At 70.3% G+C, this 55958-nt stretch carries 56 protein-coding genes (1 of these 56 running past the window's edge); 34 read left to right on the forward strand and 22 right to left on the reverse strand.

The features are described from left to right. Window positions 1-133: 133 nt before the first annotated feature. The gene (gene ychF, locus ACFRFC_RS13800; protein ID WP_382684796.1) at window positions 134-1222 is read right to left on the reverse strand and encodes a redox-regulated ATPase YchF; all 1089 of its coding nucleotides are present in this window, start codon (window positions 1220-1222) and stop codon (window positions 134-136) included. A gap of 248 nt (window positions 1223-1470) precedes the next feature. Here ychF and ACFRFC_RS13805 point away from each other — a divergent pair, with 248 nt between their 5' ends. After that, entirely contained in the window at window positions 1471-2157 is a 687-nt protein-coding gene (locus ACFRFC_RS13805) for a DUF6542 domain-containing protein (RefSeq protein WP_382684794.1), read from the forward strand. Window positions 2158-2196: 39 nt separating this feature from the next. On the opposite strand, the gene ppgK is transcribed toward ACFRFC_RS13805, so the two are convergent. Together ppgK and ACFRFC_RS13815 are read right to left on the reverse strand one after the other, a co-directional pair. Beyond that, entirely contained in the window at window positions 2197-2943 is a 747-nt protein-coding gene (gene ppgK / locus ACFRFC_RS13810; protein ID WP_382684792.1) for a polyphosphate--glucose phosphotransferase, read from the reverse strand. A gap of 177 nt (window positions 2944-3120) precedes the next feature. Beyond that, window positions 3121-4134, reverse strand: a complete 1014-nt coding sequence (locus ACFRFC_RS13815; protein ID WP_382684789.1) for a 4-hydroxy-3-methylbut-2-enyl diphosphate reductase — start codon at window positions 4132-4134, stop codon at window positions 3121-3123. Window positions 4135-4260: 126 nt separating this feature from the next. Between ACFRFC_RS13815 and ACFRFC_RS13820 the strand changes: the two genes are divergently transcribed. From ACFRFC_RS13820 to ACFRFC_RS13835, 4 genes are all read left to right on the forward strand, one after another. After that, the gene (locus tag ACFRFC_RS13820; protein WP_382684787.1) at window positions 4261-5634 is read left to right on the forward strand and encodes an APC family permease; all 1374 of its coding nucleotides are present in this window, start codon (window positions 4261-4263) and stop codon (window positions 5632-5634) included. Between the two features lie 184 nt (window positions 5635-5818). Then, complete coding sequence (gene xseA / locus ACFRFC_RS13825) at window positions 5819-7051, forward strand: exodeoxyribonuclease VII large subunit (RefSeq protein WP_382684785.1); 1233 nt, start codon at window positions 5819-5821, stop codon at window positions 7049-7051. Next, entirely contained in the window at window positions 7048-7269 is a 222-nt protein-coding gene (locus tag ACFRFC_RS13830; protein ID WP_382684783.1) for an exodeoxyribonuclease VII small subunit, read from the forward strand. Before xseA ends, ACFRFC_RS13830 begins: the two co-directional genes overlap by 4 nt. 218 nt (window positions 7270-7487) lie before the next feature. Next, window positions 7488-8078 (forward strand): malonic semialdehyde reductase, encoded by a 591-nt coding sequence (locus ACFRFC_RS13835; protein WP_382684780.1) that lies wholly within the window; start codon window positions 7488-7490, stop codon window positions 8076-8078. A 150-nt stretch (window positions 8079-8228) separates the two neighbouring features. On the opposite strand, the gene ACFRFC_RS13840 is transcribed toward ACFRFC_RS13835, so the two are convergent. Continuing rightward, window positions 8229-8753: a DUF4245 domain-containing protein gene (locus ACFRFC_RS13840; RefSeq protein WP_382684777.1), complete on the reverse strand. Its 525-nt coding sequence runs from the start codon at window positions 8751-8753 to the stop codon at window positions 8229-8231. A 126-nt stretch (window positions 8754-8879) separates the two neighbouring features. On the opposite strand from ACFRFC_RS13840, the gene glpX reads away from it, so the two are divergent. Continuing rightward, window positions 8880-9911, forward strand: a complete 1032-nt coding sequence (gene glpX / locus ACFRFC_RS13845; RefSeq protein WP_382684775.1) for a class II fructose-bisphosphatase — start codon at window positions 8880-8882, stop codon at window positions 9909-9911. 88 nt (window positions 9912-9999) lie between these two features. Here the strand turns inward: glpX and ACFRFC_RS13850 are convergent, their stop codons facing one another. Continuing rightward, a complete protein-coding gene (locus tag ACFRFC_RS13850; RefSeq protein WP_382684773.1) occupies window positions 10000-10377 on the reverse strand; it encodes a WhiB family transcriptional regulator in 378 nt (125 codons plus the stop codon). Window positions 10378-10668: 291 nt separating this feature from the next. Next, window positions 10669-11418 carry a DUF1707 domain-containing protein gene (locus ACFRFC_RS13855; RefSeq protein WP_382684771.1) on the reverse strand — a complete coding sequence of 250 codons (750 nt, stop codon included), beginning with the start codon at window positions 11416-11418 and terminating at the stop codon, window positions 10669-10671. 156 nt (window positions 11419-11574) lie between these two features. Here ACFRFC_RS13855 and ACFRFC_RS13860 point away from each other — a divergent pair, with 156 nt between their 5' ends. The 7 genes from ACFRFC_RS13860 (at window position 11575) to ACFRFC_RS13890 (ending at window position 16775) form a co-directional block, all read left to right on the forward strand. Further along, window positions 11575-13245 carry a fumarate hydratase gene (locus ACFRFC_RS13860; protein WP_382684768.1) on the forward strand — a complete coding sequence of 557 codons (1671 nt, stop codon included), beginning with the start codon at window positions 11575-11577 and terminating at the stop codon, window positions 13243-13245. Window positions 13246-13486: 241 nt separating this feature from the next. Continuing rightward, window positions 13487-13693, forward strand: coding sequence for a hypothetical protein (locus tag ACFRFC_RS13865; protein WP_382684766.1), 207 nt, complete (start codon window positions 13487-13489; stop codon window positions 13691-13693). Beyond that, the gene (locus ACFRFC_RS13870) at window positions 13677-14189 is read left to right on the forward strand and encodes a DUF6879 family protein (RefSeq protein WP_382684764.1); all 513 of its coding nucleotides are present in this window, start codon (window positions 13677-13679) and stop codon (window positions 14187-14189) included. The genes ACFRFC_RS13865 and ACFRFC_RS13870 overlap by 17 nt, the downstream gene beginning before the upstream one ends. Then, window positions 14186-15022: a helix-turn-helix domain-containing protein gene (locus ACFRFC_RS13875; RefSeq protein WP_382684761.1), complete on the forward strand. Its 837-nt coding sequence runs from the start codon at window positions 14186-14188 to the stop codon at window positions 15020-15022. The genes ACFRFC_RS13870 and ACFRFC_RS13875 overlap by 4 nt, the downstream gene beginning before the upstream one ends. Window positions 15023-15053: 31 nt before the next feature. Continuing rightward, entirely contained in the window at window positions 15054-15671 is a 618-nt protein-coding gene (locus ACFRFC_RS13880; RefSeq protein WP_382684758.1) for a DUF5753 domain-containing protein, read from the forward strand. Between the two features lie 345 nt (window positions 15672-16016). Continuing rightward, window positions 16017-16226: a DUF397 domain-containing protein gene (locus ACFRFC_RS13885; protein ID WP_382684755.1), complete on the forward strand. Its 210-nt coding sequence runs from the start codon at window positions 16017-16019 to the stop codon at window positions 16224-16226. Between the two features lie 81 nt (window positions 16227-16307). Continuing rightward, on the forward strand, window positions 16308-16775 hold the full coding sequence (locus ACFRFC_RS13890) for a hypothetical protein (protein ID WP_382684753.1): 468 nt from the start codon (window positions 16308-16310) through the stop codon (window positions 16773-16775). A 250-nt stretch (window positions 16776-17025) separates the two neighbouring features. On the opposite strand, the gene ACFRFC_RS13895 is transcribed toward ACFRFC_RS13890, so the two are convergent. Continuing rightward, window positions 17026-17205 carry a hypothetical protein gene (locus ACFRFC_RS13895; protein WP_382684750.1) on the reverse strand — a complete coding sequence of 60 codons (180 nt, stop codon included), beginning with the start codon at window positions 17203-17205 and terminating at the stop codon, window positions 17026-17028. Window positions 17206-17725: 520 nt separating this feature from the next. On the opposite strand from ACFRFC_RS13895, the gene ACFRFC_RS13900 reads away from it, so the two are divergent. The 12 genes from ACFRFC_RS13900 (at window position 17726) to ACFRFC_RS13955 (ending at window position 30871) form a co-directional block, all read left to right on the forward strand. Continuing rightward, window positions 17726-18613: a helix-turn-helix domain-containing protein gene (locus ACFRFC_RS13900; RefSeq protein WP_382684747.1), complete on the forward strand. Its 888-nt coding sequence runs from the start codon at window positions 17726-17728 to the stop codon at window positions 18611-18613. Further along, on the forward strand, window positions 18600-18806 hold the full coding sequence (locus ACFRFC_RS13905) for a DUF397 domain-containing protein (protein WP_382684744.1): 207 nt from the start codon (window positions 18600-18602) through the stop codon (window positions 18804-18806). Before ACFRFC_RS13900 ends, ACFRFC_RS13905 begins: the two co-directional genes overlap by 14 nt. 127 nt (window positions 18807-18933) lie before the next feature. Continuing rightward, entirely contained in the window at window positions 18934-20091 is a 1158-nt protein-coding gene (locus ACFRFC_RS13910) for an NAD(P)/FAD-dependent oxidoreductase (protein ID WP_382684741.1), read from the forward strand. Then, window positions 20088-20387: a (2Fe-2S)-binding protein gene (locus tag ACFRFC_RS13915; RefSeq protein ID WP_382684738.1), complete on the forward strand. Its 300-nt coding sequence runs from the start codon at window positions 20088-20090 to the stop codon at window positions 20385-20387. Before ACFRFC_RS13910 ends, ACFRFC_RS13915 begins: the two co-directional genes overlap by 4 nt. Beyond that, window positions 20380-21882, forward strand: a complete 1503-nt coding sequence (locus tag ACFRFC_RS13920) for an FAD-dependent oxidoreductase (protein WP_382684735.1) — start codon at window positions 20380-20382, stop codon at window positions 21880-21882. The genes ACFRFC_RS13915 and ACFRFC_RS13920 overlap by 8 nt, the downstream gene beginning before the upstream one ends. Beyond that, window positions 21879-22790, forward strand: a complete 912-nt coding sequence (locus ACFRFC_RS13925; RefSeq protein WP_382684732.1) for a dihydrodipicolinate synthase family protein — start codon at window positions 21879-21881, stop codon at window positions 22788-22790. Before ACFRFC_RS13920 ends, ACFRFC_RS13925 begins: the two co-directional genes overlap by 4 nt. After that, entirely contained in the window at window positions 22790-23791 is a 1002-nt protein-coding gene (locus ACFRFC_RS13930; protein WP_382684730.1) for a proline racemase family protein, read from the forward strand. Before ACFRFC_RS13925 ends, ACFRFC_RS13930 begins: the two co-directional genes overlap by 1 nt. Window positions 23792-23819: 28 nt before the next feature. Further along, window positions 23820-24503 carry a GntR family transcriptional regulator gene (locus tag ACFRFC_RS13935; protein ID WP_382684727.1) on the forward strand — a complete coding sequence of 228 codons (684 nt, stop codon included), beginning with the start codon at window positions 23820-23822 and terminating at the stop codon, window positions 24501-24503. Window positions 24504-24595: 92 nt separating this feature from the next. Further along, a complete protein-coding gene (locus tag ACFRFC_RS13940) occupies window positions 24596-26017 on the forward strand; it encodes a class II fumarate hydratase (RefSeq protein WP_382684724.1) in 1422 nt (473 codons plus the stop codon). Between the two features lie 82 nt (window positions 26018-26099). After that, window positions 26100-26819 carry a DUF402 domain-containing protein gene (locus ACFRFC_RS13945; protein WP_382684721.1) on the forward strand — a complete coding sequence of 240 codons (720 nt, stop codon included), beginning with the start codon at window positions 26100-26102 and terminating at the stop codon, window positions 26817-26819. 316 nt (window positions 26820-27135) lie between these two features. After that, entirely contained in the window at window positions 27136-29217 is a 2082-nt protein-coding gene (locus ACFRFC_RS13950; RefSeq protein WP_382684718.1) for a SpoIIE family protein phosphatase, read from the forward strand. Window positions 29218-29407: 190 nt separating this feature from the next. Further along, window positions 29408-30871, forward strand: coding sequence for a catalase (locus tag ACFRFC_RS13955; protein ID WP_382684716.1), 1464 nt, complete (start codon window positions 29408-29410; stop codon window positions 30869-30871). Window positions 30872-30950: 79 nt separating this feature from the next. Here the strand turns inward: ACFRFC_RS13955 and ACFRFC_RS13960 are convergent, their stop codons facing one another. Beyond that, window positions 30951-33260: a transglycosylase domain-containing protein gene (locus tag ACFRFC_RS13960; protein ID WP_382684713.1), complete on the reverse strand. Its 2310-nt coding sequence runs from the start codon at window positions 33258-33260 to the stop codon at window positions 30951-30953. Between the two features lie 267 nt (window positions 33261-33527). On the opposite strand from ACFRFC_RS13960, the gene ACFRFC_RS13965 reads away from it, so the two are divergent. The 5 genes from ACFRFC_RS13965 (at window position 33528) to ACFRFC_RS13985 (ending at window position 38599) form a co-directional block, all read left to right on the forward strand. Beyond that, a complete protein-coding gene (locus tag ACFRFC_RS13965) occupies window positions 33528-34469 on the forward strand; it encodes an SPFH domain-containing protein (RefSeq protein ID WP_382684710.1) in 942 nt (313 codons plus the stop codon). Then, entirely contained in the window at window positions 34466-34849 is a 384-nt protein-coding gene (locus tag ACFRFC_RS13970; RefSeq protein ID WP_382684707.1) for a hypothetical protein, read from the forward strand. The genes ACFRFC_RS13965 and ACFRFC_RS13970 overlap by 4 nt, the downstream gene beginning before the upstream one ends. Window positions 34850-34989: 140 nt before the next feature. Further along, window positions 34990-35514, forward strand: coding sequence for a PadR family transcriptional regulator (locus ACFRFC_RS13975; RefSeq protein ID WP_382684705.1), 525 nt, complete (start codon window positions 34990-34992; stop codon window positions 35512-35514). Continuing rightward, window positions 35511-36224, forward strand: a complete 714-nt coding sequence (locus ACFRFC_RS13980) for an ABC transporter ATP-binding protein (protein WP_382684702.1) — start codon at window positions 35511-35513, stop codon at window positions 36222-36224. The genes ACFRFC_RS13975 and ACFRFC_RS13980 overlap by 4 nt, the downstream gene beginning before the upstream one ends. 86 nt (window positions 36225-36310) lie before the next feature. After that, window positions 36311-38599, forward strand: a complete 2289-nt coding sequence (locus ACFRFC_RS13985; RefSeq protein WP_382685147.1) for an ABC transporter permease — start codon at window positions 36311-36313, stop codon at window positions 38597-38599. 690 nt (window positions 38600-39289) lie between these two features. On the opposite strand, the gene ACFRFC_RS13990 is transcribed toward ACFRFC_RS13985, so the two are convergent. Beyond that, window positions 39290-40273 (reverse strand): hydrogen peroxide-inducible genes activator, encoded by a 984-nt coding sequence (locus ACFRFC_RS13990; protein WP_382685144.1) that lies wholly within the window; start codon window positions 40271-40273, stop codon window positions 39290-39292. A gap of 169 nt (window positions 40274-40442) precedes the next feature. On the opposite strand from ACFRFC_RS13990, the gene ACFRFC_RS13995 reads away from it, so the two are divergent. Then, window positions 40443-40997, forward strand: a complete 555-nt coding sequence (locus ACFRFC_RS13995; RefSeq protein WP_382684699.1) for a peroxiredoxin — start codon at window positions 40443-40445, stop codon at window positions 40995-40997. Between the two features lie 4 nt (window positions 40998-41001). Further along, window positions 41002-41535 (forward strand): alkyl hydroperoxide reductase, encoded by a 534-nt coding sequence (locus ACFRFC_RS14000; RefSeq protein ID WP_382684696.1) that lies wholly within the window; start codon window positions 41002-41004, stop codon window positions 41533-41535. A gap of 24 nt (window positions 41536-41559) precedes the next feature. Here the strand turns inward: ACFRFC_RS14000 and ACFRFC_RS14005 are convergent, their stop codons facing one another. From ACFRFC_RS14005 to ACFRFC_RS14020, 4 genes are all read right to left on the reverse strand, one after another. Continuing rightward, the gene (locus tag ACFRFC_RS14005) at window positions 41560-42927 is read right to left on the reverse strand and encodes an AI-2E family transporter (protein WP_382684694.1); all 1368 of its coding nucleotides are present in this window, start codon (window positions 42925-42927) and stop codon (window positions 41560-41562) included. Window positions 42928-43150: 223 nt separating this feature from the next. Continuing rightward, the gene (locus tag ACFRFC_RS14010; RefSeq protein ID WP_382684691.1) at window positions 43151-43867 is read right to left on the reverse strand and encodes a transglycosylase SLT domain-containing protein; all 717 of its coding nucleotides are present in this window, start codon (window positions 43865-43867) and stop codon (window positions 43151-43153) included. Between the two features lie 406 nt (window positions 43868-44273). Continuing rightward, a complete protein-coding gene (locus tag ACFRFC_RS14015; RefSeq protein ID WP_382684688.1) occupies window positions 44274-45599 on the reverse strand; it encodes a PhoH family protein in 1326 nt (441 codons plus the stop codon). 402 nt (window positions 45600-46001) lie between these two features. Beyond that, window positions 46002-46775 carry an isoprenyl transferase gene (locus ACFRFC_RS14020; RefSeq protein ID WP_382684685.1) on the reverse strand — a complete coding sequence of 258 codons (774 nt, stop codon included), beginning with the start codon at window positions 46773-46775 and terminating at the stop codon, window positions 46002-46004. A gap of 769 nt (window positions 46776-47544) precedes the next feature. On the opposite strand from ACFRFC_RS14020, the gene ACFRFC_RS14025 reads away from it, so the two are divergent. After that, entirely contained in the window at window positions 47545-48720 is a 1176-nt protein-coding gene (locus ACFRFC_RS14025) for a winged helix DNA-binding domain-containing protein (protein WP_382684682.1), read from the forward strand. Window positions 48721-48744: 24 nt separating this feature from the next. On the opposite strand, the gene ACFRFC_RS14030 is transcribed toward ACFRFC_RS14025, so the two are convergent. Further along, window positions 48745-49524, reverse strand: coding sequence for a class I SAM-dependent methyltransferase (locus tag ACFRFC_RS14030; RefSeq protein ID WP_382684679.1), 780 nt, complete (start codon window positions 49522-49524; stop codon window positions 48745-48747). Between the two features lie 51 nt (window positions 49525-49575). Continuing rightward, a complete protein-coding gene (locus ACFRFC_RS14035; RefSeq protein ID WP_382684675.1) occupies window positions 49576-50451 on the reverse strand; it encodes an LLM class flavin-dependent oxidoreductase in 876 nt (291 codons plus the stop codon). Window positions 50452-50555: 104 nt separating this feature from the next. On the opposite strand from ACFRFC_RS14035, the gene ACFRFC_RS14040 reads away from it, so the two are divergent. Then, complete coding sequence (locus ACFRFC_RS14040; RefSeq protein WP_382684673.1) at window positions 50556-50951, forward strand: DUF192 domain-containing protein; 396 nt, start codon at window positions 50556-50558, stop codon at window positions 50949-50951. A gap of 2 nt (window positions 50952-50953) precedes the next feature. Here the strand turns inward: ACFRFC_RS14040 and ACFRFC_RS14045 are convergent, their stop codons facing one another. From ACFRFC_RS14045 to ACFRFC_RS14075, 7 genes are all read right to left on the reverse strand, one after another. After that, window positions 50954-51571: an OmpA family protein gene (locus ACFRFC_RS14045; RefSeq protein WP_382684671.1), complete on the reverse strand. Its 618-nt coding sequence runs from the start codon at window positions 51569-51571 to the stop codon at window positions 50954-50956. A gap of 11 nt (window positions 51572-51582) precedes the next feature. After that, window positions 51583-52170: a hypothetical protein gene (locus ACFRFC_RS14050; RefSeq protein WP_382684670.1), complete on the reverse strand. Its 588-nt coding sequence runs from the start codon at window positions 52168-52170 to the stop codon at window positions 51583-51585. 34 nt (window positions 52171-52204) lie between these two features. Continuing rightward, on the reverse strand, window positions 52205-52798 hold the full coding sequence (locus ACFRFC_RS14055; protein ID WP_382685141.1) for a pilus assembly protein TadG-related protein: 594 nt from the start codon (window positions 52796-52798) through the stop codon (window positions 52205-52207). Continuing rightward, window positions 52795-52992 carry a Flp family type IVb pilin gene (locus ACFRFC_RS14060; RefSeq protein ID WP_382684667.1) on the reverse strand — a complete coding sequence of 66 codons (198 nt, stop codon included), beginning with the start codon at window positions 52990-52992 and terminating at the stop codon, window positions 52795-52797. Before ACFRFC_RS14060 ends, ACFRFC_RS14055 begins: the two co-directional genes overlap by 4 nt. A gap of 117 nt (window positions 52993-53109) precedes the next feature. Next, on the reverse strand, window positions 53110-53922 hold the full coding sequence (locus ACFRFC_RS14065) for a response regulator (RefSeq protein ID WP_382684665.1): 813 nt from the start codon (window positions 53920-53922) through the stop codon (window positions 53110-53112). 1 nt (window position 53923) lies between these two features. Next, window positions 53924-55315: a sensor histidine kinase gene (locus ACFRFC_RS14070; RefSeq protein ID WP_382684662.1), complete on the reverse strand. Its 1392-nt coding sequence runs from the start codon at window positions 55313-55315 to the stop codon at window positions 53924-53926. A gap of 6 nt (window positions 55316-55321) precedes the next feature. Beyond that, window positions 55322-55958, reverse strand: the 3' portion of a protein-coding gene (locus ACFRFC_RS14075) for a DUF5936 domain-containing protein (RefSeq protein WP_382684660.1). Its footprint extends 251 nt past the window's final position; only the last 637 of its 888 coding nucleotides appear in the window; its start codon lies off the right edge, out of view; it ends in the stop codon at window positions 55322-55324.

Below are 55958 nucleotides of genomic sequence, written 5' to 3' on the forward strand. Positions count from 1 at the left end.
TACCTGACATCACGTCAGAAAAACCACCAGCATCCATCCAGCACGGCAACGACGAAGGGGGCGGACTCAATGGAGTCCGCCCCCTTCCGACCTGCATATTTGATGAATCAAGCCATGTGGAGTACGCGTGCAACTACACGTTGAAGCGAAACTCCACCACATCCCCATCCCGCATCACATACTCCTTCCCCTCCATCCGAGCCTTCCCCTTGGCCCGTGCCTCCGCCACCGACCCCGTCTCCACCAGGTCGGTGAAGGAGATGACCTCCGCCTTGATGAAGCCCTTCTGGAAGTCGGTGTGGATGACACCGGCGGCCTCGGGGGCGGTGGCGCCCTTCTTGATGGTCCAGGCTCGGGATTCCTTGGGGCCTGCGGTGAGGTAGGTCTGGAGGCCGAGGGTGGTGAAGCCGACGCGGGCGAGGGTGGCGAGGCCGGGCTCCTCGGCGCCCACGGACTCCAGGAGTTCCATGGCGTCGGCCTCGTCCAGTTCCGCGAGGTCCGCCTCCAGCTTGGCGTTGAGGAAGATCGCCTCGGCGGGGGCGACCAGCGCGCGCTGGGCGTCCTTGAAGGTCTCGTCGACCAGTTCGTCCTCGTCGACGTTGAAGACGTAGAGGAAGGGCTTCGCCGTCAGGAGGTGCAGGTCGTGCAGCGGCTCGGCGCGCTCGCTGCCCTGCACGATGCCGTGCGCGAAGAGCGTGTCGCCCCGCTCCAGGATGCCCTGGGCCTCCTCGACCGCCTTGACCTTCGGCGCGAGGTCCTTCTTGATCCTGGACTCCTTCTGGAGGCGCGGGAGGACCTTCTCGATGGTCTGGAGGTCGGCCAGGATCAGCTCGGTGTTGATCGTCTCGATGTCGTCCTTCGGGGAGACCTTGCCGTCGACATGGACGACGTTCTCGTCCTTGAAGGCACGGATGACCTGGCAGATCGCGTCGGACTCACGGATGTTCGCCAGGAACTTGTTGCCCAGCCCCTCGCCCTCCGACGCGCCCCGCACGATCCCCGCGATGTCGACGAAGTCCACCGTCGCCGGCAGCACCCGCGCGGAACCGAAGATCTCCGCCAGCTTCGCGAGCCGGGCGTCGGGGACGCCGACCACGCCCACATTCGGCTCGATCGTGGCGAACGGGTAGTTGGCCGCGAGCACGTCGTTCTTGGTCAGGGCGTTGAACAGGGTCGACTTGCCGACATTCGGCAGACCGACGATTCCGATCGTGAGCGACACGTTGCGTCTTCCCGTGGGTGAGAGGGTCTGGAGGGCCTAGGGGACTTCGAGGGTCCATGGTTCGAGGGTTCGGAGAGCTTGGAGGAGACGGGGCCTGCGGGCCGGCCTGGCCGGCACCTGCTGGCCGATCCACCAGTCTACGGGGTGCCCCCCAACCCCCCGACGCCCCGTTCGAACGCTAGGCCAAGCTCTCCCCACCGGCGTGTCTGTCGGCCTATTCGGCACATAAACCGACCAAAGTTGGTCCGGTGGAGCAACACAGGACGCGCCCCCCTCAGTCCGGCCGGACCGGCCAGTCCGCCCAGCCCGGCCGGCCGAGCCGAACCGGCAGGTCCGAGCCGCGCCGGGTGCCGCCGCTGCCGCCCCAGGCGGGCCGGGACTCCCCCGCCCGCCCGGACGGCCCCCCGCGCCCGGCACCGCCCCGGGCCCGGTCCTCCGGGAGCGGCACCGCCCGCGACCGTGCCCCACAGCGCCGCCCGGCCGCCCTGCGGCGTCCCCCTCCCCCACCGGCCGGCACACCCGCGCGCCGCTTCCCCGACCCCCGCCTGACCGGGCTCGGCGCCGGGCTGTTCTGCACGGCCGTGATGCTCACCCTCGCCTTCCTCATCGGCCTGCTGTTCGACAGCTCGGTGACGGCGTACGGAGTGCTGTTCCTGCCCGTGTGCGCGCTGACCGCGCTGTGGGTACGGCCCGGCGATCTGGTGACCGCGCCCGTCGTCGTGCCGATCGCCTTCGCCGTCGGGCTGCTGCCCATCGCCGAGGGCGACGGTGTCTTCCCCCGGCTGATGGGCCTGTTCACCGCCCTCGCCACCGAGGCCGGCTGGCTCTACGGCGGCACCCTGATCGCCGGGTCCATCGCGACCGTACGGAAGGTACGGCTCATGGCGCGGCGGCGGGCGGGCGCCGCGCGGCGCCGGGTGCCCGCCGGTCAGTGAGCGACAGGCCCCGCCGGTCACGGACCGGCGGGGCCCCGGCTACTCCGCCTTCGCCGCCCGCATCGCCGCCCCCACGATCCCCGCGTTGTTCTGCAACTGGGCCGGCACGATCTCCGCCTGGATGCCCTCGATGAAGTGCAGGAACTTGTCGGACTTACGGCTCACCCCGCCGCCGATGATGAACAGCTCGGGCGAGAACAGCATCTCCACATGGGCGAGGTACTTCTGGACCCGGCCCGCCCAGTGCTCCCACGTCAGTTCGTGGTCCTCCTTGGCCTTGCTGGAGGCGCGCTTCTCGGCGTCATGGCCGTGCAGCTCCAGATGACCCAGCTCGGTGTTGGGCACGAGCACACCGTCGACGAAGACGGCACTGCCGATGCCGGTGCCGAAGGTGAGGAGGATGACCGTGCCCTGCCGGTCGCGCCCGGCGCCGAAGGCCAGCTCGGCGACGCCCGCCGCGTCCGCGTCATTGACCACCGTCACCGGCAGCCCGTCGAGCACCCCGCTGAACAACGCCCGCGCGTCCGTGTCGATCCAGCTCTTGTCCACATTGGCCGCCGTACGGACCGTATGACCGCCGGTGACCACACCCGGGAAGGTCAGCCCGACCGGGCCCGTCCAGCCGAAGTGCCCCACGACCTGCCGCACCCCGTCCGCCACGCCGTCGGGCGTCGCCGGGTGCGGGGTGAGCACCTTGAAACGCTCCTCGGCCAGCTCGCCTCTGTCGAGATCCACAGGGGCGCCTTTGATGCCGGATCCGCCGATGTCCACGCCGAAGATCTGCATGGCTCCACGTTACGACGGACCACTGACAGTCACTCCCCGGATGATCCGGATGATCTGGATGGTCTGGATGATCCAGCCCATCTAACGAGTGGATGAGCTGGATCCTCTACTGGACGACCCGGACGACCTGGACGACCTGGACGGCGTCACCGGCAACCCCACCCCCACGACCACCGGCTACTCCCCCGCCCCCGCCCCACCCCGCTCCGCCACCAGCGCCGCCGCCTCCTCGCGCAGGTCCCGGCGCAGCTCCTTCGGCAGCGAGAAGATGATCGACTCCTCGGCGGCCTTGACCAGCTCCACGTCCCCGTACCCGCGCCGGGACAGAAACTCCAGGACCTCCTCGACCAGCACATCCGGCACGGACGCGCCCGAGGTGACGCCGACCGTGGTCACGCCCTCCAGCCACGCCTCGTCGATCTCGCTGGCGAAGTCCACGAGGTACGCGGCGCGGGCGCCGGCCAGCTTGGCGACCTCGACCAGCCGCACGGAGTTGGAGGAGTTGCGGGAGCCGACCACGATGACCAGCTCGGCCTCGGCGCCCATCTGCTTCACGGCCAGCTGGCGGTTCTGCGTCGCGTAGCAGATGTCGTCGCTGGGCGGGGAGATGAGCTGCGGGAACTTCTGCTTCAGGGCGTCGACGGTCTCCATGGTCTCGTCCACGGAGAGGGTGGTCTGGGACAGCCAGACGACCTTCGACTCGTCCCGCACCTCGACCTTGGCGACATCCTCGGGCCCATCCACGAGCTGGATGTGGTCGGGGGCCTCGCCGGAGGTGCCGATGACCTCCTCGTGGCCCTCGTGGCCGATCAGCAGGATGTCGTAGTCGTCCTGGGCGAAGCGGACGGCTTCCTTGTGGACCTTGGTGACCAGCGGGCAGGTCGCGTCGATGGTGGCCAGCCGGCCGCGCGCGGCCTCCTCGTGCACGACGGGGGCCACGCCGTGCGCGGAGAACATCACGATGCTCCCCTCGGGGACCTCCTCCGTCCGCTCGACGAAGACGGCGCCTTTCCGCTCCAGGGTCTGCACGACGTACTTGTTGTGCACGATCTCGTGCCGGACATAGATCGGGGCCCCGTACTGCTCCAGGGCTTTCTCGACGGCGATCACCGCGCGGTCCACGCCCGCGCAGTAGCCACGGGGGGCGGCGAGCAGGACACGGCGGCCAGTCGAAGCAGTCATGCGAACCATCGTACGGGGGCGTTCGGCGGGTCTGGATCGTGTCGGTGGCGGATCACCGGGAGACTGGCCCCGAGCCGGGCGGGGTGCCGCGCGACGCGGCTTTTCGCCCGGTTGGTCCGACTCGCGGAGGAACTGATGTCCGACACCGGCACCACCGCTCCCCCGGCCGACGAGCAGCACCGGCTGCGGCGCAGTCTCGGCTTCCGGGACCTGGTCGTCTACGGCCTGTTGTTCATCGCCCCCATGGCGCCCGTCGGCATCTTCGGCACCCTGGACGCCCGCTCGCACGGGGCGGTCGCGCTGGTGTACGTCGTGGCGACGATCGCCATGGCGTTCACCGCGTTCAGCTACGCGCAGATGGTGCGGGTGGTGCCGCTGGCGGGCTCGGTGTTCGCCTACGCGCGCGTGGCGCTCGGCAGGGACGTCGGTTTCATCGCCGGCTGGATGGCGATGCTGGACTATCTCCTCATCCCGGCGGTCGCCTATCTCTTCTCCGGGATCGCCATGGAGGCGCTCGTCCCGGAGGTCTCGCGCTGGATCTGGACGGCGATCGCCGTCGTGATCACGACGCTGCTGAATCTGTGGGGCGTACGGGCCGCCGCGCGGGTGGGCTTCGCGGTGCTGGTGCTGGAGATCGTCGTCCTGCTGGTGTTCGTGGTGGCGGCGATCGTGGTGCTGGCGCGGGACGGGGCCGAGCGGGGGTGGCTGTCGCCGCTGTCGGGGGACGGCTCGCAAGGGGCGTTCGCGCTGTCGGCGGTGCTGGGCGCGGTGTCGGTGGCGGTGCTGTCGTATCTGGGCTTCGACGCCATCGCCTCGTTCGCGGAGGAGGTGACCGGGGGCTCGAAAAAGGTCGCCCGCGCGGTGCTGTTCTGCCTCGCGCTCGCCGGGTTCCTCTTCATCGTCCAGACCTACCTGGTGGCCCTGCTGGAACCGACCACCTCGGCCGAACTGGCCGCCGACCCGAGCAGACAGGGTTCCGCCTTCTACGACGCCGTCGACGTGTCCGTCGGCACCTGGCTGCACGATCTCGTCGCCGTCAGCAAGGCGATCGGCGCGGCGTTCGCGGCGCTGGCCGGGCAGGCGGCGGCCGGGCGGCTGCTGTTCGCGATGGGCCGGGACCGTCGGCTGCCCCGGGCCCTGTCCAAGACGGACTCCGGGGTTCCGCGCCCGGCGCTGCTCTGCGCGGCCGTCATCACACTGGTCGCGGCGGTGTGGGCGGCCCGCGCGAGCGACGGCATGGACCATCTGGTGTCCGTGGTGGACATCGGCGCCCTCACCGCCTTCACGCTGCTGCACGCGAGCGTGGTGGCCTGGTTCGCCGTACGGCGCCGGGGTGGCCCGGTGAGCTGGTGGCGCCACGTCCTGATGCCGGTGCTGGGCGCGGCGATCACGATCGCGGTGATCGTGGAGGCAAGCGGCACGGCCCAGGCGGTGGGCGCGATCTGGCTGGGGGTGGGGTTGGCGGTGCTGGTGGCACAGAGGGGGCGCACGGGGGAGACCGGTGGGTAGCTGAGGTAGCTGAGGGACGGGCCACCCTGGTCACGCGGGTAAGCCCCAACCCCCAGGGGCGCGGGGAACTGCGCGACCAGCCCCCACCGCCCCGCACCCAACCGACAACCCGGCCCCCACCCCCACCCCCACCCCCACCTCCAGCACACCCGAACTGTCAGTCCCGCCCACTACGCTCACGCACATGGCCGTCAACACCTCCGCCGAGACCCCCCTCCCCGTAGGCGAGGTCTCGCGGCTCATCGGTAGCTGGATCGACCGGCTCGGGGCGGTATGGGTCGAGGGGCAGATCACCCAGCTGTCCCGCCGCCCCGGCGCCGGCGTCGTGTTCCTGACGCTGCGCGACCCGTCGTACGACATCTCGGTCGGCGTCACCTGCTACCGCCAGGTGTTCGACACCGTCGCGGACGTGGTGAGCGAGGGCGCCCGCGTCGTCGTCCTGGCGAAGCCGGAGTGGTACGCGCCGCGCGGCCAGCTGTCCCTGCGGGCCACCGAGATCCGTCCCGTCGGCGTCGGCGAGCTGCTCGCCCGCCTTGAGCAGCTGAAGAAGAAGCTCGCCGGCGAGGGCCTCTTCGCCCAAGACCGGAAGAAACCCCTCCCCTTCCTCCCCCAGCTCGTCGGCCTCGTCTGCGGCCGTGCCTCCGCAGCGGAGCGCGACGTACTGGAGAACGCCCGCCACCGCTGGCCCGCCGTCCGCTTCGAGGTGCGCAATGTCCCGGTGCAGGGCGTGCACGCCGTGCCGCAGGTCGTCCAGGCCGTGAAGGAGCTGGACGAGCACGCGGACGTGGACGTGATCGTCGTCGCCCGGGGCGGCGGCAGCGTGGAGGATCTGCTCCCGTTCTCCGACGAGCAGCTCGTCCGCGCGGTCGCCGCCTGCCGTACGCCCGTCGTCTCGGCGATCGGCCACGAGCCCGACACCCCGCTCCTGGACTACGTGGCGGACCTGCGCGCCTCGACCCCCACCGACGCCGCCAAGAAGGTCGTCCCGGACGTCGGCGAGGAGCTGGAGCGGGTACGGCAGCTGGCGGCCCGCGCCCGGCGCTGCGTGGAGGCGTACGTCGAGCGCGAGGAGCGCGGACTGGCGCAGGCGCTGGCCCGCCCGTCGATACAGGACCCGCACCGGATGATCGACGACCGCGCGGGCCAGCTGGACGCCCTGCTCGCCCGCGGCCGCCGTACCCTCGGCCATCTCCTCGACCGCGCCGACTCGGAGCTGACGCACACGCACGCGCGCGTGGTGGCCCTCTCCCCGGCGGCCACCCTGAAGCGCGGCTACGCGGTGCTCCAGAAGAGCGACGGCCATGTCGTACGGGACCCCGCGGAGGTCACGTCCGACGAGCCGCTGCGGGCCCGCGTGGCCGAGGGCGAATTCTCCGTACGTGTCGATGTCCTCGATGTCTCTAGGGTGGGCGAATGAGCAGCAAGGTGGATGAGGCGCCCGGCTACGAGCAGGCGCGCGACGAGCTGATCGAGGTCGTACGACGCCTGGAGGCGGGCGGTACGACGCTGGAGGAGTCCCTCGCTCTCTGGGAGCGCGGCGAGGAGCTGGCCAAGGTGTGCCGCCGCTGGCTGGAGGGCGCCCGCGCCCGGCTGGACGCGGCCCTCGCGCAGGACGAGGCGGGAGCAGAGGAGTAGGGACCTACAAGGACCTGACCTACCAAAGACCAACAGTGACCCACAGGACCTACCGGCCCCCGGACGCACCCAGACAGACGGACCACGGTCCGTTTATGTGAACCGGATCACGACACCCCGGTTTTGGTTGAACCTTGAAGCTTCTGCCGCGTAACGTCTTCGCCGTCAGCCGGTTGTTCCCCCCGGAACCGGACCCGCCGCGCCACAAGGAACCCCCCATGCCCCTCGTTCTTGACCCCACCGCCCAGGACCTGCTGTTCCGCGAGGCCCGCACCGCGAACACCTTCACCGACGAGCCCGTCACCGAAGAGCAGATGCAGGCGATCTACGACCTGGTCAAGTACGGCCCGACCTCCATGAACCAGTCCCCGCTGCGGATCACCCTGGTCCGCTCCGCCGAGGCCCGCGAGCGCCTGGTGCAGCACATGTCCAAGGGCAACCAGCCCAAGACCGCCACCGCCCCGCTGGTCGCGATCCTCTCCGCGGACAACGAGTTCCACCAGGAGATGCCGCAGCTCTTCCCGCACGCCCCGCAGGCCAAGGACACCGTCTTCGCCGACCGCGGGCTGCGCGAGAGCCAGGCCGCGCTCAACGCCTCCCTCCAGGCCGCGTACTTCATCATCGGCGTGCGCGCCGCGGGCCTGGCCGCCGGCCCGATGACCGGCTGCGACTTCGAGGGCGTGCGCAAGGAGTTCCTGGACGACGACCACACCCCGCTGATGGTGGTCAACATCGGCAACCCGGGCCCGGACGCCTGGTTCCCGCGCCTGCCGCGCCTGTCGTACGAGCAGGTCGTGACGACGGTCTGACCCGACCGGCACATACGCGGACGAAGGCCCCCGGAGCGGAAGGAGCGGCACCGGGGGCCTTCGCCATCCGCTCGGCCCCGAACAAAGCCCACGGGGACCGTCAGCCGGAGCCGTGAGCCGACAGGGACCGTCAGCCGGAGCCGGGAAGGGTCAGTCCAGCTTCAGCGACTGCGCCATCGTCGCCAGCTGCCCGAAGGACCCCGTGCCGATGACCATCGTCGTGGCGCCGTCCGCCCCGTCCAGGACCAGCGCGCTGTACCGGCCGCCGCTGTACTGGGTCCAGGTGCGGCCGTCGATGTCCTGGGTGACCTCGGTCTCGCTGCCGCCCTGGCTGGCGTCGTCGATGAACTTGGCGCGCGCCTGGGTGGACTGCTCGATCGCCACGTATTCACCGTCGGGCGCGTGGAAGCCGAGGTGCCAGGCTTCGCCGTCCTGCCCCTGGTAGCGGACGGAGGTCGGCTTCCAGGTGTCCGGGAGCCCCTCCGGCACTGCCACCGGGTACGACGCCGCGCGCTGGGCCGTCAGCAGCTCCACCCGGTAGTCCACCGGCTTGACGTCCGGTTCCGTGTCGTCGTGCGGGATGAAGAGATAGATGACCCATGCCGCCAGCACGATCACGCCCAGGGAGAGAATCATGTCCCGGGCCGTTTTCTGCTTGCCGTTCGTACCTGCCACGCCCCCTATCGTCGCAGGTACTCGCCCCGCTCATCCGTGGGGGGCCCTGCTCATTCTGTCGACCTGACGATAGAGTCGACGCCGAACCCTCATCCGGCCGTCGTCGTATCAGAAAGGTGCGTTCCGATGACCGAGCATCAAATGCCGTCCGAACTCGATGTCCCCTCCGAGGCCCCTGACCGCAACCTCGCCCTCGAACTGGTCCGGGTCACCGAGGCCGCGGCGATGGCCGCGGGCCGCTGGGTCGGCCGCGGGGACAAGAACGGAGCCGACGGTGCCGCGGTGCGCGCGATGCGCACCCTGGTGTCCACCGTGTCCATGAACGGCGTCGTCGTCATCGGCGAAGGCGAGAAGGACGAGGCCCCGATGCTCTTCAACGGGGAGCGGGTCGGCGACGGCACGGGCCCCGAGTGCGACATCGCGGTCGACCCGATCGACGGTACGACGCTGACGGCCAAGGGCATGCCGAACGCGATCGCCGTGCTGGCCGCCGCAGAGCGCGGGTCGATGTTCGACCCATCGGCCGTGTTCTACATGGACAAACTGGTCACCGGTCCCGAGGCCGCGGAGTTCGTGGACATCGACGCCCCGGTGGCGGTGAACATCAAGCGGATCGCCAAGGCGAAGCGGCGCCAGCCGGAGGACGTGACGGTCGTCATCCTCGACCGGCCGCGCCACCAGAAGCTGATCGAGGAGGTCCGGGAGGCGGGCGCCCGTATCAAGCTGATCTCGGACGGCGATGTCGCCGGTTCGATCTACGCGCTGCGCGAGGGCACCGGCGTGGATCTGCTGCTCGGCGTGGGCGGCACGCCGGAGGGGATCATCTCGGCCTGTGCCGTGAAGTGCCTCGGCGGAACCATCCAGGGCAAGCTGTGGCCCAAGGACGACGAGGAGCGGCAGCGGGCGATCGACGCCGGGCACGATCTGGACCGGGTGCTGACCACCGACGACCTGGTGTCCGGGGAGAACGTGTTCTTCGTCGCCACCGGGATCACGGACGGGGAGCTGCTCCAGGGGGTGCGGTACCGGTCGGAGACCGCGACCACCGAGTCGATCGTGATGCGGTCGAAGTCGGGGACCGTACGGAAGATCGAGTCCGAGCACCGGCTCAGCAAGCTGCGGGCCTACAGCGCCGTGGACTTCGGGCGGGCCAAGTAGCACCAGCGAGCAGCACATACCGACAGCCCGCCGGCGGCGGCTGCCGGCAGGGAGCGTCCCCGGTGCGGAGGGGGCGCTCCCTGCCGGGTCAGCCGGCTTGCGCTATGCGGCCCGCCGCCCCGGCCGTCTTCGTCAGTTCCATCTCGCGGCGGCGCCGCCTGGCCAGCACGACCCGGCGCTCGGCGGCGGTGAGGCCGCCCCAGACGCCGTACGGCTCGGGCTGGAGCAGCGCGTGCTCGCGGCACTCGACCATGACGGGACAGCGGGCGCAGACCCGCTTGGCGGCCTCCTCGCGGGAGAGCCGGGCGGCGGTGGGTTCCTTGGAGGGTGCGAAAAACAGCCCTGCCTCGTCCCGCCGGCACACCGCTTCGGTGTGCCACGGGGCGTCTTGGTCCCTGTCTCGCGCTGGCACCCGCTGCGCCGGAACGGCAGCTACCTGCACGGACGAATGCGGCGGTTGCAGCACGGTCTACTCCTGACGACGGCTTCGCGAGCGAGAGACGATGCAGCAAGGTCTACCCGCTGTGCGCGCGCCTATGCAGGGAGTTCCCAACCCCGGGGAACCTGGCGGTTCTTGAGCGGTACGGCACCCGGACGCGTTCGTTTCGCGGCGGAAATTCACGACCGTCAATGATCGCGGGCGCCGACGCAAAGTCGGCCGCCGGGACTCGGGAACCCGGGCGGACGTGTACAGATACACCCACACCAAGGCATGTCCACACAACTCTGTGCGTACCGGCAACTCTGCGCGTACGGGTCACAGATACTTGCGCTGGACCTTCTCGACCTTGCGCTGCACCTTGTCGGCGATCTTGGCGATGTCGGCGACGAACTTGCCGCGCTTGGGCCGGGCCTCGATGCTGCCGAGCACGGCCCAGCCGTCGACGAAGACCACGGGGGCCTGCGGATCGCCCGAGTCGAGCGTGCGCACCTCGAAGCTGCCGAGCACTCCCCCGCCGTTGCCGCGCAGCGAGACATTCTCCGGGACCTTGATCTCGACGCTGCCGAAGACCGAGAACGCCTTGATCACGAGCTGCTGGTACTCGAAGAGGGCCTCGCTGAGGTCGATCTCGACGCTGCCGAAGACCGCGTAGGCGTGGATACGGCGGCCCGCGCGCCAGCGGCCCTTGCGCACGGCGCCGCTGAACACCGCGACGACGCTGTCGTCCGCCTCGGCGGGTATCGCGCCCTCGCTCGGGCGGCTCGGGGCCGCCGCGTACGCGCTCGCCGTGGGCTCCTGGTGGGCGCCCGGCAGATCGCGGATCAGCGGCTCCAGCTCGCCGACCGTCTTGGCCCGGTAGACCCCGTCGATCCGCTCGGAGTGCTCCTCGGCGGTCAGACGGCCCTCGGCCATGGCATCACGCAGGATGTCCGCGATCCGGTCGCGCTCGGCGTCGGAGGCGCGCAGCTCGGCGGGCGCGACCTCAGGGCTCGGACGGGAGCTGGGACTTGGACTGGGACTGGGACTGCTCGGCCTGGTCTGCCTGGTCTGCTTCTCAAGGTCCACGACAGCAGCGTACCCACACACGATAGATCGCGACACCCCGGGAGCCGGTGAACTGAGTCCTACCTCACCGACACGCTGTCGGTGGCACGTCCTACGCTGGGGAACGCTGCCAATGGATGCCAGCCGCTGTCCGCCGTGAGTGAGGAATAGGCCGAGATGCCTGAGTTCGCGTACACCGATCTGCTCCCGATGGGAGAGGACACCACTCCGTACCGGCTGGTGACCTCCGAGGGTGTCTCCACCTTCGAGGCCGACGGGCGCACCTTCCTCAAGGTCGAGCCGGAGGCGCTGCGCAAGCTCGCCGAGGAGGCGATCCATGACATCCAGCACTATCTGCGCCCCGCCCATCTCGCCCAGCTGCGCCGGATCATCGACGATCCGCAGGCGTCCGCGAACGACAAGTTCGTCGCGCTGGACCTGCTGAAGAACGCGAACATCGCGGCGGCGGGTGTGCTGCCGATGTGCCAGGACACGGGCACGGCGATCGTGATGGGCAAGCGCGGGCAGCAGGTGCTGACGGAGGGCGGCGACGAGGCGGCCCTGTCGCACGGCATCTATGACGCGTACACCCGGCTCAATCTCCGCTACTCCCAGATGGCCCCGCTGACCATGTGGGAGGAGAAGAACACGGGTTCGAACCTCCCGGCCCAGATCGAGCTGTACGCGGCCGACGGCGGCGCGTACAAGTTCCTGTTCATGGCCAAGGGCGGCGGCAGCGCCAACAAGTCGTTCCTGTACCAGGAGACGAAGGCGGTCCTCAACGAAGCCTCCATGATGAAGTTCCTGGAGGAGAAGATCCGTTCGCTGGGTACGGCGGCCTGTCCCCCGTACCACCTGGCGATCGTGGTCGGCGGTACGTCGGCGGAGTACGCGCTGAAGACCGCGAAGTACGCCTCCGCGCATTATCTGGACGAGATCCCGGCCGAGGGGTCGCCGCTGGGGCACGGCTTCCGGGACAAGGAGCTGGAGGAGAAGGTCTTCGAGCTGACGCAGCGGATCGGGATCGGGGCGCAGTTCGGGGGCAAGTACTTCTGCCATGACGTACGGGTCGTGCGCCTCCCCCGGCATGGCGCGTCCTGCCCGGTGGCGATCGCCGTGTCCTGCTCGGCGGACCGGCAGGCGGTCGCGAAGATCACGGCTGAGGGCGTCTTCCTGGAGCAGCTGGAGACCGACCCGGCGCGTTTCCTGCCGGAGACGACGGACGAGCACCTGGACGAGGCGTCCTCCGACGTGGTGCGCATCGACCTCAACCAGCCGATGCCCGACATCCTCGCCGAGCTGACCCGGTACCCGGTCAAGACCCGGCTGTCCCTGACCGGCCCGCTGGTCGTGGCCCGCGACATCGCGCACGCCAAGATCAAGGAGCGGCTGGACGCGGGTGAGGAGATGCCGCAGTACCTGAAGGACCACCCGGTGTACTACGCGGGCCCCGCGAAGACGCCCGAGGGCTACGCGTCGGGCTCCTTCGGCCCGACGACAGCCGGCCGAATGGACTCCTACGTGGAGCAGTTCCAGGCGGCCGGCGGCTCCAAGGTGATGCTCGCCAAGGGCAACCGCAGCAAGCAGGTCACCGACGCGTGCGACGCCCACGGCGGCTTCTACCTAGGCTCCATCGGCGGCCCGGCCGCCCGCCTCGCCCAGGACTGCATCAAGAAGGTCGAGGTCGTGGAGTACGAGGAGCTGGGCATGGAGGCGGTCTGGAAGATCGAGGTGGAGGATTTCCCGGCGTTCATCGTGGTGGACGACAAGGGCAACGACTTCTTCCAGGATCCTGCTCCGGCGCCTACGTTCACGAGTATTCCGGTGCGGGGGGCGGGGCTGGGGTGACGTAGCCGCGTAGACACCTACAGGGAGCCCTTGGCCGTCGGTCAGGGGCTTCTTGCCGTCCCGTCCCCACCCACGCTCACTCGCTCGCTCGCTCCAGGAACCACCAGGAACGCCGCGCACCATGGCCACCGGTCTACCCAACAACGTGCATAGTCACGTTGTGGCGTAGTAGCTACGCATAGCCAGCATCTACCGTGGGGGTCAAGGGCCTCAACAGAGGCCAGCCACAAGGAGGTTCGGCATGGCCCGCGAGGAACTCACCCGGCTTACCGGCAACGGTAACGGCGAATGCGGGGAAAAGGACTGCCCCAACGTCTATCGGACGGCTAGCGGCTCATTCATCGTCCAGGGCGACCATTCGGACGTCTTCCGGCCACCGCAAGGTGAGGCCCTGGTGGAGATCCCGGAAGCAGTTCTCAGGGAGGCTGTTCGTGCTCTTGGATGGTGACGAGTGGAACGCTTGCTTCGACACCATGCAGCGTGAGGCGTGGAGGTTGGAAACCCTCCCCGCCTACACAATGCCGCAGGAGGCCGAGAAACTGGCGCGATTCCTCGACGGAGAGAAATCACCGGACAACTATACGTCCGCCTGGATGGACGAAGTACGGCAGTGGCGAGGCGAAGGAAAAAGTGTCGGGCGAGTCCATATGCTCACGCACCCTCTGTCGGACTATCTCCGGTTCGAGTTCGAGTATTACTACCGCCATCACGTCACGGCCGGGGAGGAAATCCGTATCCTTGACGTGACCGATCGAACGAACCCCCTACCCGACGTACAAGATTTTTGGATGTTCGACCGCGCACATGTAGTGCTCATGAACTATCGGGAAGACGGAACGCAGATCAACCGAGAACTCCGCTCGGGTGATCCCGCACCGTTCGTCGAATACCAGCGAATCGCAGTCGCTGAGTCGGTTCCGTTCCTGGAGTACGTGAAGGAGTGACGTTCGAACCCGAGCAGCTGGGCCAGTCCAGCCAGGAACTGGCCTCGAAGCTCCGAGAACTGCGTAAGCAAGCCGGTCTCTCAGGAGTCCGGCTTGCTGTCCGCTGCAACATGCCTCAATCCAAGATCAGCCGGTTCGAAACCGGAAAGGCCCGCCCGTCGATTGTCGATGTCGAGCAAATCCTCAGAGCCGTTGAAGCCCCGCCGGAATTGGTCGCTCAGGTATCGGACCTCGCAAGGATGGCCCACACCGAGTGGCAGGATATTCGGAGCCTCCGCCGAAAGGGGCTCGATAAGAAACAGCAGGAACTAGCCGGCCTGGAGTCATCGACAACAGAATTCCGCTTCTTTCTGCTCTCTATGCTCACCGGGCTCCTCTCCACTCCTGAATATATTCGAGCCAGCCTGGCTCATTCTCCGGTGGACACCACTAAGACTGTTGCAAAAAAGCTTGAACGACAGCAGGTCCTCTTCGACACCTCAAAGCGATTCATGTTTATCTTGACGGAACAAGCGGTCAGATGGCCGCTGGTTGGCGCACCGGAGATGGCGATGCAGATCGACCGTCTTGTCTCGCTCTCTCGCCTGGCGAATATTCGACTGGGAGTGATCCCGATCAGCGGCCGTATACCGATAGCCCCGATGGACACGTTCACTATCTACGACGACACCTTGGCCACGTCAGAAAATACCGCCGGCGTCACGGCGTTTCGCGATCCCCGAGACATCGCAGCATACATGGAACTGTTCGGCACACTGGAGAGCTACGCACTATTCGAGGAAGAGGCTAGAGCCCAACTCGGAGAATGGGCCAGTCACTACCTGTCCAGATGATCGAAGCTCAGCTCAGGAAAGGGGCTTCAGGATGGCTCACGATGAATTGGCCACGGAATGGCAAGACCATTGGAATTCTCGCCACCGCGGTATCGATGAAAAGCAGAACGATCTAGCTCGCCTTGAGGTCGTCACGACAGAATTCAGGTTCTTTCTGCCGACGATGATCACAGGTCTACTGGCTACGCCCGACTACATCCGGGCAAGTCTTGCAAAACATTCCGAGGACACTTCCAAAGTCGTAGCAAAGAAACTAGAGCGCCAGCAGATCCTCACGAATCCATCAAAGGTCTTCACATTCCTACTGACCGAACAAGGAGTGCGCTGGCCTCTCACCACACCTACGGCCATGGCATTGCAACTCGATCGGCTGACTTCCGTATCACGCATTCCAAACGTACGACTAGGTGTGATCCCGCTCGGCACGGTCGGCCCCATCACCGAGACACCGCTCAGTGTATTTACCGTGTATGACCGGCGGCTGGTCAAAGTCGAGACCCATACAGGCGCACTGATCCTGCGGGACCACGAGGACGTAAGTGCATACCGGGAGGACTTTGCGCGCTACGAGTCCTACGCCGTCTACGGGGACGAATGTCGGGAACTCCTTTCCGAATGGGCAGAGATTTTTACCCGACAACGCGAATAATTCACTTATCGGTGCGTGACCCCTGCCATCCTTGCTGAGGCAAGACGGAATTCGCAGGGAGGCCGACGATATGAGTGCGACGACAGTGACAGACAGCACGGACGCACGGCAGTGGGAGTACGTCACCTACGCACCCCGGGGCGAGATGTGCCCTGCCTGTCTGAAATCCATTGAGCCGCTCGAACAGGTACGCCGAGGCTCCATCGAAAGACAGTCGGGGGCACCGTTCGTCATCTATCGGCATATCAAATGCCCGACGGAGTGACCGTCTTTCAGGACTTCCGTCCGCCACGGACGGGAGGCGGCTCTTTCCGGAGCCGTCAGCAGATCAGGAAGGGCACCACGATGACCGACCTGTACGGCCTCCCCATCGAGGGAGTCGCATTCTCGAAGGCATGCGGCGGCAACACCCACCCGGACGGCGAAGCCTGCGTGACGCTCGCGCGGATCGGGCCGGGTGCCTGGGCCATGGGTGACAGCAAGCGCCCCGACGCGGAGCCGCTCCGCTTCACCTCGGCGGAGCTGGACGCGGCGGGTATCGACCTATCCGCCTGATCCACAGCCCCACCCGGACACCGACGGCCCTGCCCTGCGCCGATGGGCAGGGCCGTCGCCCTCCCATGGAACGGAGCGGCAGTGCACCACCACGGTTACGCATGGCTCGGGGAGAAGCGGGCGTTCGACAAGGAGAGTGTCCGTCGGGCCCCGGGGCAGGCCCCGACCGGGAGCAGTGATCAGGAGGTGCGGGATCGGTACCGGGAAGCCGTGTCCCTCTTCCGGACTTCCGACCTGCCCCCGATCCAGACCGCGCACTGGCTGCTGAAGCCGTTGTCCGTGATCCGGGGGACATGGGAGGAGCCCAAGGAGGCCGGCGAGTGGCTGGCCCTCCAACTCGCCGGACTCGCCCCCCGATTCGCCTCCGAGGAAAACCGGGCGGCGACCCGGCTCGCCCTCCTGGCGAAAGCCGCCGTCGAGCGGCTCACGTGGGGTGGGGACGTGTCCCTCGGCCACTACCTGACAGGCACGGTCTTCCACTCCGTCGCCCTCGTGACGTGCTCCCCCAACCGTGCCGACCCCGGCCTTCCCTGCCCCACCTGCACGTGACCGATGCTGCCGCCTCCGTCCGGGCCCCCCAGTTGCTCGCGGCGCCGTTACCAGACACCCCTCGGGCCGTCGCCCGTCCGGCAGCGTGGGCAGCGACACGGGGGCCAGCGGAGGGAGTCGAGCACGATGGGGCCTGGGCCGGGCCGGTAGGTGCGGGGCGGGGTACGCCCTACGCGCTCGCCGTCCGGGGCCACCCGGTACGTCTCGATCGTCAGCCGGGAAGTGCCCGGCGCGGGCGGCGTACCAGCGTTCACCGCGCGCCCTCCCCGACCGGCACGTGGCAGGCGCAGGAGCAGCGCGGGACCAGTACGACCCCGCCGCGGTGCGCCAGCGACACGTCCGCCGTGCGGCGGCACCAGGTGTGCAGATCGGCGTACTCCGTCCGCTGTGCGACCGCGCATTCCGCCGACAGTTGCGGGTCCGCGCTCATCACGCCGTCCCTCCCCGGCTGGCGACGTACGGGCGGACCAGGGCGGTACCGGTGCCGTCGAACGGCGGATCAGCGAGGCCGTACGGAGACCGGTGCGCGGGAAGTCGTACGGCGGCGGCCGGGCAGGATGCGCGGTGGCACGGTAGGGAGGGCTCGGGGGCCGGGCGGACATCCGCCCTCCGCTTGCCGGTACCGGGCGCTAAAACGCCCAGCGCCCGCCTCAAGAACGTGTGGATAATACTCACCGTCATCAGCTCCTCTACGTAGCTGGTGGCCATGCCCCCGGACCGGTCGCACGGTCGCGGGGGTCCTTGCGTTGGCCGTCCTCCCCCTGCACATCGGGTGCCTGACGGTCCAACAGACATCAGCGTGCCCCTCAGCCCTACAACTTGCAAGACTTCATTTCGAGGTTCCACCTTGCGGGTGTCGTTTAGGCGTCCTTCATTGCGGAGCGAGCACAGCAATGCTTTCATTCCGAGTGCCAAGGGTGCTTCATACTGAGAGTGAGAAGGGGTGGCGGATGGCGGACGGACAGGCCGGATCGACCGTGCCGCGCAGACAGCTCGGCAGATTTCTGCGGGACCTGCGCAATCAGGCACGGCTGACGGTGCGTGCGGCGGCGCGGAAACTTGAGTGGTCCGAGGCAAAGATGTGGCGCATCGAGACCGGGCAGACCTCCTTGCGCAGCCATGACGTCGAGACCATGTGCAAGGTGTACGGCGCACCCGCCGGCCTCACCGAGGCGCTGATGGGCCTCGCCAAAGAGACGAAGTCGCGGGGCTGGTGGCACGCCTACGGTGACGTGATCCCTGAGGGCTTCGACCTTTTCATCGGATTGGAGGAGGCGGCATCACGGATCGACTGGTACGAAAGCGAGTTGATTCCCGGTCTGCTTCAGACTGAGGAATACGCGCGCACGGTCATGCGTGCCCACAACCCCGAAGAGGATGACAGCGAAATTGAACAGCGCGTCCATCTTCGTATCACCCGGCAAGTACTCCTCACCAGAGTCACCGACCCGCCAAGACTCGACGTCGTGCTCAACGAAGCTGTCTTGAGGCGACCGATCGGCGGAGCAGCAGTGATGGCGGGGCAACTTGCCCACTTGGTGCAGGTGGCGAGCTTGCCCAATGTGACCGTCAAGGTGGTCCCGTTCTCGGCAGGTCTCCACCTGGGTGTCATGTCAGGTCCGTTCGGGGTTCTACGCTTCCCGCTCAACGCGGATGGTAGTGAGACCGAGCCTCCGACGGTCTACGCGGACGGTTACACGGGCGATCTCTACTTGGACAAACCGAAGGAAGTTGAACGCTACGACGCGGCGTTCAAGAATATCTGGGAGACGGCGCTCAGTGCAGAGGTCTCGAAGCGTCTGATCTCCGAAGTGGCAGGGAGATATGCACAGGATTGATCCGACCGAAGCAGCATGGTTCAAGTCGAGCTACAGCAACGGACAGTCCGCTTGCGTAGAGATAGCGTTCGTGGGATCTGAAATCGTTCCCGTCCGCGATTCCAAGGCTCCGAACGGTCCGGCGCTCGCATTCAGGCCGAACGGCTGGTCGTCATTCGTCCGCGCGGTCAAGGGCGGACACCTGTCCGCCTGACACCCCGCACCACCCAACTCACGCCGGCCCCCGCTTCGGTGGGGGCCGTCGTGCGCTCCAGCCCGCCCCCTCACTTTCCCGTGTCCGGACCATTCCCCCGCCCTGCGCTGTGTGACATATTACTGCCATGCGCAAGCAACTGACCTGCGATGTCGTGGTCGTTGGTGCGGGCATGGTGGGTGCCGCCTGTGCCTACTACGCGGCCCGTGCCGGGCTGGAGGTCGTCGTGGTCGACAGGGGGCCGGTCGCCGGGGGGACCACCGGGGCCGGAGAAGGGAATCTGCTCGTCTCCGACAAGGGCCCCGGCCCCGAACTGCAACTCGCCCAACTGTCCGCGCGGTTGTGGACCGACCTCGCCGACGACTTCGGAGCCGCGATCGAGTACGAGGCCAAAGGCGGCCTCGTCGTCGCCGACACGCCCGCCCAACTCGCCGCCCTGGAAGCATTCGCCGCCGAACAGCGCACCGCCGGGGTCGACGCCGTGAGCGTCGGGAGCGACCGGCTGCACGACCTGGAGCCGGACCTGACGCCGGACCTCAGCGGCGGCGTCCGTTACCCCCAGGACGCCCAGGTCATGCCCGCCCTCGCCGCCGCCCACCTGCTCCGCGCCTCCGGCGCCCACGTCGAGACCGGCCGGACCGTCACCGGCGTACTGCACACCCCCGACGGCTCCGTACGCGGCGTCCGCACCGACCGGGGCGACCTGCACGCCCCCTTCCTCGTCAACGCCGCCGGCACCTGGGGCGGCCACGTCGCCGCCCTCGCCGGGGTACACCTCCCCGTCCTGCCCCGCCGAGGCTTCGTCCTCGTCACCGAACCCCTGCCGCCCCACCGCATCCGGCACAAGGTCTACGCCGCCGACTACGTGGCCGACGTGGCCAGCGACTCCGCCGCCCTCCAGACCTCACCGGTCGTCGAAGGCACCGCCGCCGGGCCCGTGCTCATCGGCGCCAGCCGCGAGCGCGTCGGCTTCGACCGCTCCCTGTCCCTGCCGGTGGTACGAAAATTGGCGGCCGGGGCGACCCGGCTGTTCCCGTTCCTCCACCGCGTGCGGGTCATGCGCACGTACGCCGGTTTCCGGCCGTATCTCCCCGACCATCTGCCCGCCGTCGGACCCGACCCCCGAGTCCCCGGCCTCTTCCACGCCTGCGGGCACGAAGGCGCGGGCATCGGGCTCGCCCCCGGCACCGGGCACCTCATCGCCCAGCTCATCAGCGGGCAGCGCCCGAGCCTCGACCCCCATCCCCTGCGCCCCGACCGATTCCCGGAGGCCACCCCCCGATGAATCCCCTCACCCTGGCCCGAGCCCACCCCGCCGTCCCCTTCACCGTCACCTTCGACGGCCGTGGGCTCCCCGCCCTGTCCGGGCAGAGCATCGCCGCCGTGCTCTGGGCAGCCGGGATCGTCTCCTGGCGGACCACCCGCTCGACCGGGAGCCCCCGAGGCGTCTTCTGCGGGATCGGCGTCTGCCACGACTGTCTCGTCACCGTCGACGGGCGGCCCAACCAGCGGGCCTGTCTCGTCCCCGCCGACCCCGGCGCCGACATCCGTACGCAGGACGGGACGGGCCACGATGACTGACTTCGCCGTGATCGGGGCGGGCCCGGCCGGACTCGCCGCCGCCCTCGCCGCCGCCGCCCGGGGCGTACGGGTCACCCTCCTCGACTCCGCTCCCACGGCGGGCGGCCAGTTCTACCGGCAGCCCGCGCCCGGCCTCGGGGCGCGTCGGCCCCAGGCACTGCACCACCAGTGGCGCACCTGGGAACGGCTGCGCGACGGGCTCGCCCGGCAGACCCGGATCGGCCATCTGGCGGATCACCACGTGTGGTCCGTCGAGGCGCACCCAGCAGACGGCGGCTTCACCGTCCACGCCCTCCTCGGCCCCGCCCAGGACCACGGCACCGCCCTCCACGCCGACGCCGTGCTCCTCGCCACCGGCGGCTATGAACAGGTGCTGCCCTTCCCCGGCTGGACCCTCCCCGGCGTCGTCACCGCCGGAGGCGCCCAGGCCATGCTCAAGGGCGGGCTCGTGCTGCCGGGCCGTACCGTGGTCGTCGCCGGGACCGGGCCACTGCTGCTGCCGGTCGCCACCGGGCTCGCGGCGGCCGGCGCCCGCGTGGCCGCGCTGGTGGAATCGGCCGATCCGCGGAACCTCGTACGGCAGGCGCGCGCCGATCCCCGAGATCGCGTACGGCCCGTCCTCGCGCACCCCCGCGACCTCCTCCGCCACGCCCTCGCCCTCGCCCCCAAAGCCCCCGAAGCCGCCGCCTACGCCGCCGCCCTGCTCCGGCACCGCGTCCCCGTCCTCCCCCGGCACACGATCGTCGCCGCCCACGGCCGCGAGCGCGTCGAGGCGGTCACCGTCAGCCCAGTAACCGGGGGCCCGAAACGCCGCATCCCCTGCGACACCCTCGCCGTCAGCCACGGCATGCTCCCGCACACCGATCTCGCCGACGCCCTCGGCTGCGGGCTCGACGGGCCCTACGTCCGCGTGGACGACGAGCAGCGCACCGACGTCCCCGGGGTCTGGGCCGCGGGCGAGACCACCGGGATCGGCGGCGCCGCCCTCGCCCTCGCCGAGGGACACCTCGCGGGCCGTTCGATCGCCGCCCGCCTCGCCGGACGGAAGTCCGACCCCGGCCCGGACTCCTGGCGCGGCGCCGCCAAGACCCGTACCCGCAAGCGCCGGTTCACCGCCGCGCTCGACCGCGTCTACACCCCGCCGCCGAACTGGCCGGATCTCGTCACCGACGAGACCGTCCTCTGCCGATGCGAGGACGTCACCGCCGGGGCGGTGCGGGAAGCCGTCGGCACCCTCGGCGCCGGGGATCTGCGGACCGTGAAGCTGCTCACCCGGGCCGGGATGGGCTGGTGCCAGGGGCGGATGTGCGCGGCGGGTGTGGCCGGGGTCGCCGGGTGCGCCTCCGAGCCCGTACGACGGCTGCTCGCCCGCCCGGTGCCGCTCGGCGTCCTGGCCCGGGACCCGGACCACGCAGACACCCCAACGGACCAGAACAGCGACTCCGGCTCCGACTCGACCCCCAACCGCCCCCCGACCGACAGGAGAACCCCATGACCCCCTCCCCCCATCGCTCCCCCTGGCACGGCCTCCTCGTCGCCACCGCCCTCCCCCTGACCCCCGATCTCCGCGTCGACCACGGGAAGTTCGCCGAGCACTGCTCCTGGCTGGTGGCGGGCGGCTGTGACGGGGTCGTGCCCAACGGCTCGCTCGGTGAGTATCAGGTGCTCACGGAGGAGGAACGGGCGGCGGTCGTGCGGACGGCGGTCGATACCGTCGGGGGCGAGCGGGTCGTGCCCGGGGTCGCCGCCTACGGGGCCGCGGAGGCCCGGCGCTGGGCCGAGCAGGCCCGTGACGCCGGGTGCGGCGCGGTCATGCTGCTGCCGCCCAACGCCTACCGGGCCGACGAGCGCGCGGTGCTGGGCCACTACGCCGAGGTCGCGAAGGCGGGCGTGCCGGTGGTGGCGTACAACAATCCGATCGACACCAAGGTGGACCTCGTACCGGAGCTGCTCGCGAAGCTGCACGGGGAGGGGCTGATCCGGGCCGTCAAGGAGTTCTCCGGGGATGTCCGGCGCGGGTACCGGATCGCCGAACTCGCCCCGGAGCTGGATCTGCTGGTCGGCGCGGACGATGTGCTGCTGGAGCTGGCGCTGGCGGGCGCCAAGGGCTGGATCGCGGGCTACGCCAACGCGCTGCCGTCGGCGTCCGCGGCGCTGTACCGGGCGGCCGTCGGCGGGGACCTGGCCACCGCCCGCACGCTGTACAGGCAACTGCACCCGCTGCTGCGCTGGGACTCGCGGGTGGAGTTCGTGCAGGCCATCAAGGTGTCCATGGACCTCGTGGGGCGGTACGGCGGGCCCTGCCGGCCGCCCCGGGTGCCGCTGACGGCGGAGCAGGAGGCGGCGGTGCGCACCGCGACCGAGAAGGCCGTCGCGGGCGGGCTCGCGCGAGGGGACGCCTGATGCGGAGCCGCCTCGTCCTGCACGCCGTCGACTCGCACACCGAGGGCATGCCGACCCGTGTGATCACCGGCGGGATCGGCACCCTCCCCGGCGCGACGATGAACGAACGGCGGCTGTACTTCCGTGAGCACCGCGACGACATCAAGCGGCTGCTGATGAACGAGCCGCGCGGGCACGCGGCCATGAGCGGCGCGATCCTCCAGCCGCCCACCCGCCCGGACTGCGACTGGGGCGTCCTCTACATCGAGGTCTCCGGCTATCTGCCGATGTGCGGGCACGGCACGATCGGCGTGGCGACCGTGCTGGTCGAGACGGGGATGGTGGAGGCCGTCGAGCCGGTCACCACCGTGCGCCTGGACACCCCGGCCGGGCCCGTCGTCGCCGAGGTCGCCGTCGAGCACGGGCGGGCCCGGCATGTCACCCTCCACAACGTGCCCTCGTTCAGCGTCGGTCTGGACCGTACGGCCACCCTCGCCGACGGGCGGACGGTGACGTACGACCTCGCCTACGGCGGCAACTTCTACGCGATCCTGCCGCTGGACGCGTTCGGGCTGCCGTTCGACCGGGCCCGCAAGGACGATCTGCTGCGGGCGGGGCTCGCGCTGATGGACGCCATCAACGGGGAGGACGAGCCACACCATCCCGAGGATCCGTCCATCCGGGGGGTCCACCATGTCCAGCTCGTCGCGCCCGGGTCCACCGCCCGGCACTCCCGGCACGCGATGGCCATCCACCCGGGCTGGTTCGACCGCTCGCCGTGCGGTACGGGCACCAGCGCGCGCATGGCGCAACTGCACGCGCGCGGCGAACTGCCGCTGCACACCGAGTTCGTCAACGAGTCGTTCATCGGCACCCGGTTCACCGGACGGCTGCTGGGCACCACCGAGGTCGCGGGCCGCCCGGCCGTGCTGCCCAGCATCACCGGACGGGCCTGGATCACCGGCACGGCCCAGTATCTGCTGGACCCGGACGATCCGTTCCCCGCCGGGTTCGTACTCTGAACCCGACGTCCACGAGGAGTAGTGCCGTATGCCCCCGCAGCCCCCGCCCCCGCCCCTGCCCGTGCTCGGCGGTACCAAGGCCAGTTACCGCGAGCGGGTCGCCGACGCGCTGCGGGCCGCGCTGATCGCCGGTGAGCTGCGGGCCGGGGAGGTGTACTCGGCGCCGACGCTGGCCGCGCGCTTCGGGATCTCGGTCACCCCGGTGCGCGAGGCCCTGCTGGACCTCGCCAAGGAGGGCCTGCTCGACCCGGTCCCGAACAAGGGCTTCCGGGTCACCGTCGTCTCCGAACGCCAGCTCGACGAGTACACGCACGTCCGCGCGCTGATCGAGATCCCCACCACGGCCGCGCTGGCCGCCACGGCCGACCCGGTGGCCCTGAGCGCGCTGCGCCCGGTCGCCCGCGAGATCGTGACCGCCGCGGCGGCCGGGGATCTGATCGCGTACGTGGAGGCCGACACCCGCTTCCATCTGGGGCTGCTGGCGCTCGCGGGCAACGCCCCGCTGGTGGAGGTGGTCCGCGGCCTGCGTGCGAAGGCCCGGCTGTACGGGCTGACCAAGCTGGTGGCCGAGGGACGCCTCGAAGCGTCCGCCGAGGAGCACCTGGAACTGCTGGACGCGCTGCTCGCCCGCGACGAGAGCGCCGTACGGGCCGTCATGACCCGGCATCTGGGGCATGTGCGGGGGATGTGGGCCGGACCGGCGCATCCCTGAGGGGAGCCGGGAGACCCCGGACGGGGAATACGCCTCCCGCCCCCCGCGCTCTCCCGTGCGGGGCCCGACCCACTCACGGAGGTACCAGCACGATGACCACGACCGCCGGCGGCGACCGGAGCGACGACGCCCAGGACTACCGCGTCGAGCACGACTCGATGGGCGAGGTGCGGGTCCCCGCGGACGCGAAGTGGCGGGCGCAGACCCAGCGTGCCGTCGAGAACTTCCCGATCTCGGGGCAGCGCATCGAGCGCGCCCACATCGAGGCCCTCGCCCGGATCAAGGGCGCCGCCGCCAAGGTGAACGCCCGTCTCGGGGTGCTCGACAAGGACATCGCCGAGGCGATCCAGGAGGCGGCCGGGGAGGTCGCCGAGGGGACCTGGGACGCCCATTTCCCGGTCGACGTGTTCCAGACCGGGTCGGGCACCTCGTCCAACATGAACACCAACGAGGTCATCGCCACCCTCGCCACCGAGCGGCTGGGCCGCGCCGTGCACCCCAACGACCACGTCAACGCCTCGCAGTCGTCCAACGACGTCTTCCCGTCCTCGATCCACATCGCCGCCACCGCCGCCGTCACCCGCGAGCTGATCCCGGCCCTGGAGCAGCTGGCGGCCTCCCTGGAGCGCAAGGCGGAGGAATTCGCCGATGTGGTGAAATCCGGGCGCACCCATCTCATGGACGCCACTCCCGTCACCCTAGGACAGGAGTTCGGCGGGTACGCCGCTCAGGTGAGGTACGGCGTCGAGCGGCTCACCGCCTCCCTGCCCCGCCTCGCCGAGCTGCCGCTGGGCGGCACCGCGGTGGGCACCGGCATCAACACCCCGGCGGGTTTCTCGGCGGCCGTGATCGAGGAGGTCGCCCGCGCCACCGGGCTGCCGCTGACCGAGGCCCGCGACCACTTCGAGGCGCAGGGCGCCCGGGACGCCGTCGTGGAGATCAGCGGGCAGCTGCGGACCATCGCGGTCGGCCTGACGAAGATCTCCAACGATCTGCGCTGGATGTCGTCCGGCCCGCGCACCGGCCTCGCCGAGATCGCGCTGCCCGACCTCCAGCCCGGCTCCTCGATCATGCCGGGCAAGGTGAACCCGGTGATCCCCGAGGCCGTGCTCATGGTGTGTGCGCAGGTGACGGGCAATGACACGACGGTGGCGATCGCGGGCGCGGCCGGCAATTTCGAGCTGAACGTGATGCTCCCGGTGATCGCCAAGAACGTCCTGGAATCGATCCGGCTGCTCACCAACGCCTCCCGGCTGCTGGCCGGCCGCACGGTCGACGGCATCACCGCGAACCGCGAGCGGGCCCGCGAGTACGCCGAGTCCTCCCCGTCGGTGGTGACCCCGCTGAACAAGTACATCGGCTACGAGGAGGCCGCGAAGGTCGCCAAGAAGGCCCTGGCCGAGCGCAAGACGATCCGCCAGGTCGTGCTGGAGGGCGGGTACGTCGAGCGCGGCGAGCTGACCGGGGCGCAGCTGGACGACGCGCTGGATGTGCTGCGTATGACCCGCCCGTGACAGACGGGGGCGCGCGGTGACCGTCGGGTGAACCGTGACCGGTACCGCAGCGTCCTATGCCGATGGCACCTAATATCTGCCCATGGCGGACGACGACGGAACGGTGACGGACCCGACGGTGACAGCGTTGGCAGCGGCGGCGACGGGCGACGGCACGGCGTACTGGTCCCCCGGGAGCCAGATCCTGTGGCGGTACCGGGAGAACGGCGGGCCGCGCCCGCACATCGCCCGGCCGGTCACCGTCGTACGGGACGACGCGGAGGTGCTGGCCGTGTGGCTGGCGCCGGGCACCGAGTGCATCCGGCCGGTGCTGGCCGACGGCACGCCGGTGCATCTGGAGCCGCTGGAGACCCGCTACACCAAGCCGCGCACGGTCCAGCGGGACCGCTGGTTCGGCACCGGTGTGCTGAAACTGGCCAGACCGGGCCAGCCCTGGTCGGTGTGGCTGTTCTGGGATCAGGGCTGGCGGTTCAAGAACTGGTACGTCAACCTGGAGGAGCCGCTGTCCCGTTGGGGCGGCGGTGTGGACTCCGAGGATCACTTTCTGGACATCTCCGTGCACCCGGACCGCGGCTGGTCCTGGCACGACGAGGACGAGTTCGCGCAGGCCCGCGGGGACGGTCTGGTGGACGCCGCCCTGGCCGCGCGGGTGCGGGCGGCGGGGCGGGCCGCGGTGGAGGTGATCAGCGCCTGGGGCCCGCCGTTCGCCGACGGCTGGCAGCACTGGCGCCCGGACCCCGACTGGGCGGTACCGTCGTTGCCGGACGACTGGGACCGTACGCCCGCGCATGTGTCCTCATGAGACCCTTGATGCGCCCCCGGGCAAGAAACGTAGGATCGTCCTCCGCAAGGGAGCGCGGCAGCAACTGCCGGAGCGTGCACGGAGTCTGACCACATGTCACCGAGGGGCGGCAGGACGTGAGCGAGCGGTACGAGGGCATCAGCCGCGCGGGCCGCGAGCGGTCGGCGAAAAACACAGGAACAGCCTCTGACCACGCGGGAATTCCGTTCCTGGGGCACGTATTCCGGGTATCGGGACTTCTGCGGGACGAACACACGCGGCGCGCGGGCCCCCGAAGGGCGCGGCGCGCGGCCCCCGACGGACGGATGCGACACGCGTGACGGAGAACCCCACCTCCTATGAACGCCCCCAGCCGGGCGTCGACCCCGTGGATCCCCGCGGGGCGCTGCTGCACACCCCGCCGCCGCCCGGTGAGCCCGCGCGTCCCGCGCAGGCGCCGGCCGCCGAGAGCCCGCAGGGCACTCCGGGGGCCCCGGACGGCGGCGCGGACTCGGAGCAGCACTCCCAGCCGTCCCCCGACGAGCCCTTGGCGGCGCCCCCGGCCCGGGAGAAGCCCGGCGAGGGCGAGAGCGGCCTGATGCTGCGGCCCGCGGCGGAGGGCATCCCGGTGCAGCCGGACGCCGCGGGGCGGATGGCGGGCCAGGAGCGGCGCAGCGGACAGGGCAATCCGGCGGTCGGGAGGCCGACGCCGATGCGGCGCGACGGTGACCGGCTGCGGTTCGTGGGCGCGGCCACCCGGCGGATCGCCCGCGGCATGGATCTGGACGAGATCGTGATGGGCCTGTGCCGGGCGACCGTGCCGACGTTCGCCGACGCGATCCTGGTCTATCTTCGCGATCCGCTGCCGGTGGGTGACGAGCGGCCGACCGGGCCGGTGGTGCTGCGGCTGCGGCGCACCGACCGGATCCCCGAGGAGCGGGACACCGAGGGCGGTTTCCTGCCTGCGCAGACGCCGGAGCCCAGCGAGCTGTCCACCGTCACCGCCGAGCTGTGCGAGGTACGCACGGGCGGCGCCCTCGCGGAGGTGCTGCGCGGGGTGCGGCCGGTGTTCGCCGACGCGCCCGCCGCCCGCGCCGCGCTGCCGGAGCTGCTCGGTGACGACGCCGAACTCGTCGTACCCGCCGGGCTGCGGGCGATCCTGGCGCCGCTGCGGGGCCGGCGCCGGGTGATCGGCGCGGCGGTGTTCCTGCGCGGACCGGAGCGGCTCGCGTTCGAGGCCGACGATCTGCTGGTCGCCGCCCAGCTGGCCACGCACAGCGCGCTCGGCATCGACAAGGCGGTGCTGTACGGGCGCGAGGCGTACATCGCCGACGAGTTGCAGCGCACGATGCTCCCGGAGACCCTGCCCCGCCCCACGGGCGTGCGGCTGGCCTCGCGCTATCTCCCGGCCGCCGAGACCGCGCGGGTCGGCGGCGACTGGTACGACGCCATCCCGCTGCCCGGCAGCCGGGTCGCGCTGGTCGTCGGGGACGTCATGGGTCACTCCATGACATCGGCGGCCATCATGGGCCAGCTGCGCACCACCGCGCAGACCCTGGCCGGGCTCGATCTGCCGCCGCAGGAGGTCCTGCACCATCTGGACGAGCAGGCCCAGCGGCTGGGCGCCGACCGCATGGCGACCTGTCTGTACGCGGTGTACGACCCGGTCTCGCACCGCATCACCATCGCCAACGCCGGGCACCCGCCGCCCGTGCTGCTGCATCTCGGCGGCCGGGCCGAGGTGCTGTCGGTGCCCGCGGGCGCCCCGATCGGGGTCGGCGGGGTGGACTTCGAGGCGGTGGAGCTGGACGCGCCCGCCGGGGCCACCTTGCTGCTGTACACGGACGGTCTGGTGGAATCCAGGCTGCGCGACGTATGGACCGGCATAGAGCAGCTGCGGGAGCGGCTCGCCGCGACCGCCCAGCTCACCGGCCCGGATCATCCGCCGCCCCTTGAGGCGCTGTGCGACGAGGTGCTCGACATGCTCGGTCCCGGCGACCGGGACGACGACATCGCGCTGCTCGCCGCCCGCTTCGACGGCATCGCGCCCAACGACGTGGCGTACTGGTTCCTGGAACCGGAGGACGCCGCGCCCGGTAAGGCCCGGCGGCTGGCCCGGCGGGCGCTGACCCGCTGGGGCCTGGAGGATCTGACGGATTCGGTGGAGCTGCTGGTCAGCGAGGTCGTGACCAACGCCGTGCGGTACGCGTCGAAGCCGGTGACCCTGCGGCTGCTGCGCACGGATGTGCTGCGCTGCGAGGTCGGCGACGATGTGCCCCAGCTGCCCAGGCTGCGGCAGGCGCGCGCCACCGACGAGGGCGGACGCGGGCTGTATCTGGTGAACCGGCTGGCCCGGCGCTGGGGTGCGACCCGGCTGAGCACCGGCAAGGTGGTGTGGTTCGAGCTGAACAAAACCTGACCCGAACTCGGACCCGAACTCGGACTCGCTCGAACTAAGACTCGGTACGAATCTGGATGCCACACAAATCTAGGCTACCGCCGGACTTGGAACATATCCAGAAGTTGCCGATGTACCGGTGCCGGAGTTGAGTGGGTGGGGTGAGCCAAGCGACCTGACGACCTCATGAAGCCTCTGAAGGAGGACGCTCATGACGCAGACGCCCCAGCGCGCGCCCTACACCACCAACAACGCCGGGATCCCGGTGGAGAGCGACGAACACTCGCTGACGATCGGCGACACCGGACCCATCCTTCTCCAGGACCACTATCTGATCGAGAAGATGGCCCAGTTCAACCGGGAACGGGTCCCCGAACGGGTGGTCCACGCGAAGGGCTCCGGCGCCTACGGCACCTTCGAGGTGACCAACGACGTCAGCCAGTTCACCAAGGCCGATCTGTTCCAGCCGGGCCGCCGCACCGAGATGCTGGCCCGGTTCTCCACCGTCGCGGGTGAGCAGGGCTCCCCCGACACCTGGCGCGACCCGCGCGGCTTCGCGCTGAAGTTCTACACCGAGTACGGCAACTACGACCTGGTCGGCAACAACACCCCGGTGTTCTTCGTCCGGGACCCGCAGAAGTTCCAGGACTTCATCCGCTCCCAGAAGCGGCGCCCGGACAGCGGGCTGCGCGACAACGACATGCAGTGGGACTTCTGGACCCTGTCCCCCGAGTCGGCGCACATGGTGACCTGGCTGATGGGTGACCGGGGCATCCCCAAGACGTACCGGAACATGAACGGCTACTCGTCCCACGCCTATATGTGGGTCAACGGCGGCGGCGAGCGGTTCTGGATCCAGTACCACCTCAAGACCGACCAGGGCATCGACTTCCTCACCCAGGCGGACGCCGACCGGCTCGCGGGGGAGGACGCGGATCTGCACCGGCGGGATCTGTTCCAGGCGATCGACCGGGGCGAGAACCCGTCCTGGACGATGTATGTGCAGGTCATGCCGTTCGAGGACGCGCCGGACTACCGGTTCAACCCGTTCGACCTCACCAAGGTGTGGCCGCACGGCGACTATCCGCTGATCGAGGTCGGCCGGATGACCCTCGACAAGAACCCCGAGGACTACTTCGTCCATATCGAGCAGGCCGCGTTCGAGCCGTCGAACCTGGTGCCGGGCATCGGCCCGTCGCCGGACAAGATGCTGCTCGGGCGGCTGTTCTCGTACCCGGACACCCACCGCTACCGGATCGGGCCGAACTACGCGCAGCTGCCGCCCAACCGGGCCCGGTCGGCCGTGCACTCCTACGCCAAGGACGGGCCCATGCGGTACGAGCCCGCCCGGACGGCGGCCCCCTACGCGCCCAATTCGTACGGTGGGCCCGCGGCCGATGTCGACCGGTTCGGGGACATCGCCGGGTGGCGTGCCGCCGGGGAGATGGTGCGGGAGGCCTACTCGCTGCACCGCGAGGACGACGACTTCGGGCAGGCCGGGACGATGGTCCGCGAGGTGCTGGACGACGCCGCCCGGGAGCGGCTGGCGTCGAACATCACCGGGCATCTGGGCAACGGGGTCTCCCGGCCGGTGCTGGAGCGGGCCCTTCAGTACTGGCGCAATGTGGACAAGGAGCTGGGCGACCGGATCGCCGGGGCGTTCAACGGGAAGTAGGCGTCGGCGCCTTCGGCCGTAGGGGGCGCTGGGGGCGCTGAGGTCGCTGGGGAACGGTTCCCGTCGGACGGTCGAGGTGTCACTCCTGGTGCCCGGGGTCCTCCGGGGTGGTCGGCGGCTGCGGGCTGGTGCTCGTGGGCGGTCCCGAGGTCGGGGTCTGGGACGGCGGCTCCTCCGTGGTGGGTTCCTCCGTCGGTTCCTCCGTGGTCGGTTCCTGGGTCGTGGGCTCCTGCGTCGGCGTCTGAACCGGTGCCTCGGTCGTCGGCTCCTGGGTGGTCGGCTCCGGCGTCGGCTCCGGGGTCGGCGTGGGCGTCCAGGTCGGCTCGACGCCCGCGCCCTGGTCGGTGTCCAGGTCGAACTCGGTGACCTCGCCCGTCGCGCCGAAGGTGTACTGCGCCCAGATCTGCGCCGGGATGCCACCGCCGTTGACCCGGCCCGTACCCGGCAGGGTGCCGGTCGCGCCCTTCATGTCGACCTGGTCGCCGGACCCGGCGTCCTCGCCGAACAGGCCGACCGAGGTCACCAGGGTCGGGGTGTAGCCGGTGAACCAGGCCGAGCGGCCGTAGTCGGAGGTGCCGGTCTTGCCGGCCACCTGCTGGCCGTCGCGCTCCGGGTTCTCCTTCACCGAGGTGCGGGCCGTGCCGTCGTCGACCACACCGGTGAGCACCGAGGTGACCGTGTCGGCGGCCTCGCGGCTGATCACCTGCTCGCCGATCGGGTCGGGCAGCTCCACCACCGTGTCCTTGTGCTCCACCGAGGCCAGGATCGTCGGCGTGACCTTCTTGCCGTGGTTGTCGAGAGTGGCGTAGATCCCGGCCATCTCCAGCGGGCTCGCGCCCATGGAGCCCAGGGTCTGCGCGGGCACCGCCTCCATGCCGTCGGTGTCCATGCCGAGCAGGGCGGCGACCTCCATCACCTTGTCCATGCCGACATCCACGCCCAGCTGCGCGAAGACGGAGTTGATGGACTTGTTCATCGCCGTCTGCACGGTGACATCGCCGTAGTCGACGTCGTCCTCGTTCGGCGGGGCGAAGCCCACCTCCTGGCCGCCGTCCTCGACCGGGCGCTTGCTGTCACCGTCGTAGACCGTGTCCGCCGTGATCGGATCGCCGTCCTGCGTCTTCGACTTCTCCTCCACGGCCGCCGCCAGGATCACCGGCTTGAAGGTGGACGCCGGCTGGTAGTCCCGTCTGGTGGCGTTGTTGCGGTAGTGCTCGACATAGTCGGCGCCGCCGTACATCGCGACGACCTCGCCGGTCTCGGGGTCGACGGAGACCGCGCCGGGCTGGATGTTCGCGTCGACGGCGCGTTCGTCCGGGTCGAGCTTGCTGATCAGCTGGTCCTCGGCGGCCTTCTCCAGCTCGTCCTGCTTCTTCTTGTCGATGCTCAGGGTGATGGTCCAGCCGCCGCGCTTGACCATCGCGAGGGCGTCGTCCTCGTTCTCCGCCGAGCCCTGGGCGACCAGTTGCCCGGCGAGTTCCTCGTTGGCCGCGTCGACCAGATAGCCGGTCTGGCCTTCGAGACCGGGTGTGCCCTGCGGCTCCTTCGGCACCGGGAACGTCATCCCCTGCCGCTCGGAGGCGTCCAGCCAGCCCTCCTCGACCATGTTGTCCAGGACGTAGTTCCAGCGGTCCTGCACCAGTTCCTTGCCGGTCTCGGACGCCGCCGCCCAGTCGTACTGGCTCGGCGCCTGGAGCAGCGCCGCGAGATACGCGCCCTGCTCGACGGTCAGCTGGTCGGCGTCGACGCGGTAGTAGGCCTGGGCCGCGGCCTGGATACCGTAGGCGTTACGGCCGTAGAAGCTGGTGTTGATGTATCCGGCGAGGATGTCGTCCTTGGACATCTCGCGGTCCACCTTCAGGGAGATCACCAGCTCCTTGAGCTTGCGGGTGACCGTCTGTTCCTGGGTCAGGTAGTAGTTCTTGACGTACTGCTGGGTGATGGTCGAGCCGCCCTGGGTGCCCTTGCCGGACAGGGTGTTGAGCAGACCCCGGGCGGTGCCCTTGAGGTCGACGCCGGAGTCCTCGTAGAACGTCTTGTTCTCGGCGGCGACGAACGTGCGCTGCACGTCCTTGGGGACCCGCGCCAGGTCCACGATCTCCCGGTTGACCTCGCCGCTGCGGGTCAGCAGCGTGCCGTCGCTGTACTGGTAGACGTTGCTCTGCTCCTGCGCCACCGCGTTGCCCTCGGGTATGTCGATCACCAGGTAGAGCACGATGAACGCCCCGATGCACAGCAGACAGAAGCCGAGGAACGTACCGAGGAGCTTGCGCCAGGTCAGGAAGCGGCGTATGCCGGTCCGCCCCTCACCACGGGGCGAACGGCGGCCCTTGGACGCGGTGCGGCGCGCACCGCGCTGTCGCGCTCGTCTCTCTTCCGCTCGTCCCATGGGTCCGTGTACTCCGCTTCGTTCTCGTCTGTCACATCCGTGTGGGCTCGGGTCGGCTCAGAAGCTAACACCGCCGTCTGTGCCGAAGTGGGAACGATCCGGTCATTTACGGACGTGAGAATCCGCACGTGTCCTGACCTGACCCACTGAAACCGACGAACGAAGGGGGGTTGGGGTTGCCGTGGCGAGATAAAGTGATATCGCTTAGATAAGCGCATGCTAGCGGGCTCCCGCCGGGAGTCCGCACAGAGAGACGGGGGCCCAGCCATGTCCATATCCGAATCCAAATCCGCGCAGGTGCCGGACAGTCCGGCGATGCCGGAGCCGCGAGTCCGGGAGTTCGCCGCGCACAGTGTCGGCGGTGGCCTGGTGCTGGTGCTCGGCCTGATCGGGCTGTTCGGCGGAGCTGGGACCGCGGTGTCCGCCGTCGCCGTCTCGTCGGCCGGCGGCAAGGCCGCGCTGATCGTCGGCGGCTGTGTGATCGCGATCAGCGCGTTCATCGCGATGTGCGGGCTGAACACGGTGGCGCCGGGCGAGGCCCGGGTGGTCCAGCTCTTCGGCCGCTACCGGGGCACCATCCGGCAGGACGGACTGCGCTGGGTGAACCCGCTCACCGACCGCGCGAAGATCTCCACCCGGGTGCGCAACCACGAGACGGCCGTCCTCAAGGTGAACGACGCCTACGGCAACCCGGTCGAGCTGGCGGCGGTCGTGGTCTGGCGGGTGGAGGACACCGCGCAGGCCGTCTTCGAGGTGGACGACTACATCGAGTTCGTCTCCACCCAGACCGAGGCGGCCGTGCGGCACATCGCCATCGAGTACCCGTACGACGCCCATGAGGAGGACGGGCTCTCGCTGCGCGGCAACGCCGAGGAAATCACCGAGAAGCTCGGCGTCGAACTCCACGCCCGGGTCGAGGCGGCCGGCGTGCAGATCATCGAGTCCCGCTTCACGCACCTCGCCTACGCGCCCGAGATCGCCTCGGCGATGCTCCAGCGGCAGCAGGCGGGCGCGGTGGTCGCGGCCCGGCGGCAGATCGTGGACGGGGCGGTCGGGATGGTCGAGGCGGCGCTGGCCCGGATCGCCGAGCAGGACATCGTGGAGCTGGACGCGGAACGGAAGGCGGCGATGGTGTCCAACCTGCTGGTCGTGCTCTGCGGGGACCGCTCGGCGCAGCCGGTCCTCAACACCGGGACGCTCTACCAGTGACCGGCCCCTCGGCGGGCACCGGCCCCGAACGCCGGCCGCAGCAGCGCAAGCAGGTGCTGCTGCGGTTGGACCCCGCGGTGTACGAGTCGCTGGCCCGCTGGGCGTCCGACGAGCTGCGGTCGGCCAACGCGCAGATCGAGTTCCTGCTGCGGCGGGCACTGGCGGAGGCGGGCCGGCTGCCGGGGGAGGCCCGGCCGATCCCCCGGCGGGGGCGTCCGCCGGGGGCGGCGGGGTCCCGGGGGGAGGCCGAGTCCCCGGCGTCCGGCTCCGCGGGTGCGTCCGGCTCCGCGGGTTCGGCGGATTCCTCGGGTACGACGGGTACACCGGGTCCGGCGGATTCCGCCGGTACGCCGGGTTCCCCGGGCCCCTCGGATTCCTAGGCCGACCGGCGGCCGTACCCCCGTCACGAAACCGTGACAATGCCCCTCACCTGCGCTTTCACCCTCCCCCTCACTCCTCCCCATGATCTAAACACTCCACGTATACATGTGGCGTATACCCGGTGTGTAGAGTGCTCGGCATGTCCATCGGTCACACCCTTCTGGGTCTCCTGGAGTCCGGGCCGTGTCACGGCTACGACCTCAAGCGGGCCTTCGACGAAAAGTTCGGTCAGGACCGGCCCCTGCACTACGGCCAGGTCTACTCCACGATGTCCCGGCTGCTGAAGCACGGGCTCGTGGAGGTCGACGGCATCGAGCCCGGCGGCGGCCCCGAGCGCAAGCGGTACGCCATCACCGACGCCGGGATCACCGACGTCCGGCAGTGGCTCGCGACGCCCGAGAAGCCGGAGCCGTATCTCCAGTCCACGCTCTACACCAAGGTCGTCCTCGCGCTGCTCACCCGGCGCGATGCCGCCGGGATCCTCGACACCCAGCGTTCGGAGCATCTGCGGATGATGCGTATCCTCACCGACCGCAAGCGCAAGGGCGATCTCGCCGACCAGCTGATCTGCGACCACGCGCTGTTCCACCTGGAGGCCGACCTGCGCTGGCTGGAACTGACCACGGCCCGTCTGGACCGGCTCGCCGAGGTGGTGGCCAAGTGAGCGTTCCCGCCCCCGTTCCCGCCCCCGTTCCCGCCGGTTCCCTGCTCGCCGCGCGCGAGCTGCGCAAGACGTACGGTCCCACCACGGCGCTGGACGGCGCCGAGTTCTCCATCCACCCCGGCGAGGTCGTCGCCGTGATGGGCCCCTCCGGGTCGGGCAAGTCGACCCTGCTGCACTGTCTCGCCGGGATCGTGACGCCCGACTCGGGCTCGATCACGTACAACGGCCGTGAGATGGCCACCATGAACGACGCCCAGCGCAGTGCGCTGCGCCGCTCCGAGTTCGGGTTCGTCTTCCAGTTCGGGCAGCTGGTGCCCGAACTGACCTGTGTGGAGAATGTGGCGCTGCCGCTGCGGCTGAACGGCACGCCCCGCAAGGCGGCCGAGCGCGCCTCGCTGGCCTGGATGGAGCGGCTGGAGGTCGACGATCTGCGCGCCAAGCGGCCCAGCGAGATCTCCGGCGGCCAGGGACAGCGCGTCGCCGTGGCGCGGGCGCTGGTCACCGGCCCCCGGGTGCTGTTCGCCGACGAACCGACCGGCGCGCTCGACTCGCTCAACGGCGAGCGCGTGATGGACCTGCTCACCGACGCGGCCCGCTCCACCAACGCCGCCGTCGTGCTGGTCACCCACGAGGCACGGGTGGCCGCCTACTCCGACCGTGAACTGGTCGTACGGGACGGCAGGTCGCGGGACATGGAGCGCGTCGTATGACCGTCACCCGGCCCGCGCCCCCCACCGCCCCGCCCGAGCCGCCCCGCGCGACCCCCTTCCTCACCCAGTGGGCGCGCGATCTCTCCATGGGTGTCCGGTTCGCGTTCGGCGGACGCGGCGGGCGGGTGCGGGCGCTGCTCACCGCCGTCGGGGTCGGCCTCGGGGTGGCGGTGCTGCTGCTCACCACAGCCATCCCGAACGCGCTGGCCGTCCGGGACCAGCGCGAACAGGCCCGCCAGGACTATTCGTTCGACTCCTCGCCGATGCCGGTCAGCGACAAGACCCTGCTCGTCGCGTCGGTCGACACCACCTTCCGCGAGGACGGTGTGCGCGGCCGGGTGCTCCAGCCGGAGGGCGCGCGGGCGCCGCTGCCGCCGGGCGTCGCCACGTGGCCGGCGCCGGGGACGATGGTGGTCTCGCCCGCGCTGGAGGAGTTGCTCGCCTCTCCGGGCGGGGCGCTGCTGCGCGAGCGGCTGCCCGAGCGGATCGTCGGCACCATCGCCGAGCCGGGTCTGATCGGCTCGCACGAACTCGCCTTCTACCGGGGCGGCGAGGACCTGGCGGAGCAGCTCGGTGGCCCGGTCCGGCGGATCGACTCCTTCGGGCGGGACGACGGGATCGCCGAGCCCTGGGACCCCGTACTGCTGCTGCTGATCCTGGTCATCGTCGTGGTGCTGCTGATGCCGGTGGCGGTCTTCGTCGCCGCGGCCGAGCGGTTCGGCGGCGAGGGACGGGACCGGCGGCTCGCGGCGCTGCGGCTGGTGGGCTCCGACAGCGCGATGACGCGCCGGGTGGCGGCGGGCGAGGCGCTCGCCGGATCGGTCCTCGGGCTGGTCCTCGGCCTGGCCTTCTTCCTGCTGGGCCGGCAGCTCGCGGGCTCCGCCGAGGTGTTCGACGTCAGCGCCTTCCCCAGCTATCTCAACCCCTCGCCCGTGCTCGCCGTGCTGGTCGCGGTGCTGGTGCCGGCCGCCGCGGTCGCGGTGACCCTGTTCTCGCTGCGCGGGGTGGTCATCGAGCCGCTGGGCGTGGTCCGTACGGCGAAGCCGCGCCGGCGCCGGCTGTGGTGGCGGCTGCTGCTGCCGCTGGCCGGTCTGGGGCTGCTGTACCCGATGATCGGGCAGGGCCGCGACGACGGCGACTTCAACCAGTACCTGGTCACCGGCGGTGTGGTGCTGCTGCTGGTCGGCGTGACCGCGCTGCTGCCGTGGATCGTGGAGCGGTTCGTGGCCCGGCTCGGCGGCGGCCCGGTCTCCTGGCAGCTCGCGGTGCGCAGGCTCCAGCTGAGCAGTGGTACGGCGGCCCGCACGGTCAACGGCATCGCGGTGGCGGTGGCCGGGGCGATCTCCCTCCAGATGCTGTTCACGGGCGTGTCGAGCGACTTCACCCGGGCGACCGGGCTGGACACCCAGCGCGTCCAGATGCAGGTGAGCATGACCGCGGGCACCCCGACGGAGGCGGCGGCCACCGCGTTCGCCGCGACCGAGGGGGTACGGAAGGTGTACGGGTACGCCGAGGGCTATGTGTCCGACAAGGCGAAGAACCCGAACCTGGGCAGCCAGGTGACCGTCGGCAGCTGCGCCGACCTGGTGGAGATGGCCGAGCTGCCGTCCTGCCGCGAGGGCGATGTGTTCGCCGTGGTCGGCGCGGAGTACGACAGCGACACCGCCACCCTGGGCAAGGAGGGCCGCACGGTGTACTTCGACCCGACCTACGACGAGGACCGGGGCACCGAACTGGCCTGGACCCTGCCCGCCCTCAAGCAGGCCGAGGCGACGACCACGATGATGGGGTACGACCGGGGCGGTCTGCTGGTCACCCCGTCGGCGCTGCCCGAGCGGGCGCGCGCGCTGCTGACGGGCGAGCTGTACCTGGCGATCGACGCCTCCTCGCCGGACGCCTTCGACCTGGCCCGCAACACCGCGGCGCGGATCGACCCGCTGTCCGACCCGATGATGTGGACCGCCTCGCAGACCGCCGACCGCTACACCTCCATCCGCACCGGCCTGTACCTCGGCTCGGCCTGTGTGCTGCTGCTGATCGGGGCGAGCCTGCTGGTCTCCCAGCTGGAGCAGTTGCGGGAGCGCAAGAAGCTGCTGTCGTCGCTGATCGCCTTCGGCACCCGGCGCTCCACACTGACCCTGTCGGTGCTCTGGCAGACGGCGATCCCCATCGCCCTCGGCCTGCTGCTGGCCAATGTGGTCGGCCTGCTCCTGGGATCGGTCCTGCTCCGCATGTCGGACACCCCGGTCCGGGTCGACTGGGGAACCGTACTGACCATGACGGGCATCGGCGCGGGGGTAGTCCTCACGGTGACCGCCCTGAGCCTGCCGCCATTGCTGCGCCTGATGCGCCCGGACGGACTCCGCACGGAGTGAGCGGAAGCGGCGGGGGTCGGGGGCCTGCATTCCCCGCCGCGTCGCCCGCCCACCTGACGCCGCCGGGCAGATCCGGCGGCGTCAGGCACGCCCCCCAGAGGGGGCGCCCACACAACACACCGAGCACGGGCCCTCGGACCGCGGTTGGTACGGGGGTCAGCCCCCGACACACCGAGCGGGAGCCACCGGGCACGCGCCTCCCTCCGGGCCGGATCCTGGGCCCGCCGTCCCCATCTCAAAGTCCGCCCGACAACGTCAGACACGGCCCCAGAGGGAGTAGGTGCCCCCACGGGCACGCCGAGCGCGAGCCCTCGGACCGCAGTGGGTACGCGGGCCAGTCCCCGGCACACCGGACGGGAGCCACCCGGCACCCGCCTCCCCCACACCTCCGCCGGGTCGGATCCCGGGACCCGCCGCCCCATCGCATCGCCCGCCCGACAAGCAACCCCAGCGACGTCAGACACCGCCTCCCGAAGTGGGCGCCCCCGGCGGGCGCGGCCCCCAGAGAGGGCGCCCATGCCACACCGGGCGCGGACCCTCGGACCCCAGTGGCACGCGGGTCTCCCCCCGGCACACCGAACGGGAACCACCCACCACGCACCTCCCCCACACCTCCCGCGCCCTCGACGCACTGCGGGAGCACGCACGGCGTCCCCGCCCAGCCGACCGGGCGGAAGGCGATGACCGGCGCTAACGCCCCACAACCCGGACCGGCAACCCCGCCATCGCCTCCCTCAGGGCCGCCGCCAGTTCCGTGTACTCCGCGGAGCGGGCGGCGCCCGTGCGCATGGCGAGGGCGATTCGGCGGGTGGGCGCCGGGTCGGTGAAGGACCCGGTGAGCAGGCCGCTGGAGCGGCTGGTCTCCACCGTGACGGCGGTGCGCGGCAGCAGTGTCACCCCGAGCCCGCCCGCGACCAGCTGCACCAGCGTGGACAGCCCGGCCGCGGTGGTCGTCGCCGGGATCCTCGCCCGGCGCCCTCCCGTACCCGGTGACGACGGTCCGCGCCCCTCCGCCTTGATGTCCCGGCAGATCTCCAGCGCCTGGTCGCGCAGACAGTGCCCCTCGTCGAGCAGCAGCAGCCGCAGCTCGCGCAGCGCCTCGCGGGCGATGCCCTCGCGTCCGCCGAGCGGGTGACCGAGCGGCGTGACCAGCACGAAGTCCTCGTCGAAGAGGGGGAGTTCGGTGACGCCCGGAACGGCGAGCGGCACGGCGAGCAGCAGCAGGTCCAGCCGGCCGGAGGTGAGCCCGTCGAGCAGGCTCGCGGTCTGTTCCTCGTGCACCTGGAGGTCCAGCTCGGGATAACGGTCGTGCGCCAGCCGCAGCACGGTCGGCAGCAGATACGGCGCCACGGTCGGGATCGCCCCGAGCCGCAGCGCACCGGTGAACGGGGCCCGTACCGCCGCCGCCTCCTCCAGCAGCGCGGCCACCTCCACCAGTACCGCCTTGGCCCGTACGGCGAGCCGCTCACCGGCCGGCGACAGCAGCACCTTGCGGGTGGTGCGCTCCACCAGGGTGACGCCGAGGATCTCCTCCAGCGCGGACACCGCCCCGGACAGCGCGGGCTGGCTCATGCCGATGGCCGCCGCCGCGTCCCGGAAGTGCAGCTGGTCGGCGACCGCCGCGAAGGCCCGCAACTGGGCCAGACTCGGCTGCCGCCGCTTCCCCGCCGATATCCCCGCCACATTCCCCACGGTCTTACTCACGGTCACTGATAGATCCCTCCGATCAATCCGACCGAGTGTAGCTATTTCCGCAATCAATCCAGCTTGTGCGAGCATCGGGCAGGTCCAACCCATGGGATACGCCCCCGCGAGGGGTGTCTCCTCGCTGCAAGGAGAGCTAGTGCTCACTGTCGGTGACAAGTTCCCCGAGTTCGAACTCACGGCCTGTGTCTCGCTGGAGAAGGGCAAGGAGTTCGCGGAGATCCACCACAAGACCTACGAGGGCAAGTGGCTCGTCGTGTTCGCGTGGCCGAAGGACTTCACCTTCGTGTGCCCGACCGAGATCGCCGCCTTCGGGAAGCTGAACGACGAGTTCGCCGACCGTGACGCCCAGATCCTCGGCTTCTCCGGTGACTCCGAGTTCGTCCACCACGCCTGGCGCAAGGACCACGACGACCTGCGCGACCTGCCGTTCCCGATGCTGGCCGACTCCCGGCACGAGCTGATGCGGGACCTGGGCATCGAGGGCGAGGACGGCTTCGCGCAGCGCGCGGTGTTCGTGGTCGACCCCAACCGCGAGATCCAGTTCACGATGGTCACCGCCGGTTCCGTGGGCCGTAACCCCAAGGAGGTCCTGCGGGTCCTCGACGCCCTCCAGACGGACGAGCTGTGCCCGTGCAACTGGACCAAGGGCGAGGACACGCTGGACGCGGTCACGCTGCTCGCCGGAGAGTGAGTCCATGTCCCTCGACTCCCTCAAGTCCCGCATACCGGACTACGCCAAGGATCTGAAGCTCAACCTCGGCTCGGTCATCGGCAACTCCGGCCTGCCGGCCCAGCAGCTGTGGGGCACGGTCCTGGCGACCGCCATCGCCGCCCGCTCCCCGATCGTGCTGCGCGAACTGGCGCCGGAGGCCGAGGCGAACCTGTCGCCGCAGGCGTACACCGCCGCCAAGTCCGCCGCCGCGATCATGGCGATGAACAACGTCTTCTACCGCACCCGCCATCTGCTGTCGGACCACGAGTACGGCACCCTGCGCGCGGGCCTGCGGATGAACGTCATCGGCAACCCCGGCGTCGACAAGGTCGACTTCGAGCTGTGGTCCTTCGCCGTCTCCGCGATCAACGGCTGCGGCCTGTGCCTCGACTCCCACGAGCAGGTGCTGCGCAAGGCGGGCGTGGACCGCGAGACCGTCCAGGAGGCGTTCAAAATCGCCTCCGTGATCCAGGCGGTCGGTGTCACCCTCGACGCCGAGGCCGTGCTCAGCGAGTAGCACCCCCGCCGACCCCGGCCCCGCTCACCCCTGGTGGGCGGGGCTTTCGGCGTCCTTCCCGCCCTCCAGGACCGCGCCCCCGGACCCCGCGCCGGCCTCGACGGCCGTGTCCTCGGGGGCCGACCGGGCCGGGACGACCTTCCCGGCCCCCTCCTCGTCGTAGCGCCCCTGCGCATACGCCCGCAGATACTCGACCACCGTGTTCGTCACCGCCACCAGCGGTACGGCGACCACCGCGCCGCCGATCCCGGCCACCAGGCCGCCCGCCGCGACCGCCAGGACCACCGCCAGCGGATGCACCCGCACGGCCCGGCCCAGGATGAACGGCTGGAGGATATGGCCCTCGATCTGCTGCACCGCGAGCACCACCGCCAGGGTCATCACCCCGGTGAACACGCCCTGGGTGACCAGCGCGACGACCACCGCGAGAGCCCCGGAGATGACCGCGCCGACCAGCGGGATGAACGCGCCCAGGAAGATGAAGACGGCCAGCGGGACCGCCATCGGGACATCCAGGAAGTAGATGCCGAGGCCGATGAAGGTGGCGTCGATGAGGGCCACGACGACCGTGCCGCGCACATAGGCGGTCAGGGTGCGCCAGGCGCGGGGTCCGGCGCCCGCCACGCCGGGCCGGGCCGCCGCGGGCACCAGCTTCAGCGCCCACTCCCAGACCCGCCGGCCGTCGTAGAGCAGGAACAGGGTGCAGAACGCGGCGAGCGCGATGCCCGTCAGCGCCTCCACGATGACCGTGACGCCCGCCAGCCCGACGGAGGTGATCTCATCGGTGTTGGCGCCCACCGCGTCCCGCAGATTGGCGGCGATGTCGTTGATCTGTTCCTCGGTGACATGGAACGGGCTGTTGAGCAGCCAGCGCCGCAACTCCTCGATGCCGTCCTGGACCTGATCGGAGAGGGTGTCGATGTTCTCCATGACCTGCCAGGTCACGAACCACCCGATCAGGCCCATCACGACGAACCCGAGGATCGCGGTCAGCGCGGTGGCCGGCCCGCGCGGCACCCCGTACCGGCGCAGCGCGGCCACGGTCGGCTGGAGCAGCGCGGTCATCAGCAGCGCGGCGACGAACGCGAGCACCACCAGCTGTACGGCGCTGATGACCCGCATCAGCACCCACAGCGTGCCGGCCAGCACCAGCAGCCGCCAGCCCGCCTCCGCGGCGACCCGCACTCCCCAGGGCACGACCTGTACGGGGTCGGGCCGGGCCGGGCGGTCGGGCTGATGCGCGGAGGGCGAGGCGATCCGCTCGGACCGGCCGTCCGGCTCGGGCCGGACGTCGTCCTCCTTGTCGGCCTCGGCGCGACGCGCCTCCAACCGCTCGCCCATGTCGGTCAGTCCGGTACCGATCCGGCCGAGCCACCTTGGCACTCGCGACATGATCCGTCCTTTTCCCCCGTCCTTCCCCACCACTCCCCCCTGGAGTCGCCGTGTCCGACCGTACAGGGCGAAAGCCCCTCCCCCTAGGACGGGGAGGGGCTTCACGAGGTTGAGCGGGGGGCCGCGAAGGAGTGCGAGGACCTCGCTGCCGGGGGGCGGGCGGTACCGGGCGCTCAGCTGTCCAGTACGAGCTGTCGGCCTGCCAGTACCAGGTGCCGGCCTGCTAGTACCAGTTGTTGGCCTGCCAGAACGTCCAGGCGTCGCACGGGCTGCCGTAGCGCTCGTTCATATAGCTGAGGCCCCATTTGATCTGGGTGGCCGGGTTGGTCTGCCAGTCGGCGCCGGCGGAGACGTACTTGCCGGCGGGCAGGGCCTGGAAGAGACCGTAGGCGCCCGAGGAGGGGTTGACGGCCTTGTAGTTCCAGTCGGACTCGTGGTCCACGATGTTGCTGAAGCAGGTCCACTGGCCGGAGGGCACCATCTGACGGGCCATGGCCTGGATCTGGGCGACCGTGTAGGAACTCTGGACGCTGAAGCTGGAGGCGTCGCTGGTGGCCTCCTCGCTGGCGGCCTCCTCGGCCGCCTCGGCCTCTTCGCGCTCCTTGGCCTCCTGCTCGGCCTTGGCCTTGGCCTCCTCGGCGGCCGCCTTCTTCGCGACGGCGGACTCGGCCGCGGCCTTGCGGGCCGCCTCCTCCGCGTCCTTCTTGGCGCTCGCGTCCGCGGCGATGGCCTGGACATTGGCCTGCTGCGTGAGGGAAGCGGTCTGTACCTGGGCCTGCTCGCCCGTGGGGATGTCCGCGAGGAGTGTCAGGTCGGTCGCCGTCGCTTCGGCATCGTTGTTCTGCGCGATGCTGCCCGAGGCAACACCGACAACGCTTCCGACGGCGGTGACCGCGGTGGCAGAGGCCACTGCGAACCCCCGGACCGAGATCCGGCTCACACGGTTTCCTTCCAGCGTCGCCCGCTTCGGTGACCCTCACGGACGCGATCGTGCCCCTTGCGCTGGCCTCCCAACTGCGGGGTCACGGGAGGCGCGGGCCCGGTGGGCAACTCCCGTGAGGGAGCGCCGCGAAGTACTTGGGCGGCATACGGCGACGATGTGGAGTTTGCGGTGGTGCCGTACCCCTCGGGGTACGCGAGTGCCGTATGCGGGGCCTGACAGGAACGAGACTCTGCCGTAACCCGGCGCCGGGAGGCAATTATGTGTTGCGTGTGAAAGCTCACACCCCGCGCGCCTCGTGGGATTCCGCGAAAGGGTGACGCGCGAAGGCGCCGCCCGGCTAGGGTCTTCCCTTTGCCGAACGGCGCCAACTGCCGGACATTCGCCCCGTCGTGGGGCGGGTGGGTCAGATCTGGCCGTCCTCCAGCATTTCGGTCACAAGCGCGGCGATCTGGGACCTCTCGGACCGGGTGAGGGTGACATGCGCGAAGAGCGGATGCCCCTTCAGTTTCTCCACGACGGCGACCACCCCGTCGTAGCGCCCGACCCGCAGATTGTCCCGCTGGGCCACGTCATGGGTGAGGACGACGCGTGAGTTCGCGCCGATCCGGGACAGCACGGTCAGCAGGACATTGCGCTCCAGCGACTGGGCCTCGTCCACGATCACGAACGCGTCGTGCAGCGAGCGCCCCCGGATGTGGGTGAGCGGGAGCACCTCCAGCATCCCGCGGGCGGTGACCTCCTCGATGACCTCGCGGCTGGTGACCGACGACAGGGTGTCGAAGACCGCCTGCGCCCAGGGGCTCATCTTCTCGGCCTCGGTGCCCGGCAGATAGCCCAGCTCCTGCCCGCCCACCGCGTACAGCGGCCGGAAGACCATGATCTTCTCGTGCTGGCGGCGCTCCAGGACCGCCTCCAGGCCCGCGCACAGTGCCAGCGCCGACTTGCCGGTGCCGGCCCGGCCGCCCATCGAGACGATCCCGATGTCCGCGTCGAGCAGCAGGTCCAGCGCGATCCGCTGCTCGGCGCTGCGGCCCTTGATGCCGAACACCTCCCGGTCACCGCGCACCAGCCGGACACTGCCCTCCGGACTCACCCGGCCGAGCGCCTTGCCCCGCTCGGACTGGACGGTGAGCCCGGTGTGCACGGGCAGCTCGGCCGCCTCGGGCACATACACGTGTCCTTCCTCGAAGAGGATGTCCACCTGTTCGGCGGGCAGCGTCAGTTCGGCCATGCCGGTCCAGCCGGAGGAGTCCGTGATGGCCAGCTCGGCGCGGTACTCCTCGGCGAGCAGGCCGACGGAGGACGCCTTGATCCTGAGCGGGAGGTCCTTCGACACGACGGTGACGTCGAACCCCTCCGCCTGGAGATTCCGGGCGACCGCGAGGATGCGGGAATCGTTGTCCCCCAGGCGGTAGCCGGTGGGCAGCACGCTGGGGTCCGAGTGGTTGAGCTCGACACGGATGGTGCCGCCCAGTTCCCCGGTGGGGATGGGGGCGTCGAGACGGCCGAACCGCACCCGCAGGTCGTCCAGCAGGCGCAGGGCCTGGCGGGCGAAGTAGCCGAGTTCGGGATGGTGCCTTTTGGCCTCCAGCTCCGTCACCACGACGATCGGGAGCACTACCTCGTGCTCGTCGAATCGGGTGAGGGCATTGGGGTCGGCCAGCAGGACGCTGGTGTCGAGAACATAGGTGCGCCGGTCTGGCTTGTGGCGCTTTGTGCTGGTCACCACGGAAGGACGTACCCCCTCGGATGAGGTCGGGGAGCGACGGAGAGGTTCTGGACCGGTCCTCGGCCCCGTGGCACCACGGGCCGTGAACCGGCCCTCCGCGGCTTCTCCCGTGCCGAGACCGCACGGTCGGGCTGGTGCAAAGGGCCTCCCGGGCGGACGGCCCCGTGCCGTCCGCTGAGATCGAGACACCCGTGGTTCGGATGTCGACCTGTTTGCGTTATGCCCTCGAACACGCGCTGCCATGCCAGGGCATATGACGGCGCCGCGGTGAACTCCGTATGAAGCGAGGTACGTCTGGGTTACACCCGTCTTGCCGGGACAGCACTCTGTTGGACGGGTATGGCCTCGCGCGGTCGGGTGACCGTGCCACTGCGCTGGGCGGTTTTCCTGCCGGTACGGTGCTCAGCCGCCGAAGCGGCGGTGGCGGGCGGCGTAGTCACGCAGGGCGCGCAGGAAGTCGACCTTGCGGAACGCGGGCCAGAAGACGTCACAGAAGTAGTACTCGGAGTGGGCCGTCTGCCACAGCATGAATCCGGACAGCCGCTGTTCACCGCTGGTGCGGATGACGAGGTCGGGGTCGGGCTGGGCGCCGGTGTACAGATGACCGCCGATCATCTCCACGTCGACGGCCTCGGCCAGCTCCTCCATCGTGGTGCCCCGGTCGTGGGCGTCGAGCAGCATCGAGCGGACCGCGTGGGCGATCTCCTGCCGGCCGCCGTAGCCGATGGCGACATTGACGGTTATCCCGTCGATGTCGGAGGTGGCCTCCTGGGCCTCCTTCAGGGTGTGCTGCATTCCGGCGGGCAGCAGGTCCATGGTGCCCACGTGGTGCACCCGCCAGCGTCCGTCGGCGCCGAGGCTGCGCACGACGTCCTCGATGATGCCGAGGAGCGGGACCAGCTCGTCCTTGGGGCGGTCGAAGTTGTCCGTCGACAGCAGCCAGAGGGTGACCACCTCGACATCGGTCTCGGTGCACCAGCCGAGGAACTCCCCGATCTTCTCCGCGCCGGCCCGGTGCCCGTGCACCGCGGTGGATCCGGAGGCTCTGGCCCAGCGCCGGTTGCCGTCCATGATGACGCCGATGTGCTGGGGCACCTGAGCGTGGTCCAGGTGACCTTCCACCCGGTGCGCGTACAGCCTGACCAGCAGACCACGCAGCGTGTCGCGCAGGTTCACGTGATTGTCAGCCCCTCCGGTACGGGTCGGACTGCCCGGCCGAGTGCGGGTCCAGTCCGAGTGGCGGTCCCCCGAGGGGCTTGAGCCTACCCCCGTTCGACGACGGTTTCCCCGAGGGGTGTTGGGCCCCGGGGGCCGACCGGCGCACGCGGGCGGCGGGCTGTGAGGGGGCCATGCGCGGCCCCGGTGGGCCACGGTGGGCCGGGGCGGGGAGGCGGGGGGAGGCGGCCCGGTGGAGCACAGAAAAACGGGCCGGTCCGTGGGGGGGAGACGGACCGGCCCGAGGGGGGGCTTCCACCATAACCCTTTGTAAGTGATGCTGCGTGCATCGGCGTGCCACAACTACTCTCCGAAGTTGCCCGACAACGCCCCGGCAGCCATGAAACGCCCGCTGCACAGCGGGTTCATGGCCGGTTAGCAGCCCTTCACGACCCGCCGCGCCGCATCCACCAGGATCCACCCGATGGGCTAATCCGCGGACGAAAGCGCACGTGGCGCCCACTGTGACGCCCGCCGTACGGGCACGGCATCGCGCAGCCCCCTCCACTGCGCGATGCCTACCGCGCAGCTTTGCTCACGCGAATTACCTTGGTCTGAACTTACGTGAGGCCCGGTCCAGATGCGAATTGATTGCGATAACGATGTGGGAAATATGTGAAGTGACGGATCGACAGATGGACAGCCAGACCCATTTGGGTGATTTATTATCATCTGCGAATCTTGACCATGAGGACAGATCCTGACCTAGTCCCTGTCTACGGTCGTCCTCATGACCCTTGCGATCACCTGGAGTGCGGCGAGCGCCCGACGGCTCGACCGGCAGTTCCTGGCCAATCCCGCGTCGGACCCCGTCGACGTGCCCCACATCGTGTCCGCAATGCTCGGCGCGCACGCCCAGGTGCTGTCCGCGGCCGAGCTGTCGATCGGCGTCCGGACCGTCGAACGGACCCGGGCGGATGTCCGGACGGCACTGTGGACCGAGGGGCGGCCGGAGGGCCCGCCCGGAGGCTCATCAGGCCCCTCGCTGGTGAAGACACACGGCCCGCGCGGCACCGTACATCTGCTGCCCACCGCCGAACTGCCGCTGTTCTGCGCGGCGCTCACCGCCGTACCCACCGGCCCGAACCCCACCGGTCTCACCGAGGAGCGGACCGAGCAGGTGGTCGCGGCGATCGGTGCGGCGCTGGAGCACCGGTGCCTGACCATCGACGAGCTGGGCGAGGAGGTGGTGGCGCGCACCGGGCCCTGGGCCGGGGAACGGGTGATGCCCGCCTTCCAGGATCTGTGGCCGCGCTGGCGGTCGGTGCTGCACCGGGCCGGGCAGTCGGGCGCGCTGTGCTTCGGCCCGAATCGTGGTCGCAAGGTCACCTACACCCGCCCGCCGCACTTCACCCCGCTCGCCCCGGACATCGCGCCGGCCGCCCTGGTCCGCCGCTATCTGCACGCCTACGGACCGGCGACGCCGCAGCACTTCGCGAAGTGGCTGGCGGCGCCGCAGGGCTGGGTGAATCGGCTGTTCGCCGCGCTGGCGAACGCGGGTGAGATCGAGAAGGTCGACTTCGAGGGCGCCGCGGCCTGGCTGGTGGCGGGCGACACGGAGTTCCCGGACACCCCGGCGCGCGGCGTACGACTGCTGCCGTACTTCGACGCGTACGGCATCGCCGCCCAGCCCCGGGAGCTGCTGTTCCCCGGCCGGGCCTACCGGCGGGCGCTGGCGGGCGGACAGGCCGGGAACTTCCCCGTACTGCTGGTGGACGGGGTCGTGGCGGGCGTCTGGCACCAGCGGCGCCGGGGACGTCGTACGACCGTCACCGTCGAGCCGCTGGGCAGGCTCACGGCACGGCAGCAGCGGGAGCTGGGCGAGCGGGTCGAACGGGTGGGAGAGGTGCTGGAGGCGCGGGCGGAGCTGGTGGTGGGAGAGGTGGGGGTCGGGGCGCACGCGTGAGGACCGCGATGGACGGCGGTGGGCTCAGCGGGACGGCTTGCGGGCGTCGAAGAGGTGGCGGGTGCTGTGGGCGACGAAGGGGCCCTCGGCCCGGATGCGCTCGTGCAGGGCGCGCAACCGCGGCTCGTACCCGTCGATGCCGAAGCCGGGCACCAGCCAGACGACCTTGCGCAGGAAGTGCACGACGGCGGCGATGTCGTGGAACTCCATCCGCAGCCGCTCCGCCCTGAGTGCCGTGATCTCCAGCCCGGCGGCCTCGGCGTCGGCACTCTCCAGGTCGGGGTGGCGGGCGCCACGGACGGCGGCGGGCTGTGGCCCGAGGAAGTACTCGACCAGTTCGAAGACGCTGGCGGGGCCGACGTGCTGGGCGAAGTAGGTGCCGCCCGGGGCGAGGACACGGGCGATCTCCCGCCAGTGCGGGCGCACGGGGTGCCGGCTGGAGACGAGGTCGAAGGCGGCGTCCGCGAACGGGAGCGGGGCGTCCTCGGGGGACGCGACCACGGGAACGCCGTGGGAGCGGAGGCGGGCGGTGGCCTGGTCGACATTCGGGGGCCAGCCCTCCGTGGCGATGGTGCGGGGTGGCGTACGGGCCGCATGGGCGAGGGCGAAGTCCAGGACCTCCCCGCCGCCGGTCTGGAGGTCCAGCGCGGCGGTGGCGGCGCCGAGACGTCCGGCGAGGCCGAGCGCGTATCCCCAGGAGGGCCGCGCCTCGGTGGCACGGCCCTGGAACCAGGAGAAGTCCCATCCCTCGATGGGGACGGCCGCGCCTTCGGCGAGGAGTTCTTCGAAGGTGGGGTGGGGCATGGGCTGACCGTTTCGGGGATGAGAGGGGGCTGCCGGTGGGGGTGGGCGGGGTCAGGGCACCAGCGGCCGTACGTCCTCGGCGGCGAACCGCACGAACGCCTCCGGGTCCGGTTCGTCGCCGGTCGGCTGGAGGATCACGGCGTCGGCGCCCGCGTCGGCGAGTCGCCGTACGGCCGCCGCCACGGTGGCGGCGTCACCGGCGGCGCCCCGGTCGGGGCTGTCGGCGCGCCCTTCCGAGGCCAGCTCGGCGTGCACCCGGTGCTCGGCGTCGGGGCCGGTGGCGGCGAGGAGATAGACGACGATCCGGTGGGCGTCGCCGGTCCGTCCGGCGGCCCGCCGCCCCTCCTCGATCAGCTCGCGGGCACGGCGCAGATCGGCGGGGGTGGTGCCGGAGGTCAGCACGGTCCCGTCGGCCGCCTCGCCGGTGAGCCGCAGGGTACGGGGGCCGGTGGCGCCGGCGAGGATCGGCACGGGGGCGGCCGGGGGCCAGTCGAGGGTGACGTCGTCGAGGGAGACGTACCGGCCCTTGGTGGTGACCGTGTCCCCGGCGAGCAGCGCGCGCAGGGCGACGAGGTGCTCGCGCAGCAGCGTCAGCGGGGACTCGACACGGGCGCCGACCTGACCCATCCAGCCCTGCACACCGTGTCCGACGGCGAGGACGGCCCGCCCCGGGAACATCCGGTCCAGCGAGGCGACCTCCATCGCGGTCAGCGCGGCATTGCGCAACGGCACCGGGAGCAGCCCGACGCCGACCCGCACCCGCTCGGTCCAGGCGAGGGCCGCGGCGGCGGTGGAGATGCCGCCCTCGAAGAAGCAGTCCTCCCAGAGCCACAGCTCTTCGAGCCCGGAGCGGTCGGCTAGCCGGGCGAGGGAGCGGAGGCGTTCGGGGGGCAGTTCCGGACGGAAGACGGCGCCGAGAGTGGTCATGGCCCTCTTCCTACCTAGCGCACGCCCCGGGAACAACCGCTTTGCCGGTGGGCGCGGCGGGGGGTGGGTGTCCTGTGGTTGGGTCGTCGCGGAGGTGGTCGGGCGTGGGGCGACGGTGGCGGGACGGGCGGGGAGTGCTGGTCGTGGGTTCGGGGGCGGGGGGTGGTCCGCCGGGGATCGCGGCGCGGATTCCGCTGGAGGTGGCCCGTTCGTACCGGGCGCGGAGGCGGGGGCTGCTCGGGCGGGACGGCATCGAGGGGGCGCTGCTGCTGACGCCGGCGGGGAGTGTGCACACATTCGGGATGCGCTTCCCGATCGACGTGGCGTATCTCGACCGCGGGCTGCGGGTCATCGCCGTACGGACGATGCCGCCGGGGCGCCTGGGCCTGCCCCGCCTGCGCTCCCGGCATGTGCTGGAAGCGGAGGCGGGGGGGATGGCGGGGTGGGGGGTACGGGTGGGGGTGCGGGTGGAGATGCGGGTGGAGATGGGCGTGGAGTGAGGTCAGTTGGTGTCGGTGCGGGGGAAGGACACCTCGACCCGGCGGTTCTTCTTGCGGCCGGTCTCGGTGGCGTTGGAGGAGATGGGGTACTGCTCGCCGTAGCCGCGGACCTCGAAGGTGATGTCGGGGTCGTTCAGCTCGGAGACGAGGATGTCGTGCACGGCGTTGGCGCGCTCCTTGGAGAGGATGTCGCCGGAGGCGGCGGTGCCGAGGTTGTCGGTGAAGCCGAAGACACGGACCGTGGAGCCGCCCTGGGCCTCGATCTCGTCGGCGATCACGGCGATCCTGGCCTGCGCCTCGCTGGTCAGGCTGGCGCTGCCCTTGGGGAACAGCACCTCGGCCTGGAGCGCGAACTTCACGTCCGCGTTGGTGTCCTCGCGCCGCTCGTCGCCGCTCTGTTCTTCGACGACCGTCTTGATGTCCAGCACCTTGGGCTCCGCCAGGGTGGCGCCCTCGGGGATCTTCAGATCCGGGTCGTTCGGATCGACCTCGACCGGAGCCGACGCGCTCGCCTCGGTACCGGGCGGCACGCTGGGATCGTCCTCCGCGTGCGCGACGGTGGCCGTGAGCAGAAGCGCGGTCGTCGTCGCGAGGATGAGGGGGAGGCGGGTGGGCTTCATGGTGGGGGTCCTCATCCGGAGATCTGGATGGGGGCGGCGGCGAACATAGGCAGTTGGAAGGTCACCTCGGTGGTCCCCTCCGGAGGTGCCGGGAACTGCATGAACACGGGCAGGGACTCTCCGGCCTTCAGAGCCGGGAAGTTCGTGGTCGTCAGAGGTCGGCCGTCCGTGTCTCTCAGGACGTAGTAGCGCTTCTTGCCCTGGGAATCCACCAGAGTGGCTCCGCCCAGCGAGCGGCCGTTCCGGATGATCTCCGTCTCGTTGCCGCTGAGCTGGGCCGGCACGTTGACCGTGTCCCCGCCGTCATTCTTCAACGTGCCGTCCAGCGTCACGAATCCGCCGGCGTCGCGCCGCGCCGAATCGATTTGCAGCAGCAGGCTCTCAGGTCCCTTGATCTCGGCCAACGGAGTGTCCGACTGACCCTCCTGAGCACTCGGCTGGGACCCACCGTTCCCGGAGTCGGACTTGGACGCCGACGCCTCCGCTCCCGAGCCCTCCTCACCCCCGCTGCTGCATCCGACCGCACCGAGGACCAGACCAGCGGTGACGAACCACGCAGCCATCCCCCTACGAGCCTTCGCCGTGAACCGAATACTCATGACTCCGCTTCCTTCATCACTTGTCGTTCGTTTGTCAGTCGGCCAGATGGACATCGAAAAGGTCCTCGGGGCCCGGCAGTTCAGTGAGATCCTCTGGATCCAGCTCCCAGTCCTCGCCGTCGCACGAGAGCCCCGGCAGCACATCGTCACCGGCGTCCTCGCCGGGAAGCTCGAACGTACAGCGCGGTTCGATCACCGCCCGCGCCCGTTCCTGGGAGGTCATGCTGTCCGTACCGGGCACGATCGAGTCGCCCACCGTATCGAGGGTCGTGGCCGTGACTTCGTAGGCGAGAGGACCATCGGGTGCGCAATCCGCTTCGGCATCGTTCATCGCGGCGAGTTCGTCCGCACGCCAGCAGGCCGAGGCGACGTCCGGTGCGAGACCGTCGAAAATCGCCTGCCACTGCGCCGGGTCGAGCACTTCCTCCAGCCAGGCGCCTGCGAGATCGTCACGGGTCTCCTGAGCTGCCGCCAAGGCCGCGGCGTCGGCGGCGGTCTGGGCCTCATTGCGATTCGCCGCAGCCTGTCCCACAGCCAGATACGCGAACGCAAGAAAGAGCAGACCCGCCACCACCGTGATGTAGATGGGGAAGGCCTGCCCGGAATCGCCCTGAAGGCCCGGCGTCAGCCGCCGGTGACCTCTGTGATCTTGTCGGTGATCGCGGTGAAGATCGACTGCCCGATGTCCGTCCCCGTGATCGCCAGCACAATCGCCACCACCACCGCGATGATCCCGAGATACTCCACCGCGGTCTGCCCCCGGTCGTCCCGGGCGGCACGGTCGCGCGTGTACGTCACCGCGCTCTTGATCCAGTTGCTCATGCCGTTCCCCTCCAGGGTCACCGTCGTCGCTCCCGACGCCCGCACCGTACCGCCACCCCCCTCTCCTACCCCAGGGCCCCAGGGCCCACCCCCGGGCCCCATTCCGGTGTGGAGCGGTCATGCTCCCCACCCCGCTTCACGCGCCGTTCCCAGCCACTTCGCCGTGGCCTGCGCGCGGCTGGCGCTGTGGAGTTTGGCGAAGATGCGGTTGATGTGGTTCTTGACGGTCTTCTCGCTGATGAAGCACAGGGCGGCGATCTGCTGATTGCTCATGCCCGTTGCGATGAGGTCCATGATCTCCGCCTCCCTCGCGCTGAGTCGGAACCCCGCCCGTGCGGCGACGGCCCCCGGCACCGTGCCCAACGATGACTGTGCCATAGATGATTGCATCTGTGAAAGGTTTTCTGGTGAAATTGACCCCTGGAATACGCGATTTACGCCATCGTCATGTGCACTCGCATCGGGTTGCCCGGAGTGCGGGTGCCTGCCCAGCAACGCTTCCGCCGCCGTCGGGGTCAGGTGCGGGCGGCCGGTGGTCATGTCCCTTACCGCCGTGACCAGTTGCTCCACCGTGAATTCGCCGTGCACCAGATACCCCCGCGCCCCCAGTCGCAGCGCCTCGCGCACGATGTCCGGTTCGCCGCTGTAGGTCAGCATCATGACCGGTGCCAGCGGGGTCAGATACGGCAGCGCCGAGATGCCGTCCACGCCGGGCATGCGGACGTCGAGCAGCACCACGTCCGGGCGGAGCCTGCGGGCCGCCTCGCACGCCTCGCGGCCGTCCGTCGCCTCGGCGACCACCGTGAGGTCCGCCCGGCCGGAGAGCAGCGCGGTGAGGCCGGCGCGGACCACCGGGTTGTCGTCGGCCACCATGACCCGTAAGGGCGTCAGCGGTGGCGCCGACGGCAGTTCGTCGTACGGGAGCTTCATGTCAGGGCCTCCTCTCCTGGTCCTCGCACGCCTGTCCCGAACGGGCGAGAGTGTGCGGCGGGATGTCCAGTCTGACCTCCGTGCCGCTCGGATGCTCGCCCTTGCCGATGCGGATGCGGGCGCCCACGGACGCCGCCCGTTCCACCATCCCGACCAGTCCGAAGTGGCCGGAACGGCGGAGTTGTTCGAGGGAGGTGTCCGGGAGGAGGCCGCGTCCGTCGTCGTACACCGTCAAGCGGAGTTGATCGCCTGTCATCCGTAAGGCGATCTCCACCCGGGTCGCCCCCGAGTGCCGGTGGGCGTTCTCCAGTGCTTCCGACACGATCGTGAGGAGCTGGCGGGCCACCGCCGACGGGATCGGCGGGAGCTGGGGCAGCGATGGGTCCTGTGCGGCGTACGTCGCCTCCAGGCCCGTACGGGCGGTGAAGTCCTCTGCCCGGGACGTCAGTTCGCTTTCCAGATCCGTGACTTCCACCGGGCCCTCCCCCGGGGTGCCGCGCAGGTCTGTCAGGAGGTGGCGGGATTCTGCCGCTGCCTGGCGGGCCGAGCGGGCCACCAGGTCCGCCTGGCGGCGGATCAGGTCCGGGTCGGCGGCCGTGCGGGCCGCTGTCGCCGCCAGGCCCTCCGCGGCCAGGGCCACGCCGTGCAGGGTCTTGGCCACCGAGTCGTGCAACTCGCGGGCCAGTCGGGCGCGTTCCGCCCCGATCGCCTCCGTCGTCGCCAGCCGGGTGCGGACCTCCGTCAGGGCCTGGGTGGCGGCGCCGAAGCGGAGCAGCAGGTTGCGCAGGGTGGAGCCGACGGCGCCGACGATCACGCACAGGCCGGGGAGCAGCAGGGATTCGGCGACCGTGGTCGGCTGGTCGCGGTTCAGGGTCGCCTCGGTCACCCAGAGGATCAGGCCCTGGAGGGACGCGAAGACGGCCGCCGCCCGCCAGCCGTAGACCAGGCCCGCCAGCAGCGGGGTGCAGACACCGACGTAGGCGAGCGTGCTGTCCGGGCCCGCCGAGATCAGCAGCAGCGCGCCGAAGGCCGTGTCCGCCGCCAGGAGGGCGGGGTGGCGCAGCAGGAGGGGGCCGAAGCGTTCCCAGTCGCGGAACAGGACGTACGACACCATGAAGGTGACGACGACCGCCGCGCCGACCAGGCGTACGCCCAGTCCGGGGCCCGCGTTCAGCAGTGCCGCGGGGGCGGCCACCGCGATCATCGCCAGCCGGAAGCCGAAGACCTGGCGGCACAGGGCCTGGAGGGCGTTCACCTGGAGGGGGATGGCCGGTTCTGCGCCAGTGTCCGTGCCCGCCCATGGGGGCATCGGAGGCAGCGCGTGGCGGAGGTGGTCGCGCAGGGCCCGTCGGCCGCGTCCCCAGTTCTCACCCGCCGTCGGCACCGTCGTCATCTTCCGCTACTCCCCGGTGATGGTGCCGAAGTCCGTCCCCGAGCCGAGGAGCAGGCCCGCGGCGAGGAGCAGCATGGTGGCGGGGACCATGAAGGTGGTGATCATCATGGTGGCCTTGGGGACCGCACGGGCCGCCTTGCGGCGGGCGTTCTGGGCGTCGGTGCGGCGCATGTCCTTGGCGATGGACACCAGGGTGTCGACGATCGGGGCGCCGAGTTCCTCGCCCTGCTGGAGGGCGGTGACGAACATGGCGACCTGTTCGGAGTCGTTGCGGCGGCGCAGTTCCGCGAAGGCGTCGCGGCGGCTGACGCCGAGGTCCATCTGGCGCAGGGTGATCCGGATCTCGTCGGCCCAGGGGCCCTCGTACTTGGCGGCCACGCGGTCCAGGGCCTGGCGGAAGCCCAGGCCCGCGCTGACGACGACGGCGAGGACGTCCAGGAAGTCCGGCAGGGTGCGTTCGATGACGTCCTTGCGGACCCGGATCGCCGACCAGATGCCGACCTCCGTCCAGAACGCCCCGAAGGCCAGGAGGAGCAGGGCCACCAGGTAGTCGCCGCGCAGCAGGAAGACCACGAAACCCAGCGCGCCCAGGGCGCCGTACACCGCCCGGCGGGCCGCGTAGCGGTTGAGGGTCAGACCGCCG

Origin of the sequence: Streptomyces sp. NPDC056734 (genome assembly GCF_042790455.1) — a bacterium.
Classification (GTDB): domain Bacteria; phylum Actinomycetota; class Actinomycetes; order Streptomycetales; family Streptomycetaceae; genus Streptomyces.

What these genes read in the sequence shown, in the direction of transcription:
- ACFRFC_RS13985 (WP_382685147.1), top strand. Translation starts at nt 36,311, where the DNA reads ATGGGTGTCCGGTTCGCGTTCGGCGGACGCGGCGGGCGGGTGCGGGCG.
- ACFRFC_RS13960 (WP_382684713.1), bottom strand. Translation starts at nt 33,260, where the DNA reads ATGGGACGAGCGGAAGAGAGACGAGCGCGACAGCGCGGTGCGCGCCGC.
- ACFRFC_RS13820 (WP_382684787.1), top strand. Translation starts at nt 4,261, where the DNA reads ATGTCCGACACCGGCACCACCGCTCCCCCGGCCGACGAGCAGCACCGG.
- ACFRFC_RS14005 (WP_382684694.1), bottom strand. Translation starts at nt 42,927, where the DNA reads ATGTCGCGAGTGCCAAGGTGGCTCGGCCGGATCGGTACCGGACTGACC.
- ACFRFC_RS13975 (WP_382684705.1), top strand. Translation starts at nt 34,990, where the DNA reads ATGTCCATCGGTCACACCCTTCTGGGTCTCCTGGAGTCCGGGCCGTGT.
- ACFRFC_RS13880 (WP_382684758.1), top strand. Translation starts at nt 15,054, where the DNA reads ATGGCTCACGATGAATTGGCCACGGAATGGCAAGACCATTGGAATTCT.
- ACFRFC_RS13885 (WP_382684755.1), top strand. Translation starts at nt 16,017, where the DNA reads ATGACCGACCTGTACGGCCTCCCCATCGAGGGAGTCGCATTCTCGAAG.
- ACFRFC_RS13920 (WP_382684735.1), top strand. Translation starts at nt 20,380, where the DNA reads ATGACTGACTTCGCCGTGATCGGGGCGGGCCCGGCCGGACTCGCCGCC.
- ACFRFC_RS13955 (WP_382684716.1), top strand. Translation starts at nt 29,408, where the DNA reads ATGACGCAGACGCCCCAGCGCGCGCCCTACACCACCAACAACGCCGGG.
- glpX (WP_382684775.1), top strand. Translation starts at nt 8,880, where the DNA reads ATGACCGAGCATCAAATGCCGTCCGAACTCGATGTCCCCTCCGAGGCC.
- ACFRFC_RS13965 (WP_382684710.1), top strand. Translation starts at nt 33,528, where the DNA reads ATGTCCATATCCGAATCCAAATCCGCGCAGGTGCCGGACAGTCCGGCG.
- ACFRFC_RS14070 (WP_382684662.1), bottom strand. Translation starts at nt 55,315, where the DNA reads ATGACGACGGTGCCGACGGCGGGTGAGAACTGGGGACGCGGCCGACGG.
- ACFRFC_RS13900 (WP_382684747.1), top strand. Translation starts at nt 17,726, where the DNA reads ATGGCGGACGGACAGGCCGGATCGACCGTGCCGCGCAGACAGCTCGGC.
- ACFRFC_RS13930 (WP_382684730.1), top strand. Translation starts at nt 22,790, where the DNA reads ATGCGGAGCCGCCTCGTCCTGCACGCCGTCGACTCGCACACCGAGGGC.
- ACFRFC_RS13830 (WP_382684783.1), top strand. Translation starts at nt 7,048, where the DNA reads ATGAGCAGCAAGGTGGATGAGGCGCCCGGCTACGAGCAGGCGCGCGAC.
- ppgK (WP_382684792.1), bottom strand. Translation starts at nt 2,943, where the DNA reads ATGCAGATCTTCGGCGTGGACATCGGCGGATCCGGCATCAAAGGCGCC.
- ACFRFC_RS13865 (WP_382684766.1), top strand. Translation starts at nt 13,487, where the DNA reads ATGGCCCGCGAGGAACTCACCCGGCTTACCGGCAACGGTAACGGCGAA.
- ACFRFC_RS14060 (WP_382684667.1), bottom strand. Translation starts at nt 52,992, where the DNA reads ATGAGCAACTGGATCAAGAGCGCGGTGACGTACACGCGCGACCGTGCC.
- ACFRFC_RS14035 (WP_382684675.1), bottom strand. Translation starts at nt 50,451, where the DNA reads ATGACCACTCTCGGCGCCGTCTTCCGTCCGGAACTGCCCCCCGAACGC.
- ACFRFC_RS14025 (WP_382684682.1), top strand. Translation starts at nt 47,545, where the DNA reads ATGACCCTTGCGATCACCTGGAGTGCGGCGAGCGCCCGACGGCTCGAC.
- ACFRFC_RS13935 (WP_382684727.1), top strand. Translation starts at nt 23,820, where the DNA reads ATGCCCCCGCAGCCCCCGCCCCCGCCCCTGCCCGTGCTCGGCGGTACC.
- ACFRFC_RS14030 (WP_382684679.1), bottom strand. Translation starts at nt 49,524, where the DNA reads ATGCCCCACCCCACCTTCGAAGAACTCCTCGCCGAAGGCGCGGCCGTC.
- ACFRFC_RS14065 (WP_382684665.1), bottom strand. Translation starts at nt 53,922, where the DNA reads ATGAAGCTCCCGTACGACGAACTGCCGTCGGCGCCACCGCTGACGCCC.
- ACFRFC_RS13940 (WP_382684724.1), top strand. Translation starts at nt 24,596, where the DNA reads ATGACCACGACCGCCGGCGGCGACCGGAGCGACGACGCCCAGGACTAC.
- ACFRFC_RS13860 (WP_382684768.1), top strand. Translation starts at nt 11,575, where the DNA reads ATGCCTGAGTTCGCGTACACCGATCTGCTCCCGATGGGAGAGGACACC.
- ACFRFC_RS13915 (WP_382684738.1), top strand. Translation starts at nt 20,088, where the DNA reads ATGAATCCCCTCACCCTGGCCCGAGCCCACCCCGCCGTCCCCTTCACC.
- ACFRFC_RS13925 (WP_382684732.1), top strand. Translation starts at nt 21,879, where the DNA reads ATGACCCCCTCCCCCCATCGCTCCCCCTGGCACGGCCTCCTCGTCGCC.
- ACFRFC_RS13815 (WP_382684789.1), bottom strand. Translation starts at nt 4,134, where the DNA reads ATGGTTCGCATGACTGCTTCGACTGGCCGCCGTGTCCTGCTCGCCGCC.
- ACFRFC_RS13945 (WP_382684721.1), top strand. Translation starts at nt 26,100, where the DNA reads ATGGCGGACGACGACGGAACGGTGACGGACCCGACGGTGACAGCGTTG.
- ACFRFC_RS13905 (WP_382684744.1), top strand. Translation starts at nt 18,600, where the DNA reads ATGCACAGGATTGATCCGACCGAAGCAGCATGGTTCAAGTCGAGCTAC.
- ACFRFC_RS14050 (WP_382684670.1), bottom strand. Translation starts at nt 52,170, where the DNA reads ATGAGTATTCGGTTCACGGCGAAGGCTCGTAGGGGGATGGCTGCGTGG.
- ACFRFC_RS14000 (WP_382684696.1), top strand. Translation starts at nt 41,002, where the DNA reads ATGTCCCTCGACTCCCTCAAGTCCCGCATACCGGACTACGCCAAGGAT.
- ACFRFC_RS14045 (WP_382684671.1), bottom strand. Translation starts at nt 51,571, where the DNA reads ATGAAGCCCACCCGCCTCCCCCTCATCCTCGCGACGACGACCGCGCTT.
- ACFRFC_RS13910 (WP_382684741.1), top strand. Translation starts at nt 18,934, where the DNA reads ATGCGCAAGCAACTGACCTGCGATGTCGTGGTCGTTGGTGCGGGCATG.
- ACFRFC_RS13895 (WP_382684750.1), bottom strand. Translation starts at nt 17,205, where the DNA reads ATGAGCGCGGACCCGCAACTGTCGGCGGAATGCGCGGTCGCACAGCGG.
- xseA (WP_382684785.1), top strand. Translation starts at nt 5,819, where the DNA reads ATGGCCGTCAACACCTCCGCCGAGACCCCCCTCCCCGTAGGCGAGGTC.
- ACFRFC_RS13835 (WP_382684780.1), top strand. Translation starts at nt 7,488, where the DNA reads ATGCCCCTCGTTCTTGACCCCACCGCCCAGGACCTGCTGTTCCGCGAG.